This is a genomic window from Variovorax sp. W1I1 (genome assembly GCF_030815625.1).
GTDB lineage: Bacteria > Pseudomonadota > Gammaproteobacteria > Burkholderiales > Burkholderiaceae_C > Variovorax > Variovorax paradoxus_C.
On sequence record NZ_JAUSWZ010000001.1, the window covers coordinates 6,747,818 to 6,805,488 of the forward strand.

Genomic DNA, 57,671 nt, shown 5'->3' on the forward strand with positions numbered 1-57,671 from the left:
TGCCGGCACGCTGCAGTTGCAGCGTGGCGAGCTGACGCTGGTGCCCGTGGCCAACCCGCTCGCGCGCCGGCGCCTGCAGCGCGAAGGCGAGCGCAACCTCAACCGCCTGTTCCGCCCGACCGACGAACCTGCCGACTACGAAGCCCGCATCACCAACCGCCTCGCGCCGGTCATCGCGCGCCACGAGGTGCTGCTCGACCTGCACTCCTTCCAGAGCGAGGGCGAGGCCTTCGCGATGATCGGCCCGCGCGACAACACCGGCACGCTGGAGCCCTTCGCCCGCTCGTACGAAGAGGGCCAGCTCGCGCTGCACATCGGCACGCCGATCGTGGTGGAAGGCTGGCTCGACATCTACGCCGCCGGCCTCGCGCAGCGCGCCGGCGGCGCGCCGGCCGACGAGGCCGCGCTCGACTTCGGCCGCGGCACCAACGAATACATCCGCAGCTGCGGCGGCTACGGCGTCACGCTCGAATGCGGCCAGCACGACGACCCCCAGGCGCCCGAGGTGGCGTGGCGCGCCATCCGCCGCACGCTCGCGCTGCTCGGCATGGCCGCCTTGCCGCCCGGGCTCTCGGGCGCGCCGGCGCAGCCGCCGAAGCTGCTGCGCCTGGCCAGCGTGACCGACCGCCTGCATGAAGAAGACAGCTTCGTGCGCGACTGGGCCACCTTCGACGAGGTGCGGCGCGGCGAGCCCATCGGCATGCGCCATGACGGCACGATGCTGAACGCGCCGGACGACGGCTTCATCGTGTTCCCCAATGCGCTCGCGCTGCCGGGCACCGAGTGGTTCTACTTCGCACACCCGAGCGAGCGCGTCCTCGGGCCGGTGACCGGCACGGCCTGAGGCCGCGTTCCTACACCGCGCGGCCCGGGGCGCGGCACACATTCCGAACCTGAAGGAGTGTGCCCATGCCCGTCTCGAAGAAAGCCCCCGCGCCGCGCGTCCTGTGGAAGGGCGCGATCAGCTTCGGCCTCGTCCACATCCCGGTGGCGCTCTATTCGGCCACCACCGACCACGGCATCGACTTCGACTGGCTCGACAAGCGCAGCATGGACCCGGTCGGCTACAAGCGCATCAACAAGAAGACCGGCAAGGAAATCACGCGCGAGAACATCGTCAAGGGCGTGGAGTACGAGGACGGCGAGTACGTGGTGCTCAGCGACAAGGAGATCGCGGCCGCCTACCCCAAGACCACGCAGACCATCGAGATCGAGACCTTCGTGCCCGCGAACGGCATTCCGTTCGTGTACCTGGAGCGGCCCTATTACGTGGCGCCGATCAACAAGGGCGCGAAGGTCTACGCGCTGCTGCGCGAGACGCTGCAGCGCAGCGAGCGCGTGGGCGTGGCGCGCGTCGTGATCCAGACCAAGCAGCACCTCGCGGTGCTGGTGCCCGTCGGCCCCGGCCTCGTGCTGAACCTGCTGCGCTGGGGCGCCGACATCCGCCCGTGGAACGACCTGCCGCTGCCGTCCGAAGATGCGAAGAAGGCGGGGCTCACCGACCGCGAGCTCAAGATGGCCCAGCAGCTCGTGGAGGACATGAGCGGCGAGTGGGACCCAATGGAATACAAGGACGAGTTCAAGGACGAGATCCTGCGGCTGATCGATCGCAAGGTGAAGGCAGGCCAGACCGAGACGGTGACGCAGCCCGATCCCGAAGAGGGCCAGTCCACCGAGGGCAAGGGCGCCAAGATCATCGACCTCACCGAGTTGCTGCAGCGCAGCCTGCGCAGCAAGGGCAGCAAGGGCGGCAAGACGAAGGCCGTGGCCAACGAGGAGGACGAGGACGACGACAAAGAAGGCGACGCGCCCGCGCCTCGCGCCAAGCCGTCGGCCAAGAAGCGCAAGCCCGCCGCAAAGGCCGCTTCGAAAACGGCCCCGAAGACCGCAACTCGCCATCGCCGCGCAGCCTGAGGTGCGTTCGCCATGGGAACCCGCACCGCATCGACCGCGCGCAAGGCGCTTTCCCGCTACCACGGCAAGCGCGATTTCTCGCGCACGCCGGAGCCCAAGGAGGGCGGCCGCGCGGGCCAAGGCGTGCTCTCCTTCGTCATCCAGAAGCACCACGCGAGCCGCCTGCACTACGACTTCCGGCTCGAACTCGACGGCACGCTCAAGAGCTGGGCGGTGCCGAAGGGACCGTGCCTCGATCCGACGGTCAAGCGCATGGCGGTGCATGTCGAGGACCATCCGATTTCGTACGCGGACTTCGAGGGCACCATCCCGCCGAAGCAATACGGCGCAGGCACCGTCATCGTGTGGGACCGAGGCGACTGGCTGCCGGAAGGGGGCAGCGAAGCCGACGCGCGCAAGGCGCTCGCGGCCGGCAAGCTCAAGTTCGAGCTGCGCGGCGAAAAGCTCAAGGGCCACTGGACGCTGGTGCGCATGCGCGGCAAGGGCGACGAGAAGCAAGAGCCGTGGCTGCTCATCAAGGAGCGCGACGACGCGGCGCGCGATCTTGCCGATTACGACGTGCTCGAAGACCAGCCCGCAAGCGTGCTGACCGGCCGCGGCGTGGACGAGGTGGACAGTCCACCGAAGAAAGCGGCACCCGCCAAAAAGGCTGCCGCAAAGAAGCCCGAGAAGAAAGCGGCAAAGAAGGATGTCAAGAAGGAGGTCAAGAAGAAGGCCGCCTTGCCCGCCACCTTTCAACCGCAGCTCGCGGTCCTCGCCGCTTCGCCTCCGTCATCGCCCGACGACTGGCTCTACGAACTCAAGTTCGACGGCTACCGCCTGCTCGCGCGCATCGACAAGGGCAAGGTGCGCTGCTTCACCCGCAACGGCCATGACTGGACCGACAAGCTGCCCGTCATCGCCAAGGCCCTCGCGAAGCTGCCCACCGATTCGGCCTGGCTCGACGGCGAGATCACCGTGGAAGGGGGCAACGGCGCGCCCGATTTCCAGGCGCTGCAGAACGCCTTCGACCGCGGCGCGACTTCATCCATCGTCTACTGGCTGTTCGACGCGCCCTTTCTCGATGGGCAGGACCTGCGCGACGAGCCGGTCGAGGAGCGGCGCGCGCACCTGGCCCGCCTGCTCGGCAAGCGGCCACCGGCGCCGCTGCACCTGAGCGAGGCCTTCGATGCGTCGCCGCGCGACCTGCTCGCGTCATCCGCGCGCATCGGCTTCGAGGGCATCGTCGGCAAGCGGAAGGGCTCGCCGTACGTGTCGCGCCGCTCGGCCGACTGGATCAAGCTCAAGAACCAGCAGCGCCAGGAGTTCGTGATCGGCGGCTACACCGCGCCCAAGGGTTCGCGCTCGGGGTTCGGCGCGCTGCTGCTGGGCGTGCACGACGACAAGGGGCGGCTGCGCTATTGCGGCAACGTGGGCACCGGCTTCAACGGGGATCGCCTCGCCGACATCAAGGCGCGGCTGGACAAGCTGGCCACCGACGACTGCCCCTTCAAACCCATGCCGGACGGTGTGAATGCGAAGGCGCAATGGGTCAAGCCCACGCTGGTGGCCGAAGTCTCTTTCGGCGAATGGACGCGCGAAGACCGCGTGCGCCAGGCGGTGTTCCAGGGGCTGCGCACCGACAAGCCCGCGCGCGGCATCGTGCGCGAACGGGCGGCGCCTTCCGAGACATCAACCGAGACATCAACAAAGGCATCAGCCGACACATCAACCGACACACCCGCGAAGAAGCAAGGAGCAAGGAAATCCATGGCGCTGAAGATCACCCACGCCGACCGCGTGATCGATGCGAAGAGCGGCATCACCAAGGGCGAACTCGCCGCCTACTACAACGCGGTGGGCACGCTCATGCTGCCGCATTTGCGCGGGCGGCCGGTGTCGCTGGTGCGCGCGCCCGACGGCGTGGGCGGCGAGCTGTTCTTCCAGAAGCACATCCAGAACCGCGAGATACCCGGCGTCAACCTGCTGGACCCCGCGCTCGATCCGGGCCACGAGCCGCTGCTGCAGATCGACAGCAAGACCGGGCTCATCGGCGCCGCGCAGATGAACGTCATCGAGCTGCACACCTGGAACGCCACCTCGCGCGCCATCGACCGGCCCGACCGCATGACCTTCGACCTGGACCCCGGCGAAGGCGTGGGCTGGCCGCAGATCCAGGAAGCGACGCTGCTGGTGCGCACGCTGCTCGACGAACTGGGCCTGCCGTCGTTCCTGAAGACCAGCGGCGGCAAGGGCATGCACGTGGTGGTGCCGATCCGCCGGCAGTACGGCTGGGACGAGGTCAAGGGCTTCTCGCAGGCCGTGGTGGTGCACCTGGCGAAGACGATTCCGGACCGCTTCGTCGCCAAGAGCGGGCCGCGCAACCGCGTGGGGAAGGTGTTCGTGGATTACCTGCGCAACGGCTTCGGCGCGACCACGGTCAGCGCGTGGTCGGCGCGGTCGCGGCCGGGGCTCGGCGTGTCGGTGCCGGTTGCGTGGGAGGAGTTGCCCGCCCTGACCGGCGCCGCGCAATGGACCGTCGCCAACGTGGCCGAGCGCCTCGCCACCGGCAACAAGCCGTGGGCGGCGATGGAGCGCAGCCGGAAAGGCATTGCGGCAGCGATGAGGATGCTCGACTACAAGCCGCAGTAGCGGCGAGCGGCGCGCGACGAGGAAGCGCTACTGCAGCACTTCCTCCGTCGTCACATCGAAGCGCTCCAGCGTGTTCGCGCCGAACACCATCGTGATCGGCACGTCCGCCGCGTCGCGCCCGCGCGCCATCACGATGCGGCCGATGCGCGGCGTGTTGTGGCGCGCATCGAAGGTGTGCCAGCGGTCGCCCAGGTACACCTCGAACCACGCGCTGAAGTCCATCGGATAGCGCACCGGCGGAATGCCGATGTCGCCCAGGTAGCCGGTCACGTAGCGCGCCGGGATGTTCATGCAGCGGCACAGCGTGATCGCCAGATGCGCGAAGTCACGGCACACGCCCGTGCCTTCGCGAAAGCCCTCGAGCGCGGTGCGTGTGGCGCGGGCGTTCTGATAGTCGAAGCGCAGATGGCCGTGCACGAAGTTGCAGATCGCCTGCACGCGGTTCCAGCCCGGTGCCACGTTCGAGAAGTTGGCCCAGGCGAACTGCAGCAGTTCGCTGTCGACCTCGCAGTAGCGGCTGGGCAGCACGAAGGGCAATGTGCTCACCGGCAGGTCGGCCGGCGCGTGTTCGATGGCGCCCAGGTCGACGGGATCGGGCGCGCCGGTGTCGAACACGGTCGCCGTGTTGCGCAGCCGCACGCTGCTCACGCCCAGGGGCACCTGCACGCGCGCGCAATGGTTGTCGAAGCTGTCGCGGTAATGGTCGGTGACCAGCGGCGGGCTGATGGTGATGTGCTCGCTGCCCTGGATGTCGGCGGCGCGCGAAGGGTGCACCTGCAGCATGTAGATCAGCGCGGTGGGGGCGGTGACGCCCAGCTGGATGTCGTAGCCGATCCTGATCTGCATTTTGGATTTCTTCCCTGGATGAACCAACCGGTGAGGCGACCGGCGCGCGTGAGACGCTGAGAACACGACAAGCACGATCGGTGCCGTCTTCGGCCCATGCTATGCGACCGGGGTGTCCGAAGCCGCGCGCCACATCCCGCAAACCCTCGTAGGCCGCCGCGATGCGCTGTAGTCGTGCTCCTACTCCCGGGGCGCGCGCCCTCCCACATGCGAGGGCGGGGCGCCACTACGGGTAACAGACGGTGCAAAACATAACCTTCCAGGTCTGTACAGATCGATTCCTTGGAGGGAAATCATGGAGTTCGCAACCCTGTTCGATTCGCTCACCGGTGCGTGGGGCGACGAAATCCTGGTGTGGGCCGTTGCCGCGGTCGCCGGCTGCATCTGCCTGGTCGCTCTGGTGAACGTGCTCGACATGTTCCTCGACAGCAACGAAATGGGCTGACGACCCCGGGGCCAGGCGCCTTTTTTTCTTCTCCCGTTTTTCCATGAAAGATTCCAGGTCCCCGATGACGCCACAGAACAAAGCCGCCGCAGGTCGCCGCGCCAATGCCACCAAGACCGCCAAGTCCGGTGATGGCCGCAACACCAAGCAGCTGCAGCTCGATGGCTTCACCACCGAGCATCCCGCGCACCTGACCACCAACCAGGGGCTGCAGATCCCGGACAACCACAACTCGCTGAAGGCGGGCGTGCGGGGACCCACGCTCCTGGAAGACTTCATCCTCCGCGAGAAGATCACCCACTTCGACCACGAGCGCATTCCCGAGCGCGCGGTGCATGCGCGGGGCTCGGCGGCGCACGGCTACTTTCAGGTCTACAAGTCGATGTCGCAGTTCACCTCGGCCGACTTCCTGCAGGACCCGGACGTGAAGACGCCCGTTTTCGTGCGCTTCTCGACCGTGGCCGGCGAACGCGGATCGGCCGATACGGTGCGCGATGTGCGCGGCTTCGCCGTCAAGTTCTACACCCGCGAAGGCAACTACGACCTCGTGGGCAACAACATCCCGGTGTTCTTCATCCAGGACGCGATGAAGTTTCCCGACCTCATCCACGCCGTCAAGCCCGAGCCGCACCACGCGATGCCGCAGGCCGCGAGCGCGCACGACACCTTCTGGGACTTCGCCTCGCTCATGCCCGAGAGCACCCACATGCTGATGTGGGCCATGAGCGACCGCGCCATTCCGCGCAGCTACCGGATGATGGAAGGCTTCGGCGTCCACACCTTCCGTTTCGTCAACAGCCACGGCGAAAGCCACTTCGTGAAGTTCCACTGGAAGCCCAAGCTCGGCATCCACGGCCTGGTGTGGGACGAAGCACAGAAGATCGCCGGCAAGGACGCCGACTTCCACCGCCGCGACTTGTGGGAAGCCATCGAGAACGGCGACTTCCCCGAATGGGAACTCGGCGTGCAGATCATCCCGGCCGACAAGGAGCACTCGCTCGGCTTCGACCTGCTCGACCCCACCAAGCTGATTCCCGAAGAAATGGTGCCCGTGCAGCGCATCGGCAAGCTGGTGCTCGACCGCAACCCCGACAACTTCTTCGCCGAGACCGAGCAGGTGGCCTTCCATCCCGGCCACGTGGTGCCCGGCATCGACTTCAGCAACGACCCACTGCTGCAGGGGCGCCTCTTCTCGTACACCGACACGCAGATATCTCGCCTGGGCGGCGCGAACTTCCACGAGCTGCCGATCAACAAGGGCGTGTGCCCGTTCCACAACTTCCAGCGCGACGGCATGCACCGCCAGACCATCGCGCGCGGCCAGGTGGCCTACGAGCCCAACACGCTGGGCAGCGGCACGGAGTTCCGCGTCGATGGCGGCAGCAACGGCTTCCAGTCGTTCCCCGAAGCGATCGATGCGCCCAAGGTGCGCCGCCGCAGCGCGTCGTTCGACGACCACTTCACGCAGGCGCGCCTGTTCTTCAACAGCCAGAGCGTGGCCGAGAAGGAACACATCATTGCGGCCTTCCGCTTCGAGCTTTCCAAGCTCGAGGTGCCGGCGATCCGCCAGCGCATGGTCGACAACCTCGCGCACGTGGACGAGAAGCTCGCGCGCCGCGTGGCCGAGCCGCTGGGCATCGGCGAGCCTGATGCCAAGGCGGCGGCGGGACGCGCGGGTTTCCGCGACCACCGCATCGCCCTGCCTATCGACGAGTCGCCCGCGCTCAGCATGGCCGACACCGGCGACGGCTCGATCCGCACGCGCAAGATCGCGATCCTCGTGGCCGACGGCATCGATTCGGCTTCGCTCAAGCCGATCCGCGAAGCGCTCGAACAGGCGGGCGCGCAATGCAAGATCGTCGGTCCGCGCCTGGGAACTGTGGCCAGCGCGTCCAAGCGCCAGATCGATGTGGAGATGACCTTCTCGAATACCCCCTCGGTGATGTTCGATGCGGTGCTGGTGCCGGCCGGCGCCGACAGCGCGGCCACGATGTCGGCCACCGGCGATGCGGTGCACTTCGTGCTGGAAGCCTACAAGCACTGCAAGGCGATCTGCACGGTGGGCGAGGGCGTGAAGCTGCTCGCTTCGCTGGGCATCGGCGCGGAGGGCGATGCGCCCGCGGGCGTCGTCGTGGCCGCGACGCCGGTTACCAACTTGGGCGACACCACGGCTGCCCAGCAGATCGCGCAGGACTTCGTTGCGGCGATTGCGAAGCACCGGCACTGGGACCGGGCGAATATCGAGGCCGTGCCTGCGTAAGCGTTGTAGAAGAGAGCGACACAAAAGCGGGAGCGAGCGGCGCTAACTGTCGATCGGGGTTGACGTCACATGTACATGCCCCGACACATCCGCCTGGTTGGCATCACCGATCCAACGCCATCGGATATCTCGAGCCGCCACGTTCAAGCCGCCCGCTTCGTGCAGCGTGGTCGGCACCGGGAAAGGCTGGCCTTGCTCGACATAGGCTTGCCGCCACGACTCGTGGAACACCGCGTAGTGCGCGTGCTCCTTCTTCAGGCGCGCCGACCAGATGCCCGTCTGCGGGCAGAGAACGGTGCCGCTGCAACTGCGGGGCGCTTCAGGTGCCGGTACATATCGCGCAATGCCCTGTGCCACGTATGGGTGACTCGATGCAGCCTGCTGCACCGGTAAGCCTTTGTAGTGCCATGACACGGCACCGTAGCCGGGTGGAATCTGTTCCGCCAGATTGGGAAGCGGCTCGCCGCGTTTGAAGTTCCACGGCACTTGGGCCGCGTTCCAATCCAGTTGCCAGTCACCCCGGATCACATCGATCTGAGGGAGCCAGTAGCCGGTGAAGTGGGCGTGTTGCCTGGCCTTGAGGCCCCACGGCCTGCCATGGTTATCGTAGGCGTTTTCGTCGGGCGGTGGCGCGATGTTGCCGGTCAGTACATGGCCCTGAGGGATGTGGGCGCGGCCGGTACGGTTGGCGCCCGGCGTGGCCGGTGTTGGCTGCTTGAGGATGACTGCCTTGGCCGCATCGATCAGCGTCTCGCGCTTGCCGTCCCAGAATGGCAGTGAGGCTGGTGGCAGGGGCAGGACTTTGTAGAGATTGGGGAAGCGCAGGTCGGGGTTGAGTTCGAGGGCCGCTGCAAGAGTGCTGTAGCGCTCAGCACGGGCGCGATCGATGACGTTGGCGGTTAGCGGATCAACCTCGTCAAAGGAGGCGAAGAGATAACTAGCTGCATCCTTGCTCCCAAACTTCACGCCTTCATGCAAAACAGCAAGCGCTCGGGCGTAGTTCTTATCTGCAAGATTGAGCGTCTGCCCCAGCTTGTAAGCCGCCTCTCCATACCCTTGTGCGAATGCGCACTCCAACATCTTGATGCCAACTTTGCTGTTGCCCCAAACGCCCATTTGGGCATCGTCGTAGGCAGCGTCTAACTTGTAACCGAGGTGCGTCTGAGCCGCAGGGCTGCCCATGTCCGCTGCGAGTTGCCAGAATCCGTAGGCTCGATCAATGTCCGGTTTGACTCCGATGCCGCTCTGGTGGTACGTGCCCATCTTGTCGAAGGCGGCGGGCACGCCCTGTTTCATCAATCCTTCGACGATCAGCACCGCTCGTTCGGTATCACGCTGCATGCCCAGACCGTGCTCGTACAGGCCCGCAAGATTCATCGCGGCCTTCCACTGGCCTTTGGCTGCGGCCTGTTCCCAGAGCTGAGCCGCCTTCTTGTAGTCGCGCTGGTTGGGCCAGAGTTCGTTGCTGGTCACCGCCATGCCTTGCTGGAACAGAATTTCTGATTCGTTTGTGATCAGGGGCAGCTTGGACGCTTCGTGCACGCAGGGGAAATCGGCTCGGTGCGGGTTGAAGGCCTTCAGGTTCATGTTGCGGGGCAGATCGTTCATTGTGCAGGCGGTCAAGATGAAAAGAATCAGCAGTGCGGCCAATGCCGCACGCGGACGGGAGATATCGCAAAGATGAAATGGCTTCATGGCGATCAGCCCAAGCGGATACTGCTGGCGCGATCGTCGTGGAATGCGACAAGGAAGCAGGACGGGCGGAGGCCTTTTTTCTTGTTAAGTAGGTTGTCCCACGCTGCTTTTTGCCATTTCTGAAATGTGTCGTGCATCACCTTCTGATCCGTCGCCACGCCGCCCGCGAACTTCCCGTCGGTGTGCTGCCCCCACACCCGTTCGCGCAGATTCTTGGCAGTGACCGGATCGTCGCTCGCGATATTGATCTCGCTGTCCACCGCAAAGCTGCGCAAGTTCAAGTTCGCGCTGCCCAGCGTGAACATGCTGTCGTCGATGACCATCAGCTTGCTGTGGATGTAGATCTCGCGATAACGCGCCTTGAACAACTGGTTCTCCAGGTCCCTGATGTAGTTGATGCCCCCGGCGTAGCCGGGGGAGTTCGGGTCGTAGTTCGCCGACTTCTTCCATCCGTCGAGTTTGGCCAGCCCATCTCTCTGGGTGGTTTGCCAGTTCGTATCGAAGGTCCACAGGCTCGCCACCAGCGAGCGCATGGCGAACTGGCCTTCGAGCGCCTTGCGCGCCATCTCATCGTCCTTGGCGCCGCCTGCGTCCTTGTAGGCTTGGGCAATGCTGGACAGCGGTTGGGGCGGAGGGATCATGAGCGGGTCCCGACTGCGCCTGCGGGCTTCCTGCACGGCTTCGTAGCGCGCGATCTCTCCTTCCACCATCTTTGCCTGGTTCGGCATGGATGAACCATGCCCCAGCTCTGTCACGGTGTCGTGCGTACGCGGAATCATCTGCTTGCGCTCCGGCGTGGGCGTCACGACCATCACGTGTAGCTTGGGCACATCGGCCATGCCCAGCTTGCCTTTCTGGAAACCCGCCAAGTACTCCGCACGCAAGCGCTTCAGTTCCTTGACCCAAGCCGCATGTTGAAAGTACTGGTTCTCTACATACAGGTAGTGGCGTGCGAAGCTGATCGCGTGGTTGTAGAGACGGTGGATGGATTTCTCGCTGCCATCGGTGGCAGGCGAGGTGCGCAGGATTTGCGCGCTCTGATGCGGAGCGATCAGGTTCTTGGTCAAGTTTGCAGGCGTGGCCTTGAGATTGAATTCACGGCTCACATTGCTGCCCGCGCCTTTGCCGTTGGCTTCGGCCTTGTTCCACGCCTCGGTGAAGTTTTTGCACACCGCCGCCAGCACCTGTCCCTCGACACGGCAACCGTAGTCCTGGTACGGCTTGAGTCCGGGCTCTGCGTCGTTCGCACCCTCCCAGCTCTTGCCGCGCCTGGGGTCGTCGAACTTGTGAGCCGTGGTATCCCAGTAGTCGGTGACCGAATTCAGGCCGAGCACATAACCGCAGGGTTTGTCGCCTTCATAGTCGATGACGATGGTTTTCTGATGATGAGTGGCCAGGTATTCGAAGCCCAGGCGCTCGATGCGGCCCAGGCCATTCATGCTCGCTTCACTCCTCAGACTGGTCATCACGTCGTCGTGAACGCCGCCGCGCGTCCGCAGCGATAGGGCGTTGTGCTTTCCCGCTACGACATCCCTGTACCAATGCGAATTGAATATCTCCCGTCGATCACGCGCGGAAGGAGATGGAGGAAACAACAAACCCGGTTTACTGCGTTCATAGAGAGACTCGGTCTTGTAGCCCGGCATGTTGTTCACGGCGGCGCTGCCAATGAAGTCATACCACACCAGAAGGCGCACTTTGACCGGCTTGCCGTTGTTGAATTTGCCCTGCGCAGCGCCCAGCAGCAGATCGCCCCAGGTGTCACCCCGCGGCCATTGGTCGGCCGTCTCGCGAGTGAGCTCCATCGCGGGATCGAAGCCCCAGCAGACGAGGTCGATGCTGTGCTGTGCTTTTCGGATGTCGGCTGCGATCTGCTTGAAGGTCTCCTCGCCGCATATGTAGAGGCGCAAATTGTTGTGATGAAAAACCGGCGTTTTCTCGTCTTCGCCCCTCTTCTCGAGAAACCATTGCGCGCTGCCGGTGGCGGTGCCTGTGGCCGCGCACAAGGGGACGGTCGATCTGTGTTGCGTGTCGTTCGTTGGTCGCAGGTCGCTCATGAATTTCCTTCGTCGTCACGGTGCCGCAGGTAGTGCTGCATCCGGTTCTTCGTGTCGCTGTGAGCCGCGCGATAGCCGGAGGCTGCAAGCCTGTCGTCGTTGGACTTCAGCTGTGCCTTGACGGGCAATTCGTATTCGTTGCCGTTGGCGAGCTGGACCTTGTAGGAGGCCGTGTCGCTCTGATGGTCTTCAATGAGCACTCGCCCATCGGCATCGGTGATGCCGTCAGCCACATTCGCGCTGTCCTTGTACAAGGTGTAGGGCTCGAAGCCGAGCGGCCGGCCGTCCTGTGCGTGCGAAAGCAGCACAAAGCTGAGCGCCCCTTTTTTCTTGAGGTCCAGGCTCGACATGCCGCTCACCGACTGGGGCGGTGCGTTCTTCGGCCCGACCATGCTGTGCACGGCGGCGTGCTCCACATGCTTTCCAGAGGTGGCATCTTCAATGCCCGCAGCATTCAGGCGAATGGTGCTTCCGCCACCGTTGAGCACGAGTTCCTCCTTGGCGGTGATGGTGATCCTGTTGGCGACCTGGACGATATCGAGCTTGGCCAGGATGTTGATGCTTTCCTTGAGCGCCTTGATGTCGATGTTGCCGCCGAATGCGAACAGTCTCATCCCTGCCTGGTAGGCAAAGAGTCGAACAGCCTGCTTGGCGCTGACCAGAAAGCTCTTGGCTGCTGAGATGCTGGTGTGGCCTCCGCTGGTCAGTGCGTTGTGTTCCGCGCTGGCGATATGGGTCGACTGCGACGTGGTGGTTTCGATGCCTGCGGGGCTCGCCAACACGAGATGCGGCTCGGCCAGTTCGGGGAAGCGGTCTTCGCCTGCCGGTGCGGTGCCCTTGATCGCGTCGTTCTGTGCCTTGAGCGACTGAATGACTTCATCCTGATCGCCCGGGGAATGCGCCTCGGCCTGCAGCGCCGAGTCGGACAAGCCGTCGTGCTGCTCGTGGGCCGCTGTCAGCCGCGCCGCTGTTTCGTCTATGTCCGTGATGTGAGCCCTGGCATTGGCTCGCCCCTCGGTGGTGATCAAAAGACCCTGGGCGGCACGAATGGCGCCATGACCATCGGTGCGCAGTTCCAAGCCTTCGCCTCGATGGTCCTTGCGCCCCGCGTTGTCCTCGATTCGCGTGATGTGCCCCAGGCTCAGCTGGCTGTGCTGGTGATCGCTCTTGATCTGGACCTGGATCTTCCCCTTCGTGTCGTCCATCGCGATGTGGTTGCTGCGCCCCGCCGAGCTGTTGCCCCCGTCGTCGGTCAGCTCCCGGCTCCTGTAGCCCGACAGCGCGCTGTGGTGCGGCAACGCCCACGGCGGCTCGTTCGCCTGGTTGTACGCACGCCCCGTGCAGATCGGTAGGTCCGGGTCCCCGCCGACAAAGTCGACGATGACTTCCTGGCCGATGCGCGGGACATGGATGCTGCCCTGCTGGTTGCCCGCCCCGTGCAGGTTCACGCGTATCCAGCAGGAGCTGTGCTGATCCTCGTTTCCGATGCGGTCCCAGGGAAACTGCACCTTGATGCGGCCCCACTTGTCGGTCCAGATGTTCTGGCCAGGAGGGCCGACCACCCGCGCGGTCTGGGGCCGTGCGTGAGCGGCTTGGGTCGCGTGGGCACGGGGCGCAGCGGCTCGGCCATCGGGTGCGCGGTGAAGTCGACCTCCACTTTCCATTGCTGCTTGCGACCGGGAGACGCATCGCCGATCTGGCTGTCCTGCGCGACGTCTTCGATCAGGAAGCGGGTGTCCAGGAGCAGGTATTCGGTATTGGCTTTCTGGCGCGGGTGCTTGGTCAATTGAAAGGAGCAACCGGGCACCATGCCGCGCAAATTGCCGCTGGCCCGCGCCCTGGCGCCATGGGTGCGCAGCGCCTCCATGCGCAAGAGCGCCAACTGGTGGCCTTCGCCGTGGGGATCGTTCGCCTCGGCACTGCCGGCCCTGGGCTGCGCATAGTGGCTGCCGGCGGCGCTGCCTTCATGCCACTGGTAGACCTCACCGTCGGCTTGGCCGGTGGCGCGCGGGTCTTTGCGGCTCTGGCCCAGGTCGGCCCTGGGGCGCATGTAGTCGTACTCGCGGCTGGCGTACCTGCCGCTGGTCAGGTGGTGGTGCGGAACGAAGCTGCTGACGTATTCGGCATCGACCTTCCAGCCCGGCGCGTGGTACTCGACCTGCTGGTATGCGGCGCTGTCGTTCTTTTGGTACGCGCCCATGTTGTCGATGAGCACGAGGCGGTGCTTGCCCTCGCTGTGCTGGAAGAAGTAGCTGATTCCCCAGGATTGCGTCAGGCGCTCGAAGAATTCAAAGTCGCTCTCGTTGAACTGAACCTGGTAATCCCGCGTCGGGTAGGTCTCGATCAGGCGCTTGTCCACGGGAAAGTCGTAGCCGGCAAGAAGCTCGTCCAGGATCTGAACCACGCTCTTGTTCTGATAGATCCTGCAGTCGGTGGTGAGGGTGGCCAGGTGCAGCCAGGGACGCAGCGTGAGCTTGTATTGCACATGGCGCCCCTCTTCGCCCCAGACTTCCACGTCGGTGATCAGCGCGTTGATCTGGCGCACGCCTGCGCCGATGTGGTCGAGGGCTTGTCCGGCAACGCCGGGAATGAACTGCCCCGCGCCGTCGAGCTGGATCAAGCAGGTGATCTCGCGTCCGATGAAGCTGTCGAGATCGAAGTCCATCGCTCCGCTGGCGCCAAGGTTCATTGCATCGGGCGTCTTCAAGAGCAGTTCGTACGCGAACAAGCTGTTGATCCCTTCGTTTCCTGACAGCCGGACCGCTTCCAGCGTCGGCTGTCCGAGCAGGACAGGAATTGCAGGAGACTGAATCGAGAGCGTGCGCTGCATCGCGATCTTTCATGACGGAAAAGAGATCGCGCAGTTTGCGAGCGCGCATCCGCTCACATTGCGAACAATCGTCACCCATCGACGAAACCAGCACCTGCCTCCAGATTCGCCGCGCAATGTGTGACGGACTCGGCAAGTACCTGAAAACAGATACCCAATGGCCCGTAGTCCTTTAGCGCTAGACCGTATTGCGAATAGCCGCGGAAGGTACCCCCTCCTAGACTTTCCCCACGAGGCCTGAACGGCGCGCACTTCCGCGGCGTCGAGCATCTGTTACTGCAACCCAGCAGCAGGTGCACCGGCCGCGTGCGGGGGTCCAATGGCGTGGTTTTCAAGATGGGGATGGGAGCGCCCTGCACGTTGTCGTGCGGGCATCGCAGGCGCGCTCGGTCTGGCTGGAATTCTTCTCTTGGGCTTCGGCCCCCCGGCCTCGGCGCAGCCGAACGCCGAAGCCGCGGCCAGCAAGGCCGAGCAGGCGCGGCTCGCCGACACCGACACCTTGCTGGCACTGACCAGCGAAGGCGCCGTGCTCTACGGGCAGGACGCGATCAAGCTCTCGGGCTACCAGTACTGCAGCCAGGCCGTCGCATTGGCGGAAGCGGGCGAATTCCGCCAGAGCGTCCGCGCCGCGAGCAAGGCGCTGCACCTGGCCAACGCCACGCGCGATCCGAACCTCATGGCGATGGCGAACCGCGACCTGGCGATCGTCTACAGCTACTCGGGCCAACTCGAAAAAGCCGAGGAGTTCGCACGCGAGGCGCTCAAGCATCCGGCGCGCGATCCCAAGCTGGTGGTCGGCCCGGTACAGAAGGTGATCGGCGACGTGCGCACGCGCCGCGGCGATTTCGCCGGCGCGGTGCTCAGCTACGACGAGGCGCTCGCCAACAGCTCGCCGCGCTATGCGCCGCTGGTGCAGGCCTCGCTGGTGAACGCGCTCATCGAATCGGGTGATGCCGTCCGGGCGCGCGAAGTGCTCGGCACCATGCCGCCGCCCAAGGACGCACCGCTCACCGCGCAGCTCGACCGCACGCGCGCCCGCCTGCTGCTGGCCGAGAACAAGCCGGCCGAGGCGCGCGACATGTACCGCGCGCTCACCGCGCGGCAGGTCGGGGCCGATACCGAGTACTACCGCCTCTGGGCCTGGGACGGCGTGGCGCGCAGCGAGATCGCGCTGGGCCAGAAACAGGCCGCGGCCGAAGCCGTGGGCCAGGCGCTGGGCGGCGTGGACAAGGTGCGTGCCAAGTTCCGCAGCGAAGAATTCAAGATGGGCCTGTTCTCCGACCTGCAGTCGGTGTTCGAGCGCGGCGTGTCGGTGTACAGCGATGCGGGCGATGCGCGCGCGGCCTTCGAGGTCAGCGAGCACAGCCGCTCGCGTGCGCTGCTCGACGCGGTACGCGGGCGCGCGAAGGTCAGCGAGCAGGCTTCCAACACGGTCGACCTCGCCACGCTGCAGCGCACGCTGGCCGCCGACGAGCGCGTGGTGCAGTTCCACTCGCTGCCCGACCGCCTTGTGGTGTGGGTCGTGAGCCCGAGCGCGATTCAAGAGAAGACGGTGGCCGTCAAGCGCGAGGAGCTCAACGAGCTGGTCGAGACCTTCCGCAACTCCATCGTGCGCGGACGCCGCACCGCCATCACCAACGCCGACAAGCTCGGCGCCGCGCTGCTCGGGCCGCTCGGCCTCGCACCGGGGCAGCGCCTCGTCATCGTGCCGCACGGCCCGCTGCACTACCTGCCGTTCCAAGCGCTGCGGCTGGACGGCCGCTACATCATCGAGACGCACCCGGTGTCGGTCGCGCCGTCGATGAGCATCGCGGTGCAGCTCGCGCAGCGCACGCCGCGCGTGAACGCATCGCTCACCGCCTTCGGCAATCCGCGCATCGAGGACAAGTACGACCTGCCCGGCGCCGAGACCGAGGTGAAGCAGCTCGCGCAGCTCTTCCCGCGCAACACCGTGTTCATGGGCGCGGCCGCCACCAAGACGCAGTTCCGCGACGTGGCCGCGCGCTCGCCGCTGATGCACGTGGCCGCGCACGCCGAGGCCGATGCGGTCGATCCGCTGTACTCGCGCATTCTCCTGGCCAACGAAGGCGGAAAGCAGAACTTCCTCGAGGCGCACGAGATCCTGGGCATGCCGATGGACGGCACCGCATTGGTCACGCTCTCGGCCTGCGAATCGGGGCTCGGGCGCATCGCGCAGGGCGACGAGGTGCTGGGCTTCACGCGTTCGTTCCTCTCGGCCGGCAGCTCCAGCCTGATCGCCTCGCTGTGGCCGGTGTCGGACGACGCCACCGCGGTGCTCATGGGCACGCTCTACGGCGAACTCTCCAAGGGCCGCGACCTGCAGAAGGCCATGCAGGCCGGACAACTCGCCGTGCTGAAGGACCCCAAGATGTCTCATCCCTTCTTCTGGGCGCCGTTCAACCTGATCGGCAACTGGCGCTTGACCGTCGGGAGCTGAGCCATGCGCAACGACATGAATCGCTCCATCGCCCTCGCTCCACGCAACGCGCTGCGCCCCATCGCCTGGGCCACCGGCGCCCTGGTGTCGGCCGTCCTCTTCATGGCTGCGGACCGCGCGCATGCCGAGGAACAAGCACAGGCCGAACAACAAGCCGCACCGGCCAACGATGCCGGCGATGCCACCGAACTGCTCCCCACCAAGGACCCGTGCGGCACCTGCGACCGTCCGCTCGCGCAAGCGACCGGCACCGTCGCACCGCAAAGCCTGCCCGCACCGCCGCGCCCCGCCGGCACGACGTTCAAGCTCAACGACCTGCGCCTGAACGGCGTGAAGGCGCTGACCAACGCGGAGCTGCAGTCGATCACCGCGCCCTACATCGGCCGCGACGTCACGCTGGGCGATCTCGAAGGGCTCGCGCAGGCGATCACCGCGCGCTACAAGGAGCGCGGCTACTTCCTCGCGCAGGCCATCGTGCCCGTGCAGACGGTGCGCGATGGCATCGTCGAGATCAGCGTGATCGAAGGGCGCCTGGGCAAGGTCGACGTGGTCGTCGCGCCCGATGCACCGCTCAGCGAGGCGCGCGTGCGCGGTTTCCTCGCGCCGCTGCAGCCGGGCGAAGCGGTCAGCGCGCAGGGCTACGAGCGCGCGATGCTGCTGCTGTCGGACCAGCCCGGCGTGAAGGTGTCGTCGGGCCTGCAGGAGGGCACGTCGCCCGGCACCACCGACCTCTCGGTCGAAGTGGCCGCCGCACCGCGCTGGGCCTTCACGGCCGAGGCCGACAACCACGGCACCAAGGAATCGGGACGCTACCGCGTCGGCGGCACCGCGCGCTGGTTGAGCCCCTTCGGCATCGGCGACAACCTCGACATGCGCCTGATGGTGTCCGACAGCAACGACCTGCAGTTCGGCCGCATCGCGTACGAGGCGCCCATCGGCACCAGCGGGCTGCGCGCGGGCGTGGGCCTCGCGCGCGTCAACTACGAGCTCGGCGGCCAGTTCGCCGACTACGAGGCGCGCGGCCGCGCCAACGTGCTCGACTTCTCGCTCAACTACCCGCTGATCCGCCAGCGCCAGCAGAACCTGTTCCTGCGCCTGGGCGCCGACACCAAGGACCTGACCGACGAGGTCGGCATCGCCAACACCACTTCGCGAAAGCGCGTGCACGGCCTCAGCATGGGCTGGACCTGGGAGCGCCGTGACGAAGTGCTCGGCGGCGGCTACTGGGCGAGCACCGGCACGCTCTATCACGGCAACCTGTCGATCCGCGATCCCGAGAGCCGGCTGGCCGACCAGAGCCTCGGCGGCCACAACACCGAAGGCGGCTTCACCAAGATGACCTTCCAGCTCTCGCGGCTGCAGGCCATCGTGCCGCGCCATTCGCTGTACCTCTCGGTCGGCGGCCAGTGGGCGAGCAAGAACCTCGACGGCTCCGAGAAACTCGCGCTCGGCGGCGCGCGCGCGGTGCGTGCGTATCCCTCGGGCGAACTGCTGGTGGACCAGGGCGTGATCGGCACGGCCGAGTGGCGCTGGTCGTTCAACGAAGAGCTCACGCCCTTCCTGTTCTACGACGCCGCACGCGGAAAGATCGTGCGCAACCCCACGGTCTTCGACGGCCCCAACAGCCACAGCCTGCGCGGCTACGGCGTAGGCGTGAGCTGGTCGCGGCCGGGCAATTTCTCGATCAACGCCACGCTCGCCTGGCGCGCCGGCACGCCGCCGGCGCAGACCGACGGCGGTGGGCGCAATCCGCGCCTCTACGTGCAGCTCATCAAGGCGTTCTGACCATGAAGCAACGCAGCAATCCTTCCCGCCAACGGCCCCGCCACCATCGCGGCCTGCAACTGCGGCCCCTGGCGATCTCGCTCCTGTGCGCCGGCCTCTCGCCGGCCATCGCGCAGGTGCTGCCCACGGGCTTTCTTCCCATCGCCGGCGGCGTCACGATGAGCCAGAGCGGCGCCGTGATGAGCATCAACCAGCCGCTCGCGCGCGGCATTGCCAGTTGGCAGACGTTCTCGATCGGTGCGGGCGGCACCGTCAACATCGTGCAGCCGAGCGCCAGCAGCGTGCTGCTCAACCGCGTCACCGGCAACGAGCTCTCGACCATCGCGGGCACGCTCAACGCCAACGGGCGCGTCATATTGGTCAACCCCAACGGCGTGATGTTCAGCCAGGGCGCGACGGTGAACGTGGGCGGCCTCATCGCCTCCACGCTGGCGCTGACGACCAGCGACAAGAGCTTCATGGACGGCGCCACCAAGCTCACCTTCGAGCGCGCCGATCTCAACTCGGCCGAGGTGCGCAATCTCGGCAGCATCACGGCCACCGGCGGCGGGCCGGTGGTGTTGATGGGTGCGGCGGTCGGCAACGGCAGCACCGGCACCATCACCGCGGACAACGGCACGGTCGCGCTGGCCTCGGGCCGCAGGATCACGCTCGATCTCGTGGGCGACGGGCTCACCAACCTCGTGATCGCGCCCGACGCCATGGCCACCCATGCGGCCGTCAGCAACAGCGGCACGATCCAGGCCGATGGCGGGCGCGTGGCGCTCGTCGGCAGTTCGGTCACCGCGGGCGAGCTGGTGGTCAACCAGACCGGCACGGTGCGCGCGCGCAGCATCGGCACGCGCAACGGCGAAATCATCCTGGGCGGCGGGCGGGACAACCAGGTCGCGATGACCGGCGGCACGCTCGACGCCACCGGCGACGCGGCCAACGAGCGCGGCGGCAGCATCCGCATCGCGGCGGGGCAGGTGCAGCTGCAGGCCAACGACAAAGGCCAGCAGGCGGTGGTCGATGCCAGCGGGCTGGCCGGCGGCGGCACGGTCGCGGTGCGCGGCTACGACGTGGCCCTGTCGTCGGGCTCGGTGCTGCGCGCCAATGCCACCGGCCAGGGCGCGGGCGGCACCATCGACGTGGGCACGGCAACGGGCCAGGTCCTCGTGGATGGGCTCACCGCGCCCGAGCGCATTTCGCATGCGCAGGTGTTCGGCGAACTGAGCGCGCGCGGCGCCGGCAGCGGCGCGGGCGGTGCGATCACGACCGCGGGCGATTTCCTGCGCATCAACCCGGCGAAGGTGGATGCGGGCGGTGGCACGCAAGGCGGCGCCAACGGAAAGTGGACGGTGACCGCCGCATCCGACCTCAACGTCGTTTCGGCCGCCGACATTCCGGCCTACGACAGCACCTACCCGCCGTTGTCGATCACCAACGTGAGCGCGGAAGGCATCGGCGGCGCGCTCGGCCGCGGCACCGATGTGACGCTCTCCAGCAGCAGCCTCGGCGACAACGCGGGCGTGCGCTTCGCCGCGGATGCCAAGGTCATCAAGTCCGAAGGCGGCACCGCCACGCTCAGGGTCGATTCGGCCGGCAGCATCGTGATGGCCACGGGCTCGGCCATCGATGCCCGCACCGGCGCGCTGCACGTCGACTTCAACGCCGACTCGACCGGCCGCGTCGCGCAGAACGCGGCAGTGATCAACTCCGGCTCAGGGCCGGTCACCGAACTCGACTACGCAGGCTCGATTCGCCTGAGCGGCGCCACCATCAACGCCAACGGCGGCTCGGTGCGCTTCTTCGGCCAGAGCGACGCGGCCAACGGCCGCGCCATCGGCGGGTCGGCCTCGCACACCGACGAGCCCGCCGATTCGTGGCGCGACGGCGTCTACCTGAACGCAAGCTCCGTCACCACGAGCGGCAGCGGCCAGGTCTCGATGCGCGGCCAGGGCCGCAGCTGGGTCTCCGACCCATCGGGCACCGGCGGCTTCTATGTGGGAAGCGGCGGCGTGGTCGTGACGAACGACAGCGCCGTGCAGGCCGGCACCGGCGGTGTCTCGCTCGACGGCGTGGCGGGGTTCGGCGCGAGCGGCGTGGCGGTGCAGGACGGCGCCAAGATCGTCGCCACCGGCGACATCGCGCTCACCGGGCGCGGCGCCGCATGGAACGACACCATGCCCGCCGCCGGCGCGGGTTCGAGCACCGCGGTGCTCATCGACGCCGGCTCGGTCGCGAGCGATCGCAACGTGCGCATCGACGGCACCGGCGCCGACCTCGACGGGTTTCGCACCAGCAAGGCGTTTGCGGCACAGAACGACTTTGCCGGCAGCAGCCAGGGTGTCTCGATCTACGGCAGCGTCACGGCGGGCGCGGGCCAGCGCATCGACGTGAACGGACGCGCCGGCAACCAGAGCTTCACCTCGACGCTCGACGACAGCGGCAACATCGTGGTGACCCCGTTCGGCCAGGTCTACGGCGTCGTCGTGCGGGCCAACGAAGCGCTGCCGAATCCGCTGCGCACCTCGGGCGGCACCATCGCCATCGACGGGCAGGGCACCGACGTGTCGCTGCGCATGGAGACCTTCGGCTCGGGCTCCTTCGCGCTCGCCGCGGCACCAGAGCCGGGCGCGCTAGCGGCCCCACCCCAGCCCGCGCTGCTGTCGGTCATGAGCGAGACCGGCAAGGGCGGCAACATCTCGGTGCGGGGCCGCAACATCGTCATCGACGGCGCGGAGCAGTTCGGCGACGTGCCGCTCGTCGGGCGCCTGGATGCCAGCGGCGCCACCGGCGGCGGCAGCATCGACATCGCCGCCACTGGCGTGATCGCCGTGGGCGCCAACGCCAGCCTGGAAGCCAACGCCACCGGCTCGGGCAACGGCGGCAGCGTGAAGGTGGTCGCGGGCGACAGCCTGCGCGCCTACGGCAACCTCTCGGCACGCGGCGGCGCGGAGGGCGGCAACGGCGGCTTCATCGAGACCTCGGCCGCGCAGTTCGACCTGGCCGGCATTCGCGCCGACGCCTCGGCGCCGGTGGGCAGCGCGGGCTCGTGGCTGATCGATCCGTTCGACGTCGACATCGTGAGCGGCGTCGCCACCGGCTCCCTGACCGGCAACCCGTTCGATCCGATCGCCACCTCAACCATCCAGGACGGCGACATAAATGCCGCGCTCAATGCCGGCACCAGCGTGACGATCGGCACCGGCAGCACCGGCTCGCCTTTGGCCGGCGACATCCACATGTCGAACGCGAAGGGCGCGGTCAACATCAACTACAGCACCAACAAGGGTCCGGTGACCTTCCAGCTCGATGCCAACCGCAGCGTGCGCGGCGACGCGGGCACCGTGATCCAGTCCACCGGGGGCGGTGCGCTGAACGTGGTGTTCAACGCCGACGTCAACAACGGCGGCACGGCCACCGGGGGCGGGCAGATCAGCTACAGCGGCGATATCTACACCAACGGCGGCAACGTCGTCATGAACGGCAGTTGGGCCAACCCCAGCAACCAGGGCGTGAGCGTGCACCTGGACGGCAACGAGATCGACACCCGCGTGGGCCGCAGCGATGCGGGCGCGGGCGGCTCGGTCACGATCGTCGGCAAGAGCATCGGGCTGGGCGGCATCGGCGACGCCGCCGTCGCCGTCGACGGCGTGCACATCTCGACCTCGACCGGCAACGTGAACATCACCGGAACAGCCGAAGGCGCATCGGGCGTGCGCCTGGGCTCGCGCTTCGTCGCGACCGGCATCCCGAACCGGCAGACCGAGATCACGAGCACCACGGGCAACATCACCGTGCTGGGCGTGGGCAACAGCGTCACCAGCGCCGGCACGACGCCGGGGCACGGCGTGATCATCGACCAGTCGGCGCTGCGCTCGATCGACGGCGACATCACGGTGCGCGGGCTGCGCCAGGCCGGCGGCCCCACCGTCGGGGACGGCGTGCGATTGACCACCGGCGCGCAGGTCGTGACCAGCGGCACCGGCGACATCGAACTGAGCGGCCAGTCCGTGGGCAACGGCGCCGGCGTGCGGGTCGGCCCGCAGGCGGCGCTGGGCGGCGCGTTCCCGCCCGTTCTTGCGGACGTCATCGTGTCCGCCGGCGGCAACACCGTGCTGCGGGCCGGCAACGACGGCACCACCGATGCGCTGGTGATCGACGGCAAGGTCAGCGCCGCCAATGTGATCAACCTGCGGCCGGGCGGTGTCGATGCCGCGGGCAACGGCACGGACCAGACGGCCACGCCGATCACCCTCGGCGGCACGGCCGCCACCGGCTTCGCGGTTTCCGCCGCCGAGTTCGGGCGCCTCACGGCCGCCGCCATCGTGGCGGGGAGCAACGCGCATGCCGCGAACATCGATGTCGTGGGGCCGTTGACCCTGCCGTCCGCATTGACGCTGCAGAACGGTGGCGGCGGCAACATCCAGCTCGGCGGTGCCATCACGGCGACGCGTCTCGGACTGCTCAGCGCCGGCAACATCACGCAGGCTGCGGGCGCGCCCATCACCGCCGGCACGCTGATGGCGCGCTCTACCGGCGGCAGCGTGCTGCTCGACACGGCGCCGAACAACGTCAGCGCCGCCACGGTGGGCGGCGGCGCGGCCGGCGCCTTCCGTTATGTCGATGTCGACACGGTGCAACTGGGTTCGGTGTCCGTCACGGGCTTCGATGCCGCGAGCAATGCGCCGCAGGTGCAGTCGGCCACCTCGATGGCGGCCGACACCGTGTTCGTGCGCACGCTCTCCGGCGACCTGCTGCTGGGCACCAACGTCAGCAGCACGAGGGGCACCGATCTCGTGGCCGCCTCGCGCTTCCAGAACCTGGGCGCCTACACGATCACCGGCGCGCCGTGGCGCGTGTGGGCCGACACCTGGGTCGGCGAAACGCGCGGCGGCCTGTTCGGCTCGGGCCCGCTGCCCAACCTGTACCACTGCGCATACCTGGGGTTGTGCACCGTCACCGTGTCGCCGGGCGACAACCACTTCATCTACGCGCAGCAGCCCGTGGCCACGGTGGTGATCGGCAATGCGACCCGCCCCGCGGGCCAGGCCAATCCGCCCTTCACCTACACCGTCGCCGGACTGATCCTGGGCGACACGGCCTCGAGCTTCAGCGGCGCACCCGGCACGTCGGCAACGCCGGACAGCCCGCCGGGCCTCTATGCGATCAATGGCAGCTTCGCTTCCGCCGCGGGCTATGCGGTCAACGTGCGGCCGGGCGACCTGACAGTGACGGAGGCGCCGCCGCCTTCAGTCGTGCTCCGGTTGCCCGACTTCCCCAAGCCCGACGTGCTGCGCGAAGTGCCTTCCACCTGGCTCTACGACCGCAACATCGGCCCGCCGCCGATCTGCTTTGCGACCGGCGCGCTCGAAGGCGACCGCGCATCGCAAGGCGGCGATGTGCTGGCGCGCGAATGGTCGCGCGTGCGGTCGCGGCCGAATCTTTCGAGCTGCGTGGACACCGAAAAGCGCAACGGCTGCGCCGATTTCTGACGGCGGCGCTCGCGCCTTTTCAGCCGCTGCGCGCCGCAAGCAGTTGCAGGTAGCGCTGCTGCGCACCGGCCTCGACTGCGCAGCGCTCTTCGAGCAGCAGCAGGCAGCGCAGTGCGAGATCGAAGGAGCCGTGGCAGTGGTGTGCCAATAAGGCCAGATGCCGCAGTTGCTCGTCGTCCATCGCCTCGGGGCGGCGGATGTCGCGCATGTAGACCAGGTCGGCCTCCAACAGCTGGCGCAGGGGCCGGCGCGGATCGCCATCCACCACGCACGGCGCGATCGGCCATTGCTTCACCGCGGCGAAGCAATGCGGCACGAAGCCCTGGCCGCGCAGTTCCTGGTCGATCTCGCCCTGGGTCGGCTGGTCCTTGTAGAGCGTGACGAAGGACACCTCGGTCTGCACCATCACGGCTTGCGCCAGCTTGGCGCGGCCCGCGCGGAACACCGCGAGCTCGCTGCCCTGCACATCGATCTTCAGGAAATCGAGATGCGCGATCTCGGCGATATCGTCGAGCCGCCGCGTCTGCACCGCGATCCGTTCGCGAACGTCGGCCAGCGGCTGCAGGGCCTCGAAGAGCGCGAGCGATTGCGCATCGGGCGCGAGCAGGCTGGTCATGCCCGGTGCGGCGCAGACATGCAGCGTGTGCATGCCGCCGTCGCCGAGCGCCCACGGCAGGTAGCGCTCGAGCGGGCCCTGCGCCTGCGTCAGTTCGTGCAGTGCAGGAAGCTGCGGCTCGAAGCCCGTTACGCGGCACAGCCCGGCCCGCAGCATCGCGAGATAGGGCGGGTCGCCGTCGATCGGGTTGGCCCCGACATCGACAACCTCGGTCAGCCGCCGCGGCGCGAGGATCTCCCGCAGGTCCGCGTCTGTGCGCGCGGTCTGCGTCACCGTGTTCACCGGCCTTCGCGCACGGACAGCGCACGGCCGAAGTGGCCTGTATAGGTGCGCGTGCCCTGGTGCGACAGGTTGGAGCGGGCATCGATGAAGACCTGCCCTCCGATCGATTGCCAGCGGCGGCAGAACGCGAAATCTTCCGCCAGGTAGGCGCCGTTGTCGGGCTCGGCGAGCACGTCGAAGAAGCGGTAGTGCGGCAGGTCGCGCGTCGCGGGATCGGCGGCGCGCTCGGGTGTGTAGCGCAGTTGCGGATAAGCCGCGGCGAGACGCTCGAACACGCTGCGCGCGATCAGCATGAAGCCCGTGGGCGCATCCAGCACCTCGGTGAATCCTTCTGCGTCCACCGACAGGCGGGTGTCGAACGCATTGGCCGGAAAGCTGGCATGCAGCGCCTCGAAATCTTCGCGCGTGGCGCCGGCCGGCAGCGGCTCGCGAAGTCCGCCCGCGGGCCAGCCGTCGATCTTGTGCGGATAGATGCCCGCCACCACGTCGCGCCCCGCGCACAGAAGCCGCAGGGCCGCCTCGGGTTCGAAGCCGATGTCGGCATCGATCCAGAACAGGTGCGTCCAGCGGGTGTCGGCCATGAACTCCGCGACGAGGCGGTTGCGGGCGCGCGTGATGAGGCTGTCGCCATCGAGAAAGCGCGTCTGCATCGGGAACCCGTGTGCCCACGCGAGGTTGACCAGGCCGAGGAGGCTGCGCACGTAGAGGCTGGTCATCGTGCCGCCATAGCTCGGCGTCGCGACGAAAGGGCGGATGTCTTTCAGGGCAGAGAGGTCGGGCATGGCGGGATGTCCTCGAGGGCGGTCTGCACGCATCGTGCGAGCGGCTGCGGGGCCACCATAGCACCCGCGCCGCGCGCACGCTCTCCCGGATTGCCCTCGGCCCCGCCCGCTTCAGACGCCGCGCGCGCGGCGGTTGGACATGACCACGTTGTCCTTCGCGATGGTCTGGCCTTCCTGCATCGCGGTGATCCACGCGGCGGTCGAGGTCACGGCCGCGAAGTTGCTGTGGAACACGACGCTGAAGACGCGGTGGATCTCTTCCGCTGTGACCTTGCCTGCGTCGTTTGCATACGGCAGTGCGCCGCTTGCGTCGGCGAGGAACTCCACGTTCAGGCCGCGGTGCATCGCCTCGAACACCGTCGATGCATCGCAGTTCTGCGTCATGTAGCCGGCCACGCTCAGCGTGTCGATTTCGTGGCGAGCAAGCCAGTCGGCGAAGTCGGTGCCGGTGAACACGCTCGGGAAGGTCTTGGTGACGAGGTGATCGCGCGGACGGTTCGCGACCTCGGGGTGCAACTGGCCGTTGTGGGTGTCGGCCTGGAACACCGGGGCGCCCTTGGGCGCGTGGTGGCGGACCACGACGACGGGCACGCCGGCTGCACGGGCGGCGTCCATCGCCTTCGTTACGTTGGGCAGCGTGTCCAGGATCGGCGGGTACTCGATCGGCAGGCCGCCGCCTTCGAAGTATTCGTTCTGCACGTCGATCACGACGAGGGCGCGGCGGGGGGCGGTGGTGCTGCTCATGGTCTGTCTGGCTCCTTCTCTTGCTTGTGGTTGGTATGGGCTCGATTCTTCGCCTTTCACCGTCTCGCCGAAAGTGGCCCGATAGCCAATCATCGATAAGATCGGGCCATGGCCCGCACAACCACCACGACCACCGAAACCATTGCCGTCGTCGCCTTCGACGGCATCAGCCCCTTTCATCTGTCCGTGCCCTGCATGGTGTTCGGCGAAGACCGCACCGAGACGGGCGCGCCGCGTTTTCGCATGCGCGTGTGCGCGCCGGAGCCGGGGCCGCTGCGGACCAACGCGGGCTTCGATCTGGTGGTGCCGCATGGGCTGGAGGCGATCCGCCGGGCGCAGATCGTGGTGGTGCCCTCGTGGCGCGACGATGGACGGCCCGCACCGCCTGCACTCATCCGCGCGCTGCAGGCCGCGCACCGGCGCGGCGCCACGGTGGTCGGCCTCTGCCTTGGCGCCTTCGTGCTGGCCGAGGCCGGGCTGCTCGACGGCCGGCCCGCCACCACGCACTGGAACCTCGCGGCCACGTTCGCCAGGCAATATCCGAAGGTGAGCCTGCAGCCCGAGGTGCTGTACGTGGACGACGGCGACGTGCTCACCTCCGCCGGCACGGCCGCGGGCATCGACTGCTGCCTGCATCTCCTGCGCGTGCGCTACGGCGCCGAGACGGCCAACCGCGCGGCGCGGCGCATGGTGGTCGCGCCGCACCGGCAGGGCGGGCAGGCGCAGTACATCCAGCAGCCCATGCCCGCGACGGCCGAGCGCGACCGGCTCGCACCCTTGCTCGAATGGCTGGGCAAGCATCTCGATGTGCCGCACGAACTCGACGAGCTCGCGCGCCGCGCGCTGATGAGCCGCCGCACCTTCACGCGGCGCTTTCGCGAATCGACGGGAACGACGGTGGGGCAGTGGATACAGAACCAGCGCCTCGCCTTGGCGCAGCGCCTGCTGGAGACGACGGACCATCCGGTCGAGCGCGTGGCCACCGGCGCGGGCTTCGGCTCCGCGGTGTCGCTGCGCAAGCACTTCACCTCGGCGTTCAAGGTGTCGCCGACGGTGTATCGCAGGCAGTTCTCGCGCACCGCGGAAGCGGCCTGAGCTTCAGGCCGCGTGCGCGTGCCGCCGTGTGGTGAGCAGCGCGCGCAGCTTGGCCGGCGGCACCGGCTTGGTCAGCAGCATCACGCCGCCATGCCGCAGCCGCTGCAGCACCTCTGGCCCTGTCGCGCCCGACACCAGCACCGCGAGCGCATCGGGCTGCAGGCGCTTGGCCGCTTCGATCACGTCGACACCGTCGCCATCACCGGCCAGTTGCAGGTCGCACAGCACCGCATCGAAATGGATGTCGCCCGTGCCCATCCGTGCGATGGCCTCGGCGCCGGTGGCCACGCATTCGACCTCGCAGCCCCACTGCTCCAGCAGCGCGCGGCTGCCGTCGAGGATGGCGGGGTCGTCGTCCACCACCAGGCAGCGCAGGCCCGCGAGCGGCGCGGGTGCGACGGGTGCGGGCTCGGGCAGCACGACGTCGGCGGCGCGCGCGGCGGGCAGCGTGAAGGCGAAGGTACTGCCGGCCTGCAGCGCCGAGCGCACGGTGATGCGGGTGCCCAGCAGCGTCGCGATGCGCGCGCAGATCGCCAGGCCCAGGCCGAAGCCCCGGCGGCGGTCGCGCTCGGTGTTCGCCACCTGGTAGAACTCCTCGAAGATCCGGCCCTGGTGGATCGGCGCGATGCCCACGCCGTTGTCGCGCACTTCAATGCGAACGCCGGACGCGATGCGCCGCGCGGCCACCAGCACGGTGCCGCCTTCGGGCGCATGGCGCAGCGCATTGGCCACGAGGTTGTTGACGATGCGCTGCAGCATCGCCGCGTCGGTGCGCACCGCCAGGCCCCGGTCGCTCCAGCGCAGCCGCACGCGCGCCTCGATGGCGGCGGCGGCATGCTGCGCATCGAGCTGGTCGAAGAGGGCGGCCAGCGAGATGCGGGTGATGGTGGGCGTGAGCACCTGTGCATCGAGCCGCGAGATTTCCAGCAGGTCGTCCAGCAGCACGCCCATGAACTCGGTGCTCTCCTGCAGCCGCAGCACGGCCGGTCGCTGCGCCGGCGTGGCGGTGGGCAGCAGGCCGTCGATGAAGAGGCCCATCGCATGCAGCGGCTGTCGCAGGTCGTGGCTCGCGGCCGCGAGAAAACGCGCACGCGAAAGCGCCGCCTGCTCGGCCTCGGCCATGCGCTGCAGCGCAACGGCAGTGGCTTCGCGCACCCGCTCCTCGCTCACCTGGCGGTTGTGCTGCAGGCGTTCGGCGAGCCGGTCGATGTCGTGCGCGAGCACGGCCAGTTCGTGCGATCCGCGGGTGCCGCCCTCGACCACTTCGCAGCGCATGTCGAAGTGGCCGGCTTCGAGCGCGGCGACGGTGCGCGACACGCGCCGCAGCGGCCGCGCCACCGTGCGCGCCATGTGGCGCACCGAGGCCCACGCCGCCAGCAGCGCCACCAGCGCGATGCCGATGCCCGCCATGAGCGAGCGGCTGCGCTCGCGCGCATAGGCCGTGGTGTCGCGGAAGGTCTGCACCAGGCCGATGGGCGTGTCGCCCGCGGCGGTGGAGCCCGCGGGCGCGAAGGCGCTGGCGCGCGAGGCCTCGCGCAGCGTGACCGGCGAGGTGAACATGCGCAGCTGCGCGAGCGATTCGGTCTTGGGCCCGGCCGTGACATACACGCCCGCGCTGTTGCTGATTTCCACCCGCATCACCTGTCCGCCGCGCAGCGCCGCATTGGCCACGTTCTGCAGCGCCGGCACATCGCCCGCGTACAGGCTCAGGTCGGACATGGCCGCCACCTGGCGCGCCACGGCCTCGCCTTCGGCATCGAACTGGGCTTCGAGCGTCTGCAGCCGGTTGTGGGTGAACCAGCCGGTGAGCGCGAGCGCCACCGCCGCGCACGGCACCACGCCCAGGCGGAACAGGTCGCCCTGCAGGTTGCCGCGCACGACCAGCGCGGACGCGGCACGGGGATGCACCGCGTCGTCGCCGGCGGGCACCGGACCTTGCGGGGGCGGCGGGGCGTTCATCGCGGGGCCGCGAGGCGGTCGGTGAGCTCCCGTTCCTCCGGCAGGCGCAGGCCGAGCCCGCGTGCCACGGTGGCGTTGACGCGCACGGTGGCCGGTGTCGCCGCTTCCACCAGCGGGCTGTTGCTGCTGCCTGCGACGGCCACCTTCTGGCCCAGCAGGCGGGCTTGTTGTGCGAGTTGAGAGGGCGTCGAGACCGCTGCCGCCAGGCCGCCCGAGCGCACCAGCCCTTCGCTGGCGCCGAACACCGCGAGGCCCGCGCTCGCGCCCGCGCGCAGCACCGACAGCGTGGCCGCCTGGTTGTCGCCGATCAGGTCGGGCAGCACCATCAATGCATCGCTCATCGGCACGACGGTGCGCAGCGCGGCGGCGAGCGATCGGGCATCGGGCGCGTACTCCACGCGCACCTCCCAGGCCGGGTTGGCACCCTGCGCGGCGCGCTGCAGTTCGCGCACCAGCGGCTCCGACTCGGGCGTGGCGACCACGCCGATGCGGTGCTTCTGCGGCAGCACCGCATGGATGAGCGCGAGCTGGTCGGCCATGGCCGGGTCGCGCAGCAGCACGCCCACGCGGCGGTCGCCGCGCTTCAAGGCGGGGCTCGCGGCCTTCAAGGCCTCGTAGTCGAGCCGGCTCAGCATCGCCAGCACCAGCGGCTCCTGCCCGGGGCGTTCGACGGCGGCGCGCGCGGCCGCGGCGCCCACCGCCATGGTGAGGTTCGCATCGGCCGCCGAGGGCCGCATGCTGCGCGTGCGAACGCCCGCATTGGCGCGGGCTTCGGTATCGGCGCTGGCGGTCTCGACGCCCTGCGGCATCTCGCCGGTCGGCGAGAGGCGCACCAGCTCGAAGCGGCCGCCCGGCTCCTGGCCCGCGCGCAACTGCTGCACGAATTCCGAATGCGCCGGGTTGTCGTCGCTCATCAGCACGGTGAGGCTGGGGGCGGCGGCCGCGCGGCTGGCCATCGACAGGCCGAGCAGGCCGACCGCGACGCCCGCGGTCAGGCCGAAGGCCAGCGCCGCGCGCACTGCGCCGCGCAGCCTTCCGGGGAAGGGATGGAAGAGGTGTTTCGCGACGACGGACATGTGACTGCTTCTGCAGCGAGGGTGCATGACCCAATGTAAGGAGACGCCCTGTTTCGCGCGATAAGGCGGAGGGGCTATGTCCGTCCCCGCGACCCTGTGTCAGTGTGATGAAGTTCACACCGCGGCGGCCGCACGGCCTATGTCAGATGGCGTAGGGCCGTTGTCAGCCGAAACAGGCCTTGACCTTGCGCCGCAAAGGCTCTTGCGGCCCCAGCCCGCTCTCGCGGCGTTTCTGGCCGCAATCGCCGTGCCGGATGGCTGGCGTTGTGCTGTTGTTCTCATCCTCTCCAACCGACAGCAGCCGATGTCGTTGACGTGCTGCTTGCGCAACTTGATTGCGCAACGCACGATGGGATCGAAGCGGCCCACACAAGCTGGATCCGTGCGGCACATGCGCGGAAATCACGATGACTCCTCGAGGAAATTGAAGATGAAGTTCAAGAATTACGCTGCGATCGTTGCGCTCTTCCTCCTGGCACGGCCCGCTCTTTCAACGGAAATCCCGGAAGCCAGCGGCAAATTTCGCGCCCAGTTGATCAAGGAGAACACCGCCAGCTGCGTTGCAGGTATTGAGGTGAAACCTGAACTGCGCGCGTTGTTCACGCGCAAAACGATCGAGGCGTTTTGCACATGCCGTCAGCGATACAGAGCGGATGTCATTTCACAAGCCGCGAAGATGGACAAGCGCGGCAAAGCTGTTGAAGACGAAGCGCACGAGTACGCGCAGGCGAAGTGCAGTCACATCTTGACCCAGCAGCTTGAGCATGAATGAGCGTCACGTCCGGTGTGGGGTATCGGTCGCAGTTCCATGTCTGATGCAGTGAGGCTTTCCATCCACGGGGCCGGGCGGATTGCCCCCTGTTTTCATGCGACGGCGACCCATTCGACAAGTTGGGTCTCATAGTGCGTCCCAAGCCTTTCCAAGACTTCAGGCTGTTGTTCGTAGTACTCGGAATCCTGTCGTTCGAATCGGTCTTCAGCTGCGAGGTCCGCATACGCTTGAAGCGACTCGGTTTGTGGGACGGGCTGGCTCACGAGATCCGCCCAGCAGTCTCGCAGCAGCTCAGCCTGCCTGTCTGCCCCGATCGTTCGCAGAGCTTCAAGTGTTTCAGGGACAGAGGCGCTTCCCCGGTTGTGAAAGTACTGAAGGTGCCCACCGTTTTGCACCTCTGCGTCGTAGATGTAGGCCAGCCAAAATGACTTCAAGCCTGGAAGCGTCTGCGCCTCCTTGTGTTCCGCGAGGTACATGACCAAGGCCCAAAGGCGAGCATCCTTGTCGTTCGCGAGTTCCGACGATGGGATCGTGGTCAAAGACGGCATGAATATCTCATTGGCGATTGGCGATTGGCGATTGGTGACGCCGGCATTTGATCCTCTGGAACGCAGCCGTTCAAGGCAGATGCCCGCCGGCACTGCTCGACTGCGGCTATTCGGCTATTCGGCTATTCCACGACGTTCAGCAGCGCCGCGGCGCGCTGCGCGTGAATCGATTGGCGCAGCACCCGCGGCGAGACCGGCTTGTAGAGCACCGCGATGCCGGCGCTCGCCACTTCGCGGAGGCGATCGGGCTTGGTCTCGCCGGTGACCAGGAGGCGCGCCGTGCCGGGGCCGATGCCGCGCGGATGACGCTCCAGCGCGGCGATCACATCGAGCCCGTTGTCGCCGCCCTGCAGCAGCAGGTCGCTCACCACCACGTCGGGCGGCTCGGCCCAGGTGTCGGCCAGCGCGAGCGCCTCGGCGCGGGTCTGCGCGACCAGCACCTCGGCGCCCCAGTTGGCGAGCACCACGGAAAGCCCTTCGAGGATCGTGCGCTCATCGTCGATCACCAGGATGCGCAGGTTCGCAAGGCTCGGTTCCCCGTCCTCCATGCCGGCGGCCACCGGCGACGGCGCGGGCGACGGCAGCGCGGCCGGTGCCGAGCGCACCAGCACCCGCACGCAGGTGCCCTTGTGCAGCCGCGAGCTGAGCTCCACCCGCGTGTTCAGCAGTTCGGTCAGCCGCTGCACCGTCGCGAGGCCCAGGCCCATGCCGCGCGCACCGCGCGCCGACGGCCGGCCGGCCGGCTCCACCTGATAGAACTCCTCGAACACCCGCGTCTGGTGCTGCGCGGCGATGCCCACGCCGGTGTCGACCACGTCGATGCGCACGCCCTTGCCGCGGCGCCGCGCGCCGATGAGCACGCCGCCTTCGAGCGTGTGGCGCAGCGAGTTCGACACCAGGTTGTTCAGGATGCGCGAGAGCATCACGTAGTCGCAGCGTACCCACAGCTCGGTCTTGCGCGCCACCAGCCGGAGGCCCTGCTGCTCGGCCACCGGGCGGAAGTTGCGGCTGATTTCGTCGAACAGGCGGTCCAGCGGAAAGTCGGCCCACTGCGGCTGCAGCACGCCGGCATCGAGCTGCGACAGGTTCAGCAGTTCCGAGAAAAGCCGGTCCAGCGATTCGACGCATTCGCGGATGTGGCCGATGCGCTGCAGCTTCACCGGATCGGTCTCGCCGTTGGCCAGCCCGTCCGAGAAAAGCGTGAGCGCATGCAGCGGCTGGCGCAGGTCGTGGCTCGCCGCCGCCAAGAGGCGCGTCTTGGCCTGGCTCGCCACTTCGAGCAGCGCGTTCTTGCGCGCCAGCTCGGCCGTGGCCTCGTTGATGCGGCTTTGCAGCAGCCGGCGGCTCTCGGCGAGCGCGCGCGCCGCCTGGTTGAATCCCAACTGCAGGTGCTGCACCTCGGACGTGCCTTCGATCGCCACGCTCGCGTCCTCGCCCGCGCCCAGGCGGTCGACCGCCTTGCCGAGCGCACGGATCGGCTCGCTGATGCGCCGCGCCGCCCACCAGCCGGCCAGCCCGACGCCCAGCAGGCTGATCGCCAGCACCACCGCCACGTTGAGCCACACCGAGCGGCGGGCGTTCTGCACCGCGGAGAGGCTGATCTCGACCATCACCTTGCCGTTGTGGCGCCCGTCGTCGGCCACGATCGGCACCACCACCTGCAGGCCCTCGCCGCGCGCGCGGTCGACGGTTTCGGAATTGGCCACGATCTCGCCGTCTTCCGTCCAGATCTGCACCTGCTGCACATGCGGCTGGTAGGTGCCCGACTGCGCCGTGCGCTGCAGGGCGCGCTTGTCCATGCGCGAGAGCGGCGCCTGCGCCACCGTGGCCACCTGCAGCGCCACCGTCTGCGCATTGGCGCGCATCAGTTCGGTGAGGTTGCCCAGGTGCTGGCGCGTCAGCACGGCGATGGCCGTCAGCGTGGCCGCGGTCGCCGGCACCAGCGCCAGCAGGATCAGCTGCTGGGCGAAGGTGAGGCGGGCGAGCCCACGCAGGACGCGGAAGTTCCAGTTCATCGAGGTCTTGAGTCCATGGGCCGCGAGCTTAGGAGCCCAACGCCAAACATGGAAGACAGGAAAAACATCACAAAATTAACTTGTATTTGCTATTTAATGGCGTCCGCGTTGCCCATGTTAGATCCGCTGGTGCGCAGCGGCCCTACGCCTTTCGGCCCAAAAAATGCTGGTTTCCATGCGCTGCCTTGTCGTTGTTCCCGCCGTTCTTCGTACCGTGTTGCGGGCGGCGGCCCTGGCGTTTTTGGTCGGCCTGCCGATGGCTGCCGCAGCGCAGACGGCCCCTCCGGACAGCGCCCCGGTGCGCTTCGGCATCCTGCCGCTGGGCGGCGCCTTCGAGTCGCGCAGCGACTGGGACCCGCTGCTGGCCGAACTGAGCCGCGCCATCCATCGTCCGGTGAGCGTGCTCTCGGTCAATTCATACGAGGCGCTGGAGCAGGCGATCCAGCGCGACGAGGTCGACATGGCCTTTCTCTCCGGAAAGATGGCGCTGGACGCCGTGACCCAGCGCCGCATGAAGGTGGTGGCGCAGGTCGTGCGGCACGACGGCCTGCCCGGCTACCGGGCGCTGCTGCTGGCGCGCAAGACGCCGCCGCTCAACACGTTGAAGGGCCTGCTCGACCAGCCCGACCGCTGGCGCCTCGCGCGCGGCGAGAAGCAGTCGGTGTCCGGCTTCATCGTGCCCCAACTGCAGCTTTTCTTGCCGAACCACATCGTGATGGAGACCCGCTTTTTGAGCGAGGTCGTCGGCACCCACCAGACCAACGCGCTCGCCGTGGCCAACAGCGAGGCCGATGTGGCCACCAACAATTCGGCCGACTTCGAGCGCTTCAAGCTGCGCTTTCCGGCCGAAGCGCAGCGGCTGCAGGTGCTGTGGGAGTCGGAACTGATTCCCCACGCGCAGATCGTGGTGCGGCGCGAATATCCGGCCGAACTGCGAAGCCGCGTGCAGGCCTTCTTGACCGCCTACGGCCGCGGCAAGGGCCCGCGCGGCGATGCCGAGCGCGTGGTGCTCAAGTCGCTGCACGACCTGGCCGGCTTCGTGGCGGCCGACAACAGCTCGCTGCAACCCGCGGCCAAGCTCGCTTACCAGTTGGCCAAGCAGAACGCCGTGACGGCCCAGTTCGTGAACGACGCCGCCAAGCAGGCCCGGCTCCAACGCATAGAGAACGGCTACGCCGAGCAGGTCAGCGTGCTCAGGGACATCGCGCCTTGACCGATCCGCGCAACACTCGACCGCCCGGCACGACGACAGCGCCTCGCGTGCGCAGGGCATCGGGTGCTCCCCGCAGCGAAATCAGGGAGGAGGCCGCAGCCCGGGGGACATTCGCGGAGGGGAGTACCCGGTGGTCTGTGCACCCGCCCTGAACAGCAGCAAGCAGCACTCCTCAACAAGCCAAGCCGCGACATGCCCCCCGCACTCAAGTACCTGCTGACAGCCGCCTTCATTGCAGCCACCGGGCTGCTCCCGCCGTCGCTCGCCCTGGCGCAAGCAGTGAACGAGAAGCCGGTCCAGACGATCCGCTTCGGCGTGCTCCCGCTCGGCGGCACTGTCGAGTCGCGCGCCCTGTGGACGCCCTTCATGGCCGACATGAGCCGCTCCCTCGGCATTCCGGTCAATGCGTACTCGGTGCCGTCGTACGAGGAACTCGACCGCGCCATCGGCAAGGACGAGATCGACATGGCCTTTCTCTCCGCCAAGATGGCGCTGGATGCCGTGATGCAGCGCCGCATGAAGGTCGTGGCCCAGATCGCGCGGCGCCCCGGCATGCCCGAGCACCGCGCGGTGCTGCTCGCGCGCAAGGCCGGCCCGCTCAACACCCTGGAAGGCATGCTCGCCCAGCCCGAGCGCTGGCGCCTCGCGCGCGGCGACAGCCGTTCGGTCACCGGCTTCGTCGTGCCGCAGAGCCAGTTGTTCCTGCCGAACAACATCGAGATGGAAACCCGCTTTCGCAGCGAATTCGTCGGCACCCACCAGGCCACCGCGCTCGCCGTGGCCAACGGCGACGCCGACGTGGCCACCAACAACACCACCGACCTCGAGCGCTTCCGCCAGCAGTTCCCCATCGAGGCCGAACGGCTCCAGGTGATCTGGGAGTCCACCCCGCCTCCCGGCGCGCCGATGGTGGTGCGGCGCAACTACCCGCCCGAGTTCCAGGCGAAGCTGCAGAACTTCCTCATCACCTACGGGCAGGGCAAGGGCCCGCACGCCGATGGCGAGCGTGAAGTGCTCAAGAACCTGCGCGCGGCCTACGGCTATGTCGCGGCCGACGACAGCGCGCTTTTGCCCGAGGCGCGGCTGGAGTACGAACTCGGCAAGCAGCGCGCCATGGCCGCCGCCTGGGTGAACGAGGCGGCGCGCGCCCAGCGGCTGCAGCGCATCGAGAAAGCGTATGCGGAGCAGGTGCAGACGCTGCGTGCCGGCGGGCGCTGACACATCGCCGGGACGGCCCGCCTAGTCCCTTCGCCGTAGCTCCAAACCCCTTCGTCTAGGCCATTAGGCGGATTTGCCCGCCGCCCTCCGCGCCGGAAACTTCGTGTTTCTTTCAGGCAACCCTTGCCGTTGACGGAGTGCGGATGAGTTGGCGAACAAAAGTGGTCTGGAGCGAGGGGATGCTGTTGCAGCCTCAGCACCTGCAGCAGAGCGAGCGTCATGCCGACCATGCGAGGCATGTGCTCTTGCGTTCGACCACGCCCTACGCCTGGGGCTTTGCCGAACTCGAGATCGACCAGGCGGCCCTCACGCTGGGCAAGCTCGCACTCGTGCGCGCGGTCGGCATCTTCGGCGACGGCACGGTGTTCGACATGCCGGCGGTCGATCCGCTGCCCGAACCCATCGACATTCCCTCCACGATGCGCGACGAGCCGGTGGTGCTCGCGCTGCCGCTGCGCCGCGCCGGTGCGCGCGAGGCCGACGCGGAAGAATATGAAGAGCTGGTGCGCCACCGGGTGCTCGAGTCCGACGTGCCCGATTCCAACACCGCCGGCGAGCGCACCGCGATGCTGCAGCTCGGGCAGCTCCACACGCGCCTCATGCGCGCCAGCGAAGCCACCGACGCCTGGACCACCATGGGCGTCGCCCGCGTGGTCGAGCGCCGCACCGACAACCAGGTGCAGCTCGATCGCGGGATGCTGCCGCCGCTGCTCGACGTGGCCGGCCATGCGGTGATCCGCGCCTGGCTCGACGAACTGCTCGGCCTGCTGCGCCAGCGCGGCGAGGCGCTCGCCGGCCGCATGACGCAGGGCGGCACCGGCGGCGTGGCCGAGATCGCCGACTTCATGCTGCTGCAGGCGGTGAACCGCAACGAGGCCATCTTTGCGCACCTCGCGAAGAGCGCGATGCTGCACCCGCAGCATTTCTTCGAACATGCGCTCGGCCTCGCCGGCGACCTGTCGAGCTTTCGCGATACGCGCCGCGTCGCGCGCTTCGGTCCCTATATTCATGACGACCTCGCGCTGAGCTTCCGCCCGGTGATGGACGACCTGCGCCGTAGCCTCTCGATGGTGTTCGAGCAGTCGGCCATCCGCATCGAGCTGCACGACCGCAAGCACGGCGTGCGCGTGGCGATGGTCACGGACGTGGAACTGCAGCGCAAGGCCACCTTCGTGCTCGCGGTGAACGCGAACATGCCGAGCGAGGCGCTGCGCGCGCGCTTCCCGACGCAAGTGAAGATCGGCCCGGTCGAGCGCATCCGCGACCTCGTGAACCTGGCGCTCCCGGGCGTCACGCTCACGCCGATGCCGGTTGCGCCGCGCCAGATTCCCTTTCACACGGGCGCCAACTACTTCGAACTCGAAACGCGCAACAGCGATTTGTGGCGCCAGCTCGAGCAATCCGGCGGCATCGCGATGCACATCGCCGGCGACTTCCCGGGCCTGGACCTCGCCTTCTGGGCCATTCGTTCCTAGCCCCAGCGGCTGACGGAAACGGAACACCATCATGAGCACACCTCCCGACCCCTTTGCCGCCTTCGAGTCGGAGCGCACGGTCATCAAGCCCAAGCCGCGCACGCCGGCCGGCACGCCGCCGGCCGCTGCGCCCGCACCGTTCTTCGGCGGTGCCGATCCGACGCCGGCCGTGGAAGTCGGCGAGATCGGGCTGCTCAATCCGCTGGTCTCCGCCGCGGGCAAGCTGCTGGTGCTGATCGGCAAGCTGCGCAACCTCGCGCAGCCGCCCAACGTGCCGGCGCTGCGCGCCTCCACCGCCGATGCGGTGAACCAGTTCGATGCCAGCGCCCGCCGCTCGGGCGTGAGCAACGAATCGGTGCTCGCCGCGCGCTACGTGCTGTGCACCGCGCTCGACGAAGCCGTGGCCAACACGCCCTGGGGCGTGCAGGCCGGCTGGAACAAGCAGAGCCTGCTTGTCCAGTTCCACAACGAGACCTGGGGCGGCGAAAAGGTGTTCCAGCTCCTGGCCAAGCTCGCGCAGGACGTGCCCACGCACCGCCAGTTGCTCGAACTCATCTACAGCGTGCTCGCACTCGGCTTCGAAGGCCGCTACCGCGTGGTCGACAACGGCCGCGCGCAACTCGACTCGGTGCGCCAGCGCCTGGCCGACCTGATCGCCAAGGACCGTCCGGCTGTCGAGCCCGAGCTTTCGCCGCACTGGCGCGGGCAGGGCGCGGGCACGGTGCGGCTGCGCGAGTCGCTGCCGTTGTGGGTGTTCGCGGCGGGCTTCGCGTTCCTGCTCGCGCTCGCGTGGGTGGGCATGCAGATCATGCTGAACCAGCGCTCCGACACCACGTACGCGGCCGTCTCTGGCCTGCGCGTGCCCAACATCCAGATCGCGCCCCCGGCACCGCCTGCGAAGACGCCGCGCCTCGCGCGCTTCCTAGAACCAGAGGTGAAGCAGGGCCTCGTCACCGTCACCGACGAGGCCGACCGCAGCGTGGTGCGCCTGCGCGGCGACTCGTTCTTCGGCTCCGGCAGCGCCGAGCCGATGGCCGCCTCGCTGCCGGTGCTGCGCCGCATCGGGCAGGCGCTGGCCGAGGTGAAGGGCGACGTGCTCATCACCGGTCACTCCGACAACCAGCCGATCCGGTCGCTGCGCTATCCGTCGAACTGGCACCTCTCGGCCGCGCGCGCCGATGCGGTGAAGGGCGCGCTCACCACGCTGGTCGACCCCGCGCGCATGCGCTCCGACGGCAAGGCCGACGCCGAGCCAGTGGCCGCCAACGACACGCCCGCCAACCGCGCGCGCAACCGCCGCGTGGACATCGTGCTGCTGACCGAGCCCGAGCGCATTGCCTCCGCTTCGCCGGTGGCACCTGCGCCGGCTGCTCCCGTTCCAGGAGCGACGAAATGATCAAGAAAATCTTCGGCTTCCTGTTCAGCCCGCTGCTGCTGACGCTGCTCGCGCTCATCGTCGTCGGCCTTTTGATCTGGTGGATCGGCCCGCTGGTGAAGATCGGTTCGCTCGCGCCGCTCGAAAGCGAAATGGCGCGCTGGCTGCTCATCGGCGCCATCGTGCTCATCGTGGTGCTGCGCGTGCTGTGGCGGCGCTGGCGCGCGCGCCGTGCGAGCCAGCACCTGACCGACGGCCTCATGAAAGCGCCGACGGTGAAGACCGACGCACCGGCCAACGGCGAGCAGAAGATCCTCGACACGCGCTTCAGCGAAGCCGTCGCCACCTTGAAGCAGATGCGCCTGCACGCCGCCGGCAAGAAGCCGGGCTGGCGCGACTGGATGTCGATCTCGGGCGGCAGCTATCTGTACGACCTGCCTTGGTACGTGTTCATCGGCGCGCCCGGTGCGGGCAAGACGACGGCGCTCGTGAACTCGGGCCTCTCGTTCCCGCTCGCCGAGAAGTTCGGCCCCGGCGCGATCCGCGGCGTGGGCGGCACGCGCAACTGCGACTGGTGGTTCACCGATGAGGCCGTGCTCATCGACACCGCCGGCCGCTACACCACGCAGGACAGCCACCAGACCGAGGACAAGAACGCATGGGAAGGCTTCCTCGGCCTGCTCAAGAAGGCGCGCCCGCGCCGTCCGCTGAACGGCGTGTTCCTCACGGTGAGCGTCGCCGACCTGCTGAGCCAGGGACCCGAGCAGCGCACGCAACTCGCCGCATCGATCCGCGCGCGTTTGCTCGAACTCGACAGCAAGCTCACCACGCGCCTGCCGGTGTACGTGCTCGTCACCAAGAGCGACTTGCTCTATGGCTTCACCGACTACTTCGACGACCTCGGCAAGGAACATCGCGCGCAGGTCTTCGGCTTCACGCTGCCGGCCGACGAGAACGTGCAGACCGAAGAGAAGGGCCTCTCCACCGCCTTCCACCGCGAGTTCGCGCTGCTGCACAACCGGGTGAACGACGGCCTCATTCCGCGCATGCAGCGCGAGACCGACGGCGGGCGGCGCGCGGCGATCTTCGGTTTTCCCGCCCAGTTCGGCTCCATCGGCTCGCTGCTGTCGGACCTGCTCGACCAGGTGTTCACCGGCTCGCGCTTCGCGCAGCCGCCGTGGGTGCGCGGCGTGTACTTCACCAGCGGCACGCAGGAAGGCAGCCCCATCGACCGCGTGATGGGCAGCCTGTCGCGCAGCTTCGGCATCGAGCGCGCGATGCTTGCGCCGCAGAAGTCGAGCGGCCGCAGTTACTTCCTCACATCGCTCTTGCGTGACGTGGTGTTCCCCGAGCAGCGCCTCGCGGGTGCCGACGTGAAGCTGGAGCGCCGCCGCCATCTGGTGCGCATGACGAGCGTGGCCGCGATGACGCTGGTCACCGTCGGCCTCATCGCGGGCTGGGGCTACAGCACCTGGCAGAACACGAACTACCTGAAGTCGGTCGAGGCGCGCGCCGTGCCTGCGCAGAAGAGCCTGGCCAACCTGCCGGTGCAGCTGCAGAACCTGGTCGAAGTCGCGCCCGTGATGCAGGGCATACGCGACATCTGGAAGACACCCGAGAACCGCCAGGGCGATGAGCCGCTCAGCATGACGCTGGGCCTCTACCAGGGCGACAAGCTCGATGCCGCCGCGCGCCTTGCGCACCAGCGCGCGCTCAACGACGTGTTCTTGCCGCAGATCGCCAAGCGCATCGAGGACCAGCTGCGCACCGCGCAGAAGGACAACCTCGAGTACACCTACGAAGCGCTCAAGAGCTATTTGATGCTCTACCAGCCCGAGCACTTCGACCCCGAGGCGCTGAAGGCCTGGATCACGCTCGACTGGGCGCGCAGCCTGGACCGCGGCATTCCCGAGGAGCAGCGCATGGCCCTCGAAGAGCAGCTCGACGTGCTCATCGCCCAAGGCCCGCCGCGCTCGCCGCTCAAGATGGACGAGAACCTGGTGCGCAGCGTGCGCGCCGTGCTCGCGAGCTACCCGCTGGAACAGCGCGTGTTCAGCCGCCTGAAGCGCCAGCGTGCGACCAAGGACATTCCGGGCTTCAGCGTGGCGACGGCCGCCGGCCCCTCGGCGCCGCTCGTGTTCGAGCGCATCAGCGGCAAGCCGTTGACCGAAGGCGTGCCGGGCATGTTCACCTACGACGGTTATCACAAGCGCTTCCAGAACGAAGTGACGGTGCTCACCGGCCTGCTCGCCGCCGAAGACCCGTGGGTGCTCGGACAGGACAAGGGTGCCGCCGACCGCCTGCGCGACGTGGCCGCACTCGGCGCGCTGACCGACCGCGTGCGGCGCCTGTACCTCGCCGAATACGTGAAGCAGTGGGAAGCGCTGCTCGGCGATGTGCGGCTGATTCGCGCCACGGGTCTCGACAAGAACATCGAGGCCGCGCGCATCCTCTCGGGCGTGAGCTCGCCGCTCGCGAACTTCCTGCGCGCCGTGGTGAAGGAGACCACGCTGATCCCCGCCGATCAACCCAAGGACGTGGTGAGCAAGGCCACCGCCACCGTCGCCAGCACCCGCAAGGGCCTGGAAGACCTGTTCGGCGGCGACCCCAACAAGCCGGTCGCAAGCGGCAAGCGCATCGAGAGTATCGTGGACGATCGCTTCGAACCGTTGCGTCGCCTGGTCACCGCCGCGGCGCCCGGCCAGCCCGCGCCGCTCGACGATGCGCTGAAGCTCTTCAACGAGGTGTACGTGTACCTCAACGCGGTCGACACGGCCGTGAAGGGCCGCACCTCGCCGCCGCCCGGCGATGTGGCCGGCAAGCTCAAGGCCGATGCGGGGCGCCTGCCCGAGCCGGTGCGCTCGATGGTCGAGAACCTGAGCCAGTCGGGCGCCGCGCAGGCGCAGGTGGCCGAACGCGGCAACCTGAGCCAGGACCTGCGCCCGGTGACCGAGTTTTGCGCGCGCGCGATTGCGGGCCGCTATCCGTTCTCGCCGACGAGCAAGCGCGATGTGCTGCCCGAGGACTTCGGCCAGATGTTCGGCGCCGGCGGGTTGATGGACGACTTCTTCCAGAAGCGGCTGGCCGCGTTGGTCGACACGAGCACGCGGCCGTGGCGCTACAAGCCCGTGGCCGAGCGCGGCGCGATCACCACGCAGGCGCTCGCGCAGTTCGAGCGTGCGGCGCGCATCAAGGACATCTTCTTCCGCGCCGGTGGCCGCGGGCCTTCGATGCGGCTGGACTTCAAGCCGGTGGAGATGGATGCCGGCATCACGCAGTTCATCCTCGATGTCGATGGGCAGCTTGTGAAGTACGCGCATGGCCCAGTGGTGCCGATGGCTGTGCAGTGGCCGGGGCCGAAGGGCAGCAACCAGGTGCGCATTCAGGTGAGTCCGCCGTCGACGACCGGCAGTTCGGGCTCGGCGGTCGATGGGCCGTGGGCGCTGTTCCGGGCGCTGGACGATGGGCAGCTTGAAGCTGGTGATGCGCCGGAGAAGTTCTTCATCACCTTCCAGGTTGGCGCGCGCAAGACGCGGTTTGAAGTGACGACGAACAGCGTGCAGCATCCGATTCGCTTGCGCGAGCTGCGGGAGTTTTCTTGTCCGGAGGGGTTGTGAGTTTGGCCACTTCTTCTTCCTCTTCATCTCTCTTTACCTCGACTGAATTGCCTGGGTGGTTTGGCAAATTGCCGGGGATGGGGGACTTTGCGCATCGGCGGTTGCCGGAGTCGTTTCGCACGGTGTGGGATCAGTGGTTGCAGCGGGGGCTTGCCCGGCTGCGGGATCGGCATGCGGACTGGACTACCTACTACCTTGAGGCGCCGATCTGGTGTTTTGCGTTGGGGCCTCAAGTCGCTGGCGAGCGCGCGTGGATCGGGGTGTTGATGCCTTCTGTCGATGGGGTGGGGCGGTACTTTCCGTTCACCCTTGCTGTTGAACTGGCTGGCGATGTGTCGGATGCGCTTCAGGGTGAGGCGCTGGTTGCCGCGCTGCAGTGGTGGGCTTTGGCGACTCAGGCTGCGCTTGAGGGACTGGATGGGGATCTCGATGCGCTGAGATTCGATGCCGTGCTTGGACGGCTGTTCGTGGCTGCTGCTGCCGGTTCTGTCGATGGCGTCGAGTTGCTGGAAATGCCTGCGGCGGGGGCTTCTTTGTGGCTTGGCGATCCGGCTGTTGAAGGTGGGGTTCGGATGCTTGCGACTGGGCTGCCTCGCGATGCGCAGTTCGAAGCTTTGTTTCTTGGGGGTGGGGAATGACTTCCTTGCTTCCTTTTGTTTTCCGAGGCCGGGTCTCGCCCCGGCGGGCGACCTACTTTTCTTTGCTTCGCCAAAGAAAGGTAGGCAAAAGAAAGGCGACCCTGCTGTCTGCGACCCTTCGCTGCGCTACGGGCAACCTGCGGTGCTCGCGGTTCGCGGGGTCTCGCAGAACTCGCTTCGCTCAAACAACTGCGAGCCCTGATCCGCGAACCGCTGCGCTCCTCGGCGCAGCCAGAAGGGCTTTGGGGACCAGCAGGCCATCGCTGCGCTCGGCCAGCTCACGGGCCTTCGCTGCGCTCGGCGCTCAAGGCGCCCCCGGTCGTCGCTTCGCTGAGCGCAGCAATTGCCAACAGCACCTAACAACCAACTCAAGGCAGACACGCGCAGCGTGTCTGCCCTTCGGGCCGAGCGAAGCAATGGCCCGTTCGGTATCTACCCCCCTCTGGCTGCGCCGAGGAGCGGAGCGTTTCGCGGATCAGGGCCGCAGCTGTTTGAGCGAAGCGAGTTCTGCGGACCCCGCGAAACGCGAGCACCGCAGGTTGCCCCGTAGCGAAGCGCAGGGGTCGCAGACAGTGGGGTCGCCTTTTCTTTGCTTACGTTCTTTTGGCGAAGCAAAAGAAAGTAAGTCGCCTGCCGGGGCGACACCCGGCCTCGGAAAACAAATTCAAAAAGGCGTTCACCCCGCAGGAGCAGGTCGATGACCGACAACGCCCCCCCGCCGGAAGACGACCGCACAAGGGTCGTCTCCAGACCCGCGCCGCAGCAGACAACGGCCAGCGGCGACACCGCCGCAACCGTAATCAGCGCAGGCGTGACAAGCCTCTCCAACGTCCCGGTCACAAGCCCCGCATCAGCAACGCATGAAGCAGGCCTCCTCCCCGTAGGCAGCCGCCTAGCAGAGTTCGAGATCACAAGAGTCATAGGCCAAGGCGGCTTCGGCGTCGTCTACGAAGCCTGGGACCACGACCTCGAACGCGTCGTCGCCATCAAGGAGTACCTGCCAACCTCTCTCTCGACAAGGCAGAACGACGGCACCGTCGTCCCCCTCTCGGAGCGGCACAGAGAAACCTTCGACCTCGGCATGCGCAGCTTCATCAACGAAGCCCGCCTCCTCGCCCAGTTCGACCACCCGTCACTGCTGAAGGTCTACAGGTTCTGGCAAGAGCGCGGCACCACCTACATGGTGATGCCCTTCTACCGAGGCGACACGCTGAGAGAAGCACTGGTCGCCATCCCCGCGGGCGTCGACGAGTCATGGCTCATCCGCATCATGGATGGCGTGACCCAGGCGCTCGGCGTGATGCACAACGCCAACTGCTACCACCGCGACATCGCGCCCGACAACATCATCCTGCTCGAAGGCTCCGGCCGTCCGGTGGTGCTCGACTTCGGCGCCGCGCGCCGCGTGATCACAGACAAGACGCAGGCGATCACCGTCATCCTGAAACCCGGCTACGCGCCCATCGAGCAGTACGCCGAGATGCCCGACATGTCGCAAGGCGCATGGACCGATGTCTACGCGCTCGCGGCCGTGATGCACGTGGCCGTGTGCGGCCGCGCGCCGCCGCCTTCGGTGGCGCGGCTCCTGTCCGACAGCTACGTGCCGCTCGCGGGCAACGACATCCTTCGCCAGCGCTACAGCTTGAAGCTGCTGCAGGCGATCGATGCGGGCCTGGGCGTGCGGCCCGAGCAGCGGCCGCAGTCGATGGCTGACCTGCGCGCGGCGCTCGACCTGGAAGTCGGCCACAGCATCGCGCCGACGCCGCGCACGCAGCCGCCTTCGGGCGCGCGCACCGGTGGCGGGAACAACAACACGGGCTCGAACGCGAACGCCGCCACGGTGATAGCCGGCAAGAAGGCGCCACCGCCACCGGCGCCCGCACCCGGCAGCGGCAACAGCGGCGCGGGCAAGGGCAAGGCCGTTGCCGCCATCGCCTCGATCGCCGTCGTTGCCGCCGTCGCGGGCGGCGGCTGGTGGTGGTACCAGGGCCGCGCGGGCGGAACCGACAAGCAGGACGTCGCCATCGCCACGCCGCCACCGCCGCTGGAGAACGTCACGAAGCTGGACCCTCCGCCGCCTCCACCTCCGCCACCGCCTCCTCCGGCAGCACCGCGCACGCCGCTCGAATCGCTGCAGTCGCTCGCGGCCGGCGCCGCGCCGGGCTTCGAGGTCACGGCCACGGCGAAGAAGCCCGAGGTCAACATCGGCAAGGACAAGCTCGCCTTCGAGGTCCGCAGCAAGCGCGACGGCTTCGTCTACGTGTTCCTCCTGTCCAGCGGCGGCGAGATGTTCCTCTTGTTCCCGAACCTGCTGGACAAGTACAACAAGATCAACGCCAACAGCGCGCTCGCGCTGCCGCGCGCCTCGTGGCCGATGGACGCGGGCGGGCCCGCCGGCACCAACCAGTTCGCGGTGCTCGTCAGCGAACACGAGCGCGACTTCAGTGCTTCCGGCGTGCAGAACGACGGCGTGTTTCCGCAGTTCCCGCTGCCGGTGCTCTCGGCGCTCGAAGCCACGCGCGGCACCGGCCCGTCGCCGCTGCTGGGCAAGCCGACCTGCGCGCCCGGCGCCCCGTGCAACGACGTCTATGGCGTCGCGAATTTCAAAATCGTCGAGAAGTAATCGTCTGTAGACGTTGGCCCATCGGCTCGATGGCCGCTTTTTTCGGACAAGGAGACTTTCATGCATACCTCTTCACAGTCGCCACGCTTCACTGGCTCCACGCTGATCCGCTGGGCCGCCTTCGCAGCCGTCGCGTCGCTGGCGGGCTGCGTCAACCCGCCGCCAGCGGCTACCACCACCGACACGACGGCCGCGACCGACACGTCATCGACCACCAGTTCGCGCCCCGCCTCCACCGGCGCCAGCGTGGCCGGCCAGGCGCGCACCTTCTCGACACAACTCGCCACCTACACCGCGGTGAGCTTCGATGCGATGCCGGGCTGGTCGCGCGACGATTTCTCCGAGACCTGGCCCGCATTCCTCGGCAGCTGCAAGGTGCTCACCGGCCGCGGCGCCGAGTGGAAAGAGGTGTGCGACCGCGCCGGCAAGGTCGACGGCAAGAACCGCAACGCCATCCGCGGCTTCTTCGAGAGCGAGTTCTCGGCCTACCAGATCCGCGACGACGACCGCAAGCCCGATGGCGTGGTCACCGGCTACTTCGAGCCCGAGATCGCGGGCAGCCGCACCTACGGCGCGCCGTTCATCTACCCCGTGTACGGCCAGCCGGAAGACATGCTGTTCGCCGATGCGCGGAAGCTCCCGGCCGGCAGCGGCACGGTGGCCGCGAAGGTCGAAGGGCGCAACGTGGTCGTGCAGACGGGCCTGAGCACGCGCGACATGGGCGCGCCCGGCCTCTATGCGCTCGACCTCTCGGCGATCACCCGCGACACGCTCGACCGCAAGGTGCGCATGCGCATCGAGGGCAAGCAACTGCTGCCGTACTACACGCGTGAAGAGATCGAGACCAAGGGCGCGCCGAATGCCAAGGTGCTGGCCTTCGTGAGCAGCGCCACCGCGCTCTACGAAATGCAGATCCAGGGCTCGGGCCGCATCAAGCTGGCCAATGGCGACACCATTCGCGTGGCCTACGCCGAGCAGAACGGCCAGCCCTTCCGTCCCACCATCGCGCAGGCCGCCAACGGCAAGCCGCGCAGCGCGGTGAAGGTGCGCGGCTCGTCGATCGAACTGCAACTCGACGACGGTGACGACGACGATGTCGGCAGCGTCGACAACAGCGTGATCCGCACCCGCGGCTTCACGCTCGCACGGCCCACCGCCAGCGGCGCGGTCGTGGTGCCGGGGCGCCGCACGGCCGGCGAAGTGGCGGGTTCGGGCATCAAGGACCCGAGCTATGTGTTCTTCAAGGAAGCGACCTCGCCATCGGGCGGACCGGTCGGCGCCTTCGGCGTGCCGCTGTCGGCGGGCCGCTCCATTGCGGTCGATCCGCGCAGCACGCCGCTCGGCTATCCGGTGTTCGTCTCGACACGCACGCCCGGCAGCGGCGCGCCGATGCAGCGCCTGACCATCGCGCAGGACACCGGCGGCGCGATCCGCGGTGCGGTGCGCGCCGACTATTTCTTCGGCAACGGCCAAGCCGCCGCGACCAACGCGCGCCGCATGAAGGAGCGCGGCCAGCTCTGGATTCTTCTGCCGCGCGGCCTCGCCGTGGCACAGGCGGCGGTGTCGTCGGCGATCCGCACGCGCGGCGCCGCGGTGGGCGCGGGCTTGCCGCAGTGCCTGGTGCCGACCGAAGGCCAGTGCGTCGATGACTGACCCGACCCTGGCTTGAACCTTGTCTCCTCATGCAGGAAACCCTCTCGTCCGCGGAAAGCACTGAACTCGTCCGCCTCTGGCGGCGGCGGCAGACGCTGTCCTCGAACGACATGGGCACCATGTACCGCATCGTTGGCGATGCGCTCGTGGCCTGCAATCCGCCCGAGCTGCAGATCCTGGGCGAAGGGCGGCAGGAGCTGGTGGCGCAGTTCATCTATGTGAAGGTGCTGCGGCTCGACGCCGATCCGGACGAGGCCGACGAGCGTGCGAGCCACAGTGCGCCCTCGACCGCCTTCGCGCTCTGCGCGTACTTCCGGCGCTACCTGATCGACTGCACGCGCGCGAGCTCGTTCCGACGCAAGCTCTCCATCGGCGACCAGATCACCGAGGCGCAGCTCGAAGACGAGATCGGTGCCGGCGACGACCTCGACGGCTGCCTCGCCGAACACGGCCTGAGCGCACAGGCGGTGCAACTGGCCGCGCGCGCCTTCATCGCCGAGCTGCCCGAGCCCGAGCGCATCCTGCTGTGCGAGGGCTTCGGCAAGGAGGCCGAAGGCGGGCTCTCGGGCATCGCCTCGCGCCATGCCATCGCCTCCTACCACTACCGCGCGGGGCGGCTGGGCCTCGTGCACAAGCGCGAGGGCCTCACCGCCGACTACGCCAAGACCCGGCTGGGCGGCTGGATCCAGCAGACCCTGGGCATCGCCATCGAGGCGGAAAACATGGCGGCGATCCTGCAGGTTTTCAAAATCCTCGGTGCTGAAGCGTCTTATGCCTGAAGACATAGCCATTCAGGAACAGACCGCCATGAACACCGAACTCTGGCCCCCGCTCAGCGTGATCCGCAACGCGTTCGAAACCGGCCACGCCGCCGTGCCCGATGCAGCAGCCGCTGGCGTGGCCACGGTGGCCATGCCGGGCACCACGTCCCAAGCCACGCCGCAGGCCGCACCCGCAGCCACGCCCGTGCTGCAGGACCTGCTGCTCCCTCTCACCGAATTGGCCCGGCGCCGCGAGGCTGTCGCCCAGCGCGGCTTTACCGCACGCTGGGCGCCGGGCCGCCTCTTGAGCGTGCTGCACGAAGGGCGGCTGCTCGGCGTGCTGCTGGACCGTTGCATCCACGGCGACCTCTGGCAGGGCTGGATGGCCGCGGGCGAGGCCGACTGGGCATCGGCCTTCGACGTGCTGCTCGAACCCGACGACGAACCCTTCGAGCCAGCCTTCGGCCTCATTCAAGCCTGGAACGTGTTGACGCTCGAACCCAGCCCGCAGCTTTGCGCCCGCGTGCTCGGCGAGGTCTCGGCCACGCGGCTCGCGGCGATCCGCGCGGTGCACGACGAGTGGGCCGAGCAGAAGGTGCTGCCCATCGCGCCCGAGCCCGGCCATATCGCGCTGCGCACCGTGGGCGGCGTGTTCTCGGTGCTCTCGGGCACGCCGCTCGGCGCGCGCGACCCGCGCGCCGACTACCAGGCGCTGTACCGCACGGTCGGTCTGCAACTGGGCTCGGCGCTGACGCCATCGGCCAAGGCCGCACCGGCCGCACCTGTTCCTCCACGCGCCCGGCCGCAAGAGCGGCCCGAGGGTGGCTGGTGGGGCAGCATCCGCCGCTGGTTCGGCGCCGATGGATGGATGCGCCCCGCATTCGCGGTGCTTGCCCTGTGCGTAGTGGTGCAGAACGTCGGCCTGCTCGGCGGGCGTGGATCGGAAGAGGACGAGGTCCGTTTTCGCAACGTGCCCACCGCGCCGGCTATGGCGCAGGCCAATCTGGTCGTGCGCTGGAAAGATGGCGTGCGCGTCGACGAGGCCGACCGGCTGCTGCGCACGATGTCGGCTGAAGTGGTCGGCGGGCCGGGCACGAACGGCGTCTGGCGTTTGCGCGTGGACGATCCGGTCGGCGGGCTGTCGATGCTCGCGGCCTCGCCACTGGTCGAATCGGCCGGGCCGGCTTCGGAGCGGCCATGACGTTGATCGGCGTGCTGCCTTGTTCCCTCTCCCGCTTGCGGGAGAGGGCTAGGGTGAGGGAAGGTGCCTTCGCAAAAGCACCGCCCTCGCTATTGCCGTCGGCCCTCACCCCAGCCCTCTCCCCAAGGGGAGAGGGAGCAACACAGCGGCGCTTGCTGCAAGCGCTCCTGATGGCGTGGCTGCTTGCCTGCAGCAGCTTTTCCTTCGCCACCCAGCGCGCCCTGCTCGTCGGCGTCTCCGAACTCGTCAACCAGCCGCAGGCCCTGTGGCTTCAGGCACCGCGCAACGACGTGATGCTCATGCGCGACGCGCTCCTGAAGCAAGGCTTCGCGCCCGCCGACATCACCGTGCTCGCCGACGGCGTGAGCGGCTCGGCGCTGCCGGAATCGCAAGCGATCCACGAAGCCCTCGGCCGCCTGCTCGCGCAGTCGAAAAGCGGCGATTTCGTGCTGCTCTATTTCTCCGGACACGGCACGCGGCTGCGTGACAGCAGCAAGCGCTACCAGGAGCCCGACGGCCTTTCCGAGAACTTCCTCGCCCGCGATGTGCGCGGCACGCTGGGCGCCGACACTGCCCTGACCGGCGACCTGCGCGATGCCGACTTCGACGCATGGATCCAGGCCTTTCTCGCGCGCAACGTGTTCGTCGCCTCCGTCTTCGACACCTGCTCGGCGAACTCGATGACGCGCAGCACGACCGATGCGCCGCCCATCGCCGATGGCCCGCCTGGTGACGAGGTGCGCTGGCGGGGCCTGCGCACCGCGCAACTGATCGGCGCGCCCGGCCCCGCAGCGCGCGTTGCCATGACGCGCCCCGTCGTCACCGACCCGGTGCCGCGCGCGCGTTACGTCGCGCTCTTCGCCTCGGAGAGCCACCAGATCACCCCCGAGCTGCGCCTGCCGCGCAAGAACCGCAACGCGCGCCCGCAGGGCCTTTTGACCTGGGCCGTGGTGGAGGCGCTCTCGCGCAAGCCCGCCACCTGGCGCGATCTGTTCGACGGCGTGCTGGCCGTCTATCCGCCGGTGATCGACGAACTCGCGCAGCGCTTCCCAACGCGCGAGCTGCCCTCGCCGGTGGCCGAGGGCAACCTCGACGCGCCGATCTTCGCCAACCGCGCGCAGGCCGTGACGACGCGCCCCGTGTGGCGCGCGCAGCGCTCGGGTGACACGCTCACGCTGCAGGCCGGCCAGCTCGATGGGCTCGTGGTGCAGCAGCCGTTGCGCGTGCTGGCCACGATGGACGACGGCACCGTGCGCAGCGCCGAAGGCACGCTCGTGCAGGCCTTCAACGACAAGGCGCGCATGGCGGTGCCAGCCGCGCTGCGCGAACTGCCCGGGGCCGCGCTCTGGAACATCACGCCGCTCGGCGAACCGGCCGCCGTCGCGCTGCGCGTGCGCGCGGAGCAGGGCTTGCCGCCCGGCCTCAGCCTCGAATACCCCGCGTCAGTCATCGCCGTGAATGAGACAGATGGCGCCGATGCGCGCTGGTCCGCCGGCCGGCTCGAAGTGCTCTCGCCGATGCTTGGCGCCGGTGCGAAATCCGCACCCGCCGATGCCGCCGTCGCGCGCCGGCGTCTCGAAGTGCTGGCCCGCCTCAAGTGGCTCAACCAGCTCTACACCATCGCGAAGGACGCGCAGTTCGACGGCTTCGATGCAGTGTTCGAAGTCTGGAACGGCGATCGCCTCGTGCGCAGCGGCTCCGCGCAGCAGGTCGACGCGAAGCTGTTGCCGCTGCGCAGCGGCGAGCGCGCCGTGCTCAATGTGCGCAACACCAGCGCGCGCTCGGTGGACCTCGTCATCGTCGGCATCGACCCGCAGGGCGGTGCGCGGCAGGTCTACCCCGAGGACCCGGGCGAGACCAACCGCTTCAAGCGCGGCACGCGCGAGGCGCCCGCCACCAAGCGCTTCGAGCTGCCCTGGTTCAACGCCGAAGGCGGCCGGCTGCTGGTGCTGGCCACGCCTGCAGCGCCCTACAGCGCGCCGCGCCTGTTCGGCACGGGCGCGGGCGATGCGGTTGCCGAAGTGCGTGTGCGCGGCGCGCTGCAACCCGAGAGCGAGCGGCAGACCTTCGCCGCGATGGTTCATTGGGCGGGCGAAGTCCCGGCCGCCAAGTAGCGACACACGAACGACGACACGCCACCCACCCGTCACCGAATTTTTCTCAGGAGATCGACATGAGCTGGACCTACGATGGAAAACTGGACCCCGACGAGGCCCTGCGCCTGCTCGACTACCTGTCGGGTGAATCGGGCAACGACTTCTCGATGATGATCGAGAGCAAGGGCACGCCGATCGAAGGCGAGTCGGTGCGCAAGTACGAAGACGGCAAGCAGCGGATGGACATCGGCGGCTACTCGTACAAGTCCGACGTGGCCATCCCGCCCGGCTCCAGCAAGGGCAAGCTGCGCAACTACTCCTTCATCGTGATCCGCGACTGCGATGCGGCCACGGCCTCCATCGCGAGCCTGCTCAAGAGCCAGGACGCCGACCTCAAGGTGACGGTGTCGGTCTTCAAGGCCGGCGGCGACAGCTCGAAGGACATGCAGTCGCACCTGGAATTCGTGCTCGAAGGCGCGCGCGTGAACTGCCACGCCATCGTGACCGGCGGCACGCCCAAGCGGCCCTGCGACATCATCTTCTTCGACTACACAAAGCTGGAGATCCGCTCGGCGCCGCAGCAAAAGACCGGCGCGCGCGGCGCCGTGCGCACCTGCACCTTCACGGGGAACTGACATGGCCACCTCTTCCGCCGAACTCATCAAGTCCGCCGATCCGGTGGCCGCGCTCAAGGCGCTGAGCGACGAGGTGCGCGCCAAGCCCTCCGACAGCAAGCACCGCGTTTTCATGGCGCAGTTGCTCTGCGTGCTGGGGCAGTGGGAGCGCGCGCTCAACCAGCTGACCGTCGCGGCCGAGCTCGATGCGCTCGCCGTTCCGATGAAGCAGGTGTATGGCGATGCCGTGCGCTGCGAGGGCCTGCGCGCCGAGGTGTTCGCCGGCACGCGCACGCCCATGATCTTCGGCCAGCCCGACGAATGGCTGGCGCTGCTCATCGAGTCGCTGCTGCGGCAGGGGCGCGGTGAGTCCGAACTCGCCGAGGACCTCCGCCAGCGCGCCTTCGACGGTGCGCCCGCCATCGCAGGCACCATCGATGGCACGCCCTTCGAGTGGTTGGCCGATGCCGACATGCGCCTGGGCCCCGTGCTCGAAGCCTTCGTCAACGGCAAGTACTACTGGATTCCGTATGCGCGGCTCGCGCACATCAAGATCGAGCCGCCCGAGGACCTGCGCGACTGCGTCTGGATGCCCGCGCACCTGCAGTTCGAGAACGGCGGCGAAACCCTCGCGCTCATTCCCACGCGCTACGAGGGCTCCGAGAAGAGCGAAGACGGCGAGCTGCAGCTCGCGCGCAAGACCGAGTGGCGGGAGCTCCGCCCCGAGGTGTGGGCCGGCACCGGCCAGCGCGTGCTCGGCAGCGATGCCGGCGAATACGCGCTCATGGACGTGCGCGAGATCCTCTTCAATCCGGTGGCTGCCGCCGAAGAAGCGACACCAGAGGAAGGCACCGAAGGCACGGGCGGCTGAGATGGGCGATCTCACCGCCCAGGAGCGCCTGCAGCCCTCGCTGCTCGACCGCCTGGTCGACAACGCGCCGACCGAAAAACGCGAGGGCGACGAGAAGCGCACGCTGACCAAGCAGGCGCTGCGCGCTGCCGTGCTGCGCGACCTGAGCTGGCTCTTCAACGCCACGGGTTTCGGACTCGCGATGGACGACAAGCAGTACCCCAACACTGCGCGCTCGGTCATCAACTACGGATTGCCTATGCTGTCTGGCCAGTTCACCTCGTCGGTGCAGCGTGTCAGCATGGAACAGGCTTTGAAGAACGCAATCCTGCAGTTCGAGCCGCGCATTTTGTCCCGCACTCTCGAAGTGGAACTCGTCATGGAAGGCTCGGCAATGGACTCGCACAACAGCATCGGGCTGCAGATCCGCGGCATGCTGTGGGCGCAACCCGTACCGCTCGAGTTCCTGATGCGAAGCCGTGTAGACCTGGAAGAAGGACGCATCGAGATCGTGGACATGGCGCAAAACCCAAGGTAAGTCCGGACATGGACCCTCGGCTGCTGAACCTGTATGAACAGGAACTGCGCTACTTCCGTGAGAGCTCTTCGGAGTTCGCGCGCGCCTTTCCGAAGATCGCGCACCGGCTGGGTATCGAAGGCCAGGAGGTTGCCGATCCGTATGTCGAGCGGCTGATCGAGGCCACGGCCTTCCTGTCGGCGCGCGTCAACCTCAAGCTCGATGCCGAGTACCCGCGCTTCACGGGGCACCTGCTCGATATCGTCTATCCGAACTTTCTCGCACCCACGCCCGCGATGGCGGTGGTGTCCTTTGCGCCCGACCTCGACGATGCCAATCTCGCGACGGGCCCAAAGCTGCCGCGCGGCGCCGGCCTGCGTGCACGGCAGGCCGTGGGGCAGAACACGCACTGCGAATTCCGCACATCGAGTGCGCTGCGCATCTGGCCGATGGAGGTGCAGCGCGCGCAGTACTTCACCTACGCGCCCGACCTGCCGCTGGCCACGCACCCGCAATCGCGCGCCATCCGCGGCGGCCTGCGCATTGCACTGCGTGCGACGGCGGGGCTCAAGTTCAACCAGATCGCGCTCGACGACCTGGTGCTGCATCTGGGTGGTGCGGAAGACGTGGCGTGGCAACTGCAGGAGTGCGCGCTGGGCCAGCCCATCGGCGTGATGGTGCGGCCGCTGTCGCCCACGGGCGCGCTGCAAGGCGCGGCGCAGAGCCTGCCGTCCAGCGCGATCCAGGCGGTCGGCTTCGAGGACGACGAGGCGCTGCTGCCGGTCACGGCCACGGGCTTCTCGGGCTTTCGTTTGCTGCAGGAGTACTTCGCGTTTCCGCAGCGCTTCCAGTTCCTGCGCATCGCGGGGCTGCAGGCGCTGCTCGCCACGATGCCGGTCACAGAAATCGAGCTCGTGCTGCTGTTCTCGCGCGGCGATGCGGCACTCGAAAAACTGGTGACCGCCGAGAACGTGCAGCTGCACTGCGTGCCGGTGGTCAACCTCTTCAACAAGCGGCTCGATCGCGTGCCGCTCACCGAAGGCGTGAGCCAGTTCCACCTGGTGCCCGACCGCACGCGGCCGCAGGACTTCGAGGTGCACACCGTCACCGAGGTCATCGGCCACGGCGCGCCCGGTGCCGATGCCGCGGCGGCCGAGCAGCCGTTCCGGCCGTTCTACTCGGCCTTCCATGGCACGCGGCACAACCACCCCGCGTACTTCACGACCACACGCGAGCCGCGCATGCTGTCGGTGCGCCAGCGCACCGAGGGGCATCGCAGCAGCCACATCGGCTCCGAGGTCTACATGCAGATCGTCGATCCGCAGCAGGCGCCGTACGCGGCCACGCTGCGGCAACTGGCGGTGACCGCGTTGTGCACCAACCGCGACCTGCCGCTCTTGATGCCGCTCGGCCGCGACAACGATTTCGATTGCGTCGATTCTTTCCCGGTGCAGCGTGTGCGCATGGTGCGCGGGCCTTCGCGGCCGGTGTCGCCGGTGGTGAGCCAGGGGCTGGGCTGGCGGGTGGTCGATCACCTCGCGCTCAACTACCTCTCGATTTCCGACAGCACGCCGGAGCAGGGCGCCGCCGCGCTGCGCGAAACGCTGATGCTCTACGCCACGCATGCCGACGAGATGCGTCAGGGCCAGGTGCGCGGCCTCCTCTCGGTGAAGAGCAAGCCGGTGGCGCGCCGCCTGCCGCTCAAGGGGCCGATCGCATTCGGGCGCGGACTCGAAGTGACGCTGGAGGTCGACAAGGACGCGTTCCACGGCCACAGCGTGTTCCTCTTCGGTGCCGTGATGTCGCGCTTTCTCGCGCGCCATGTGGAGGTCAATCACTTCGTCGAGACCGTGCTGCGCGTGGCGGGCAAGGGCGAGACCATGCGATGGAGGCCGCTGTGCGGGACCCGGCAGATTCTGTAGCCACGCGCGTGGACAACGCGCTGCGCGGGTGGTCCGCGGAGCCGTGGTCGTTCGATTACTTCGCGGTGATGCGCCGGCTCGAATCGGTGGCCGCGACCTCGCCGCGCTGGGGCCGTGCCTTGCTGCCGAGCGCCGAGCCGGTGCGCGTGGGGCAGGAGCCTTCGCTCTCGTTCGCACCCGCGAGCTTCAGCCGCTTCGAGCCGGCGACCGCGTATTCGCCGCCGCGCCTGCGCCAGCACTTCTTCAGCTACGTCGGCCCCAACGGCCCGCTGCCGGTTCACCTGAGCGACTTCATCCGCGAGCGCAGCCTGAACCATGGCGACCCCACGTGGCTCGCGTTTCTCGACAGCTTTCTTCATCGCTTCTCACTGCACTTCTACCGTGCGTGGGCGCAGGCGCGGCCCGCGGTGGCGCTCGACCGGCCCGGCGAAGACCGCTTCAGGCTGCAGGTCGGCGCGTTCGTCGGCATGGGCACGCCGGGCCGCATCGGGCGCGACGAGGTGCACGACGATGCGCGCCTGCATTTCTCGGGCTGGCTCGCGCGGCGCGTGCACAACGCGGAGAGCGTGGAGTCGGTGCTGCGCAGCTACTTCGGCGTGCCGGTGACGCTGGAGCGATGGGTCGGCCACTGGATGCGCGTGCCGGCGGACGAGGTCACGCGGCTCGGGCGCGGCGAGAGCTCGCGCTCGATGGGCATGGGCGCGATGCTCGGCACCCGCGCGTGGGACCGGCAGCACCGCGTGCGCCTGCACATGGGGCCGCTCACGCTGGACCAGTACCGCATGTTCCTGCCCATCGGCACCGCGCGGCCGGTGCTGCAGCGCTGGATGCAGCAACTGCTGGGCGACGAACTCGAATGGGACGCCGAACTGGTGCTCGAGAAGGCCGAGGTGCCGGTCACACGCCTCGGACAGAAGAACGGCAACGCGCCGCGCCTGGGCTGGGCCTCGTGGCTCGGCCAGCGCACGCGTGCGAAGGACGCAGCGGACGTGCGCATCGGCAACAGCTCGATGACTGTCCGGACCGCTGCAGGAGCCGCCGCATGACGACGACAACGCTCGGGTGTGCAGACACGGCGGCGCACGCGGCCGCGCTGGTGCAAGCGGCGGACCTGACGAAGGCGGGGAATCTCGACGCGGCCGACGAACTGCTCGCCCGCATTCTGGAAGCCGCGCCCGACGACCCCGATGCCTTGCACTACCAGGGCTTGCTGCGCCATGCGCAGGGGCGCGACGCCGAGAGCATCGCGTTGATCGGGCGGTCGCTCACGCTGCAACCCGCGCAAGGCGGCGCCTGGAACAACCTGGGCAATCTGCTGGTCGAGGCCGGCCGCGTCGACGATGCGATGCGTGCCTATGAAAACAGCGTGTCCTTCGCCAGCGGCGACGAAGCTGCCGACGCGCTGAGCAATATCGCGATGCTCGAACGCGGCAAGGGCCACTGGCAGGCCGCCGAGCGCGCCAGCCGCAGTGCGATCGAACTGCGGCCGACGTCCAGCGAGGCCTGGTACAACCTGTCGATCGCGCTGATGGAGCAGGGGCGCATCGAGGAGAGCGTCATCGCCAACAGCCGTGCGGTGCTGCTGCAGCCGCGCAACATGAGCGCGCG

The 57,671-nt window shown here is 68.0% G+C and carries 38 protein-coding genes and 1 pseudogene (2 of these 39 running past the window's edge); 27 read left to right on the plus strand and 12 right to left on the minus strand.

Annotation, left to right across the window (positions count from 1 at the left end):
• The 3 genes from QFZ83_RS31435 to ligD all read left to right on the plus strand — a co-directional run.
• A protein-coding gene (locus QFZ83_RS31435; RefSeq protein ID WP_307512280.1) for a succinylglutamate desuccinylase/aspartoacylase family protein crosses the window boundary here: on the plus strand, nt 1-844 show its 3' portion. 158 nt of this gene lie to the left of the window's left edge; 844 of the gene's 1,002 nt are visible here — the last part of the coding sequence; its start codon lies off the left edge, out of view; it ends in the stop codon at nt 842-844.
• 65 nt (nt 845-909) lie between these two features.
• Entirely contained in the window at nt 910-1,914 is a 1,005-nt protein-coding gene (locus QFZ83_RS31440; protein ID WP_307512281.1) for a Ku protein, read from the plus strand.
• A gap of 12 nt (nt 1,915-1,926) precedes the next feature.
• Nucleotides 1,927-4,545, plus strand: coding sequence for a DNA ligase D (ligD, locus tag QFZ83_RS31445; protein ID WP_307512283.1), 2,619 nt, complete (start codon nt 1,927-1,929; stop codon nt 4,543-4,545).
• A 27-nt stretch (nt 4,546-4,572) separates the two neighbouring features.
• Here ligD and QFZ83_RS31450 read toward each other — a convergent pair whose 3' ends face one another.
• Nucleotides 4,573-5,391 (minus strand): transglutaminase family protein, encoded by an 819-nt coding sequence (locus QFZ83_RS31450; RefSeq protein ID WP_307512285.1) that lies wholly within the window; start codon nt 5,389-5,391, stop codon nt 4,573-4,575.
• A gap of 295 nt (nt 5,392-5,686) precedes the next feature.
• Between QFZ83_RS31450 and QFZ83_RS31455 the strand changes: the two genes are divergently transcribed.
• Both QFZ83_RS31455 and katE read left to right on the plus strand, forming a co-directional pair.
• Nucleotides 5,687-5,836: a hypothetical protein gene (locus QFZ83_RS31455; RefSeq protein ID WP_013539001.1), complete on the plus strand. Its 150-nt coding sequence runs from the start codon at nt 5,687-5,689 to the stop codon at nt 5,834-5,836.
• Nucleotides 5,837-5,900: 64 nt separating this feature from the next.
• A complete protein-coding gene (katE, locus tag QFZ83_RS31460) occupies nt 5,901-8,096 on the plus strand; it encodes a catalase HPII (RefSeq protein ID WP_307512287.1) in 2,196 nt (731 codons plus the stop codon).
• A 42-nt stretch (nt 8,097-8,138) separates the two neighbouring features.
• Here katE and QFZ83_RS31465 read toward each other — a convergent pair whose 3' ends face one another.
• The 4 genes and pseudogenes from QFZ83_RS31465 to QFZ83_RS31480 form a co-directional block, all read right to left on the minus strand.
• A complete protein-coding gene (locus QFZ83_RS31465) occupies nt 8,139-9,791 on the minus strand; it encodes a DUF6396 domain-containing protein (RefSeq protein WP_307512289.1) in 1,653 nt (550 codons plus the stop codon).
• Nucleotides 9,792-9,796: 5 nt separating this feature from the next.
• Nucleotides 9,797-11,848, minus strand: coding sequence for a phosphatidylserine/phosphatidylglycerophosphate/cardiolipin synthase family protein (locus tag QFZ83_RS31470; protein ID WP_307512291.1), 2,052 nt, complete (start codon nt 11,846-11,848; stop codon nt 9,797-9,799).
• Nucleotides 11,845-13,053, minus strand: a complete 1,209-nt coding sequence (locus QFZ83_RS31475) for a DUF2345 domain-containing protein (protein ID WP_373457533.1) — start codon at nt 13,051-13,053, stop codon at nt 11,845-11,847. Before QFZ83_RS31475 ends, QFZ83_RS31470 begins: the two co-directional genes overlap by 4 nt.
• A 12-nt stretch (nt 13,054-13,065) precedes the next feature.
• A pseudogene (locus tag QFZ83_RS31480) lies at nt 13,066-14,678 on the minus strand (type VI secretion system Vgr family protein); the annotation flags it as partial.
• A 409-nt stretch (nt 14,679-15,087) separates the two neighbouring features.
• On the opposite strand from QFZ83_RS31480, the gene QFZ83_RS31485 reads away from it, so the two are divergent.
• From QFZ83_RS31485 to QFZ83_RS31495, 3 genes are read left to right on the plus strand one after another with little or no spacing between them, the layout of a single operon-like run.
• On the plus strand, nt 15,088-17,136 hold the full coding sequence (locus QFZ83_RS31485; RefSeq protein ID WP_307512295.1) for a CHAT domain-containing protein: 2,049 nt from the start codon (nt 15,088-15,090) through the stop codon (nt 17,134-17,136).
• A 3-nt stretch (nt 17,137-17,139) separates the two neighbouring features.
• A complete protein-coding gene (locus tag QFZ83_RS31490; protein ID WP_307512297.1) occupies nt 17,140-18,921 on the plus strand; it encodes a ShlB/FhaC/HecB family hemolysin secretion/activation protein in 1,782 nt (593 codons plus the stop codon).
• Nucleotides 18,922-18,923: 2 nt separating this feature from the next.
• A complete protein-coding gene (locus QFZ83_RS31495; protein WP_307512298.1) occupies nt 18,924-24,401 on the plus strand; it encodes a filamentous hemagglutinin N-terminal domain-containing protein in 5,478 nt (1,825 codons plus the stop codon).
• A gap of 19 nt (nt 24,402-24,420) precedes the next feature.
• Here the strand turns inward: QFZ83_RS31495 and QFZ83_RS31500 are convergent, their stop codons facing one another.
• From QFZ83_RS31500 to QFZ83_RS31510, 3 genes are all read right to left on the minus strand, one after another.
• Nucleotides 24,421-25,290: an FkbM family methyltransferase gene (locus QFZ83_RS31500; RefSeq protein ID WP_307512300.1), complete on the minus strand. Its 870-nt coding sequence runs from the start codon at nt 25,288-25,290 to the stop codon at nt 24,421-24,423.
• 5 nt (nt 25,291-25,295) lie between these two features.
• Entirely contained in the window at nt 25,296-26,081 is a 786-nt protein-coding gene (locus tag QFZ83_RS31505) for a hypothetical protein (protein WP_306881872.1), read from the minus strand.
• A gap of 111 nt (nt 26,082-26,192) precedes the next feature.
• Nucleotides 26,193-26,825 carry a cysteine hydrolase family protein gene (locus tag QFZ83_RS31510; RefSeq protein WP_307512301.1) on the minus strand — a complete coding sequence of 211 codons (633 nt, stop codon included), beginning with the start codon at nt 26,823-26,825 and terminating at the stop codon, nt 26,193-26,195.
• A 108-nt stretch (nt 26,826-26,933) separates the two neighbouring features.
• Here QFZ83_RS31510 and QFZ83_RS31515 point away from each other — a divergent pair, with 108 nt between their 5' ends.
• Nucleotides 26,934-27,920: a GlxA family transcriptional regulator gene (locus QFZ83_RS31515; RefSeq protein WP_307512302.1), complete on the plus strand. Its 987-nt coding sequence runs from the start codon at nt 26,934-26,936 to the stop codon at nt 27,918-27,920.
• Nucleotides 27,921-27,923: 3 nt separating this feature from the next.
• Here QFZ83_RS31515 and QFZ83_RS31520 read toward each other — a convergent pair whose 3' ends face one another.
• On the minus strand, nt 27,924-29,879 hold the full coding sequence (locus tag QFZ83_RS31520; RefSeq protein ID WP_307512303.1) for an ATP-binding protein: 1,956 nt from the start codon (nt 29,877-29,879) through the stop codon (nt 27,924-27,926).
• Nucleotides 29,876-30,955 carry an ABC transporter substrate binding protein gene (locus QFZ83_RS31525; RefSeq protein ID WP_307512304.1) on the minus strand — a complete coding sequence of 360 codons (1,080 nt, stop codon included), beginning with the start codon at nt 30,953-30,955 and terminating at the stop codon, nt 29,876-29,878. Before QFZ83_RS31525 ends, QFZ83_RS31520 begins: the two co-directional genes overlap by 4 nt.
• A gap of 430 nt (nt 30,956-31,385) precedes the next feature.
• On the opposite strand from QFZ83_RS31525, the gene QFZ83_RS31530 reads away from it, so the two are divergent.
• Complete coding sequence (locus QFZ83_RS31530; protein WP_307512305.1) at nt 31,386-31,727, plus strand: hypothetical protein; 342 nt, start codon at nt 31,386-31,388, stop codon at nt 31,725-31,727.
• 92 nt (nt 31,728-31,819) lie between these two features.
• Here the strand turns inward: QFZ83_RS31530 and QFZ83_RS31535 are convergent, their stop codons facing one another.
• Nucleotides 31,820-32,275: a DUF4375 domain-containing protein gene (locus tag QFZ83_RS31535; RefSeq protein ID WP_307512307.1), complete on the minus strand. Its 456-nt coding sequence runs from the start codon at nt 32,273-32,275 to the stop codon at nt 31,820-31,822.
• 122 nt (nt 32,276-32,397) lie between these two features.
• A complete protein-coding gene (locus QFZ83_RS31540; RefSeq protein WP_307512309.1) occupies nt 32,398-34,290 on the minus strand; it encodes a hybrid sensor histidine kinase/response regulator in 1,893 nt (630 codons plus the stop codon).
• 175 nt (nt 34,291-34,465) lie between these two features.
• Here QFZ83_RS31540 and phnD (QFZ83_RS31545) point away from each other — a divergent pair, with 175 nt between their 5' ends.
• The 17 genes from phnD (QFZ83_RS31545) to QFZ83_RS31625 form a co-directional block, all read left to right on the plus strand.
• Nucleotides 34,466-35,503 carry a phosphate/phosphite/phosphonate ABC transporter substrate-binding protein gene (gene phnD / locus QFZ83_RS31545; protein WP_373424094.1) on the plus strand — a complete coding sequence of 346 codons (1,038 nt, stop codon included), beginning with the start codon at nt 34,466-34,468 and terminating at the stop codon, nt 35,501-35,503.
• A 192-nt stretch (nt 35,504-35,695) separates the two neighbouring features.
• The gene (gene phnD, locus QFZ83_RS31550; RefSeq protein ID WP_306881865.1) at nt 35,696-36,721 is read left to right on the plus strand and encodes a phosphate/phosphite/phosphonate ABC transporter substrate-binding protein; all 1,026 of its coding nucleotides are present in this window, start codon (nt 35,696-35,698) and stop codon (nt 36,719-36,721) included.
• Nucleotides 36,722-36,864: 143 nt separating this feature from the next.
• The gene (gene tssK / locus QFZ83_RS31555) at nt 36,865-38,196 is read left to right on the plus strand and encodes a type VI secretion system baseplate subunit TssK (RefSeq protein WP_306881864.1); all 1,332 of its coding nucleotides are present in this window, start codon (nt 36,865-36,867) and stop codon (nt 38,194-38,196) included.
• A 31-nt stretch (nt 38,197-38,227) separates the two neighbouring features.
• Nucleotides 38,228-39,592 (plus strand): DotU family type VI secretion system protein, encoded by a 1,365-nt coding sequence (locus tag QFZ83_RS31560; protein WP_307512311.1) that lies wholly within the window; start codon nt 38,228-38,230, stop codon nt 39,590-39,592.
• Entirely contained in the window at nt 39,589-43,188 is a 3,600-nt protein-coding gene (gene tssM / locus QFZ83_RS31565; RefSeq protein WP_307512312.1) for a type VI secretion system membrane subunit TssM, read from the plus strand. Before QFZ83_RS31560 ends, tssM begins: the two co-directional genes overlap by 4 nt.
• Nucleotides 43,185-43,826 carry a type VI secretion system-associated protein TagF gene (gene tagF / locus QFZ83_RS31570; RefSeq protein ID WP_307512314.1) on the plus strand — a complete coding sequence of 214 codons (642 nt, stop codon included), beginning with the start codon at nt 43,185-43,187 and terminating at the stop codon, nt 43,824-43,826. Before tssM ends, tagF begins: the two co-directional genes overlap by 4 nt.
• A gap of 697 nt (nt 43,827-44,523) precedes the next feature.
• On the plus strand, nt 44,524-46,449 hold the full coding sequence (locus tag QFZ83_RS31575; RefSeq protein ID WP_307512316.1) for a serine/threonine-protein kinase: 1,926 nt from the start codon (nt 44,524-44,526) through the stop codon (nt 46,447-46,449).
• 60 nt (nt 46,450-46,509) lie between these two features.
• Nucleotides 46,510-48,102, plus strand: coding sequence for a murein transglycosylase A (locus QFZ83_RS31580; RefSeq protein ID WP_307512318.1), 1,593 nt, complete (start codon nt 46,510-46,512; stop codon nt 48,100-48,102).
• Nucleotides 48,103-48,131: 29 nt separating this feature from the next.
• On the plus strand, nt 48,132-48,881 hold the full coding sequence (locus QFZ83_RS31585) for a hypothetical protein (protein WP_306881858.1): 750 nt from the start codon (nt 48,132-48,134) through the stop codon (nt 48,879-48,881).
• A gap of 28 nt (nt 48,882-48,909) precedes the next feature.
• Nucleotides 48,910-50,064 carry a hypothetical protein gene (locus tag QFZ83_RS31590; RefSeq protein ID WP_307512320.1) on the plus strand — a complete coding sequence of 385 codons (1,155 nt, stop codon included), beginning with the start codon at nt 48,910-48,912 and terminating at the stop codon, nt 50,062-50,064.
• Between the two features lie 152 nt (nt 50,065-50,216).
• A complete protein-coding gene (locus tag QFZ83_RS31595; RefSeq protein ID WP_307512322.1) occupies nt 50,217-52,178 on the plus strand; it encodes a caspase family protein in 1,962 nt (653 codons plus the stop codon).
• Between the two features lie 59 nt (nt 52,179-52,237).
• On the plus strand, nt 52,238-52,795 hold the full coding sequence (locus tag QFZ83_RS31600; RefSeq protein WP_307512323.1) for a hypothetical protein: 558 nt from the start codon (nt 52,238-52,240) through the stop codon (nt 52,793-52,795).
• A gap of 1 nt (nt 52,796) precedes the next feature.
• A complete protein-coding gene (locus QFZ83_RS31605; protein ID WP_307512325.1) occupies nt 52,797-53,645 on the plus strand; it encodes a type VI secretion system accessory protein TagJ in 849 nt (282 codons plus the stop codon).
• A 1-nt stretch (nt 53,646) separates the two neighbouring features.
• Entirely contained in the window at nt 53,647-54,162 is a 516-nt protein-coding gene (tssE, locus tag QFZ83_RS31610) for a type VI secretion system baseplate subunit TssE (protein ID WP_307512327.1), read from the plus strand.
• Nucleotides 54,163-54,170: 8 nt separating this feature from the next.
• Complete coding sequence (tssF, locus tag QFZ83_RS31615) at nt 54,171-56,063, plus strand: type VI secretion system baseplate subunit TssF (RefSeq protein WP_307512329.1); 1,893 nt, start codon at nt 54,171-54,173, stop codon at nt 56,061-56,063.
• Nucleotides 56,064-56,071: 8 nt separating this feature from the next.
• Entirely contained in the window at nt 56,072-57,109 is a 1,038-nt protein-coding gene (gene tssG, locus QFZ83_RS31620) for a type VI secretion system baseplate subunit TssG (RefSeq protein ID WP_307512331.1), read from the plus strand.
• Nucleotides 57,106-57,671, plus strand: partial view of a tetratricopeptide repeat protein gene (locus QFZ83_RS31625; protein WP_307512333.1) — the 5' portion only. Its footprint extends 769 nt past the window's final position; only the first 566 of its 1,335 coding nucleotides appear in the window; the start codon lies at nt 57,106-57,108; its stop codon lies off the right edge, out of view. The genes tssG and QFZ83_RS31625 overlap by 4 nt, the downstream gene beginning before the upstream one ends.

Coding starts and splice junctions, on each gene's coding strand:
- QFZ83_RS31440 (WP_307512281.1), top strand. CDS start 910: ATGCCCGTCTCGAAGAAAGCCCCCGCGCCGCGCGTCCTGTGGAAGGGC.
- ligD (WP_307512283.1), top strand. CDS start 1,927: ATGGGAACCCGCACCGCATCGACCGCGCGCAAGGCGCTTTCCCGCTAC.
- QFZ83_RS31450 (WP_307512285.1), bottom strand. CDS start 5,391: ATGCAGATCAGGATCGGCTACGACATCCAGCTGGGCGTCACCGCCCCC.
- QFZ83_RS31455 (WP_013539001.1), top strand. CDS start 5,687: ATGGAGTTCGCAACCCTGTTCGATTCGCTCACCGGTGCGTGGGGCGAC.
- katE (WP_307512287.1), top strand. CDS start 5,901: ATGACGCCACAGAACAAAGCCGCCGCAGGTCGCCGCGCCAATGCCACC.
- QFZ83_RS31465 (WP_307512289.1), bottom strand. CDS start 9,791: ATGAAGCCATTTCATCTTTGCGATATCTCCCGTCCGCGTGCGGCATTG.
- QFZ83_RS31470 (WP_307512291.1), bottom strand. CDS start 11,848: ATGAGCGACCTGCGACCAACGAACGACACGCAACACAGATCGACCGTC.
- QFZ83_RS31475 (WP_373457533.1), bottom strand. CDS start 13,053: ATGGACGACACGAAGGGGAAGATCCAGGTCCAGATCAAGAGCGATCAC.
- QFZ83_RS31490 (WP_307512297.1), top strand. CDS start 17,140: ATGCGCAACGACATGAATCGCTCCATCGCCCTCGCTCCACGCAACGCG.
- QFZ83_RS31495 (WP_307512298.1), top strand. CDS start 18,924: ATGAAGCAACGCAGCAATCCTTCCCGCCAACGGCCCCGCCACCATCGC.
- QFZ83_RS31505 (WP_306881872.1), bottom strand. CDS start 26,081: ATGCCCGACCTCTCTGCCCTGAAAGACATCCGCCCTTTCGTCGCGACG.
- QFZ83_RS31510 (WP_307512301.1), bottom strand. CDS start 26,825: ATGAGCAGCACCACCGCCCCCCGCCGCGCCCTCGTCGTGATCGACGTG.
- QFZ83_RS31515 (WP_307512302.1), top strand. CDS start 26,934: ATGGCCCGCACAACCACCACGACCACCGAAACCATTGCCGTCGTCGCC.
- QFZ83_RS31520 (WP_307512303.1), bottom strand. CDS start 29,879: ATGAACGCCCCGCCGCCCCCGCAAGGTCCGGTGCCCGCCGGCGACGAC.
- QFZ83_RS31525 (WP_307512304.1), bottom strand. CDS start 30,955: ATGTCCGTCGTCGCGAAACACCTCTTCCATCCCTTCCCCGGAAGGCTG.
- QFZ83_RS31530 (WP_307512305.1), top strand. CDS start 31,386: ATGAAGTTCAAGAATTACGCTGCGATCGTTGCGCTCTTCCTCCTGGCA.
- QFZ83_RS31535 (WP_307512307.1), bottom strand. CDS start 32,275: ATGCCGTCTTTGACCACGATCCCATCGTCGGAACTCGCGAACGACAAG.
- QFZ83_RS31540 (WP_307512309.1), bottom strand. CDS start 34,290: ATGAACTGGAACTTCCGCGTCCTGCGTGGGCTCGCCCGCCTCACCTTC.
- phnD (WP_373424094.1), top strand. CDS start 34,466: ATGCGCTGCCTTGTCGTTGTTCCCGCCGTTCTTCGTACCGTGTTGCGG.
- phnD (WP_306881865.1), top strand. CDS start 35,696: ATGCCCCCCGCACTCAAGTACCTGCTGACAGCCGCCTTCATTGCAGCC.
- tssK (WP_306881864.1), top strand. CDS start 36,865: ATGAGTTGGCGAACAAAAGTGGTCTGGAGCGAGGGGATGCTGTTGCAG.
- QFZ83_RS31560 (WP_307512311.1), top strand. CDS start 38,228: ATGAGCACACCTCCCGACCCCTTTGCCGCCTTCGAGTCGGAGCGCACG.
- tssM (WP_307512312.1), top strand. CDS start 39,589: ATGATCAAGAAAATCTTCGGCTTCCTGTTCAGCCCGCTGCTGCTGACG.
- QFZ83_RS31575 (WP_307512316.1), top strand. CDS start 44,524: ATGACCGACAACGCCCCCCCGCCGGAAGACGACCGCACAAGGGTCGTC.
- QFZ83_RS31580 (WP_307512318.1), top strand. CDS start 46,510: ATGCATACCTCTTCACAGTCGCCACGCTTCACTGGCTCCACGCTGATC.
- QFZ83_RS31585 (WP_306881858.1), top strand. CDS start 48,132: ATGCAGGAAACCCTCTCGTCCGCGGAAAGCACTGAACTCGTCCGCCTC.
- QFZ83_RS31590 (WP_307512320.1), top strand. CDS start 48,910: ATGAACACCGAACTCTGGCCCCCGCTCAGCGTGATCCGCAACGCGTTC.
- QFZ83_RS31600 (WP_307512323.1), top strand. CDS start 52,238: ATGAGCTGGACCTACGATGGAAAACTGGACCCCGACGAGGCCCTGCGC.
- QFZ83_RS31605 (WP_307512325.1), top strand. CDS start 52,797: ATGGCCACCTCTTCCGCCGAACTCATCAAGTCCGCCGATCCGGTGGCC.
- tssE (WP_307512327.1), top strand. CDS start 53,647: ATGGGCGATCTCACCGCCCAGGAGCGCCTGCAGCCCTCGCTGCTCGAC.
- tssF (WP_307512329.1), top strand. CDS start 54,171: ATGGACCCTCGGCTGCTGAACCTGTATGAACAGGAACTGCGCTACTTC.